Source organism: Lentzea sp. NPDC004782 (assembly GCF_040609115.1).
Lineage (GTDB): Bacteria > Actinomycetota > Actinomycetes > Mycobacteriales > Pseudonocardiaceae > Lentzea.
Genome location: NZ_JBEXJN010000065.1, coordinates 1 through 53,198, shown reverse-complemented (window position 1 = coordinate 53,198; position 53,198 = coordinate 1). Strand labels below are relative to the sequence as shown.

The 53,198-nt window shown below is 69.5% G+C and carries 46 protein-coding genes, 2 pseudogenes and 1 riboswitch; of the genes and pseudogenes, 31 read left to right on the top strand and 17 right to left on the bottom strand.

What is annotated here, in order from left to right:
* Positions 1 to 94 precede the first annotated feature (94 nt).
* The gene (locus ABZV40_RS39205; protein ID WP_355453987.1) at positions 95 to 235 is read right to left on the bottom strand and encodes a hypothetical protein; all 141 of its coding nucleotides are present in this window, start codon (positions 233 to 235) and stop codon (positions 95 to 97) included.
* Positions 229 to 429, bottom strand: a complete 201-nt coding sequence (locus tag ABZV40_RS39200) for an STAS domain-containing protein (protein WP_355453984.1) — start codon at positions 427 to 429, stop codon at positions 229 to 231. The genes ABZV40_RS39205 and ABZV40_RS39200 overlap by 7 nt, the downstream gene beginning before the upstream one ends.
* A gap of 108 nt (positions 430 to 537) precedes the next feature.
* On the opposite strand from ABZV40_RS39200, the gene ABZV40_RS39195 reads away from it, so the two are divergent.
* From ABZV40_RS39195 to ABZV40_RS39165, 7 genes are all read left to right on the top strand, one after another.
* On the top strand, positions 538 to 1,524 hold the full coding sequence (locus tag ABZV40_RS39195; RefSeq protein ID WP_355453981.1) for a hypothetical protein: 987 nt from the start codon (positions 538 to 540) through the stop codon (positions 1,522 to 1,524).
* Positions 1,511 to 2,110 (top strand): DUF4129 domain-containing protein, encoded by a 600-nt coding sequence (locus ABZV40_RS39190; RefSeq protein WP_355453978.1) that lies wholly within the window; start codon positions 1,511 to 1,513, stop codon positions 2,108 to 2,110. The genes ABZV40_RS39195 and ABZV40_RS39190 overlap by 14 nt, the downstream gene beginning before the upstream one ends.
* Positions 2,107 to 3,138, top strand: a complete 1,032-nt coding sequence (locus ABZV40_RS39185; RefSeq protein ID WP_355453975.1) for a DUF4350 domain-containing protein — start codon at positions 2,107 to 2,109, stop codon at positions 3,136 to 3,138. Before ABZV40_RS39190 ends, ABZV40_RS39185 begins: the two co-directional genes overlap by 4 nt.
* Positions 3,135 to 4,094, top strand: a complete 960-nt coding sequence (locus tag ABZV40_RS39180) for a MoxR family ATPase (RefSeq protein WP_355453972.1) — start codon at positions 3,135 to 3,137, stop codon at positions 4,092 to 4,094. The genes ABZV40_RS39185 and ABZV40_RS39180 overlap by 4 nt, the downstream gene beginning before the upstream one ends.
* Position 4,095: 1 nt before the next feature.
* Positions 4,096 to 5,385 (top strand): DUF58 domain-containing protein, encoded by a 1,290-nt coding sequence (locus tag ABZV40_RS39175; RefSeq protein ID WP_355453969.1) that lies wholly within the window; start codon positions 4,096 to 4,098, stop codon positions 5,383 to 5,385.
* A gap of 89 nt (positions 5,386 to 5,474) precedes the next feature.
* Positions 5,475 to 6,305: a DUF5753 domain-containing protein gene (locus ABZV40_RS39170; RefSeq protein WP_355453966.1), complete on the top strand. Its 831-nt coding sequence runs from the start codon at positions 5,475 to 5,477 to the stop codon at positions 6,303 to 6,305.
* A 13-nt stretch (positions 6,306 to 6,318) separates the two neighbouring features.
* Positions 6,319 to 6,474 (top strand): DUF397 domain-containing protein, encoded by a 156-nt coding sequence (locus ABZV40_RS39165; protein WP_355453963.1) that lies wholly within the window; start codon positions 6,319 to 6,321, stop codon positions 6,472 to 6,474.
* Here ABZV40_RS39165 and ABZV40_RS39160 read toward each other — a convergent pair.
* On the bottom strand, positions 6,471 to 7,478 hold the full coding sequence (locus tag ABZV40_RS39160) for a stage II sporulation protein M (RefSeq protein ID WP_355453960.1): 1,008 nt from the start codon (positions 7,476 to 7,478) through the stop codon (positions 6,471 to 6,473). The two genes, ABZV40_RS39165 and ABZV40_RS39160, sit on opposite strands and share 4 nt — an antisense overlap.
* A gap of 19 nt (positions 7,479 to 7,497) precedes the next feature.
* On the opposite strand from ABZV40_RS39160, the gene ABZV40_RS39155 reads away from it, so the two are divergent.
* Both ABZV40_RS39155 and ABZV40_RS39150 read left to right on the top strand, forming a co-directional pair.
* Positions 7,498 to 8,229: an RDD family protein gene (locus tag ABZV40_RS39155; protein ID WP_355453957.1), complete on the top strand. Its 732-nt coding sequence runs from the start codon at positions 7,498 to 7,500 to the stop codon at positions 8,227 to 8,229.
* Entirely contained in the window at positions 8,216 to 9,115 is a 900-nt protein-coding gene (locus ABZV40_RS39150; protein ID WP_355453954.1) for a hypothetical protein, read from the top strand. Before ABZV40_RS39155 ends, ABZV40_RS39150 begins: the two co-directional genes overlap by 14 nt.
* A 90-nt stretch (positions 9,116 to 9,205) precedes the next feature.
* Here the strand turns inward: ABZV40_RS39150 and ABZV40_RS39145 are convergent, their stop codons facing one another.
* Complete coding sequence (locus ABZV40_RS39145; protein ID WP_355453951.1) at positions 9,206 to 9,628, bottom strand: nuclear transport factor 2 family protein; 423 nt, start codon at positions 9,626 to 9,628, stop codon at positions 9,206 to 9,208.
* Between the two features lie 79 nt (positions 9,629 to 9,707).
* On the opposite strand from ABZV40_RS39145, the gene ABZV40_RS39140 reads away from it, so the two are divergent.
* On the top strand, positions 9,708 to 10,223 hold the full coding sequence (locus tag ABZV40_RS39140) for a helix-turn-helix domain-containing protein (protein WP_355453948.1): 516 nt from the start codon (positions 9,708 to 9,710) through the stop codon (positions 10,221 to 10,223).
* Here the strand turns inward: ABZV40_RS39140 and ABZV40_RS39135 are convergent.
* From ABZV40_RS39135 to ABZV40_RS39120, 4 genes and pseudogenes are all read right to left on the bottom strand, one after another.
* Positions 10,202 to 10,990, bottom strand: coding sequence for an ATP-binding cassette domain-containing protein (locus ABZV40_RS39135; protein WP_355453995.1), 789 nt, complete (start codon positions 10,988 to 10,990; stop codon positions 10,202 to 10,204). The genes ABZV40_RS39140 and ABZV40_RS39135 overlap by 22 nt on opposite strands.
* Positions 10,976 to 11,617: pseudogene (gene cbiQ, locus ABZV40_RS39130) on the bottom strand (cobalt ECF transporter T component CbiQ); the annotation flags it as partial. The gene ABZV40_RS39135 and the pseudogene cbiQ, both read right to left, overlap by 15 nt.
* Complete coding sequence (locus ABZV40_RS39125) at positions 11,617 to 11,913, bottom strand: PDGLE domain-containing protein (protein ID WP_355453946.1); 297 nt, start codon at positions 11,911 to 11,913, stop codon at positions 11,617 to 11,619. The gene ABZV40_RS39125 and the pseudogene cbiQ, both read right to left, overlap by 1 nt.
* The gene (locus tag ABZV40_RS39120; RefSeq protein WP_355453943.1) at positions 11,910 to 12,596 is read right to left on the bottom strand and encodes an energy-coupling factor ABC transporter permease; all 687 of its coding nucleotides are present in this window, start codon (positions 12,594 to 12,596) and stop codon (positions 11,910 to 11,912) included. The genes ABZV40_RS39125 and ABZV40_RS39120 overlap by 4 nt, the downstream gene beginning before the upstream one ends.
* 190 nt (positions 12,597 to 12,786) lie before the next feature.
* Here ABZV40_RS39120 and ABZV40_RS39115 point away from each other — a divergent pair, with 190 nt between their 5' ends.
* Both ABZV40_RS39115 and ABZV40_RS39110 read left to right on the top strand, forming a co-directional pair.
* A complete protein-coding gene (locus ABZV40_RS39115) occupies positions 12,787 to 15,045 on the top strand; it encodes a glycoside hydrolase family 95-like protein (protein WP_355453940.1) in 2,259 nt (752 codons plus the stop codon).
* A 43-nt stretch (positions 15,046 to 15,088) separates the two neighbouring features.
* Positions 15,089 to 16,438 (top strand): aminotransferase class V-fold PLP-dependent enzyme, encoded by a 1,350-nt coding sequence (locus tag ABZV40_RS39110; RefSeq protein WP_355453937.1) that lies wholly within the window; start codon positions 15,089 to 15,091, stop codon positions 16,436 to 16,438.
* 128 nt (positions 16,439 to 16,566) lie between these two features.
* Here ABZV40_RS39110 and ABZV40_RS39105 read toward each other — a convergent pair whose 3' ends face one another.
* Positions 16,567 to 17,142: a MarR family transcriptional regulator gene (locus tag ABZV40_RS39105; protein ID WP_030474059.1), complete on the bottom strand. Its 576-nt coding sequence runs from the start codon at positions 17,140 to 17,142 to the stop codon at positions 16,567 to 16,569.
* A 304-nt stretch (positions 17,143 to 17,446) separates the two neighbouring features.
* Here ABZV40_RS39105 and ABZV40_RS39100 point away from each other — a divergent pair, with 304 nt between their 5' ends.
* Positions 17,447 to 18,796 (top strand): glutamine synthetase family protein, encoded by a 1,350-nt coding sequence (locus ABZV40_RS39100; RefSeq protein ID WP_355453933.1) that lies wholly within the window; start codon positions 17,447 to 17,449, stop codon positions 18,794 to 18,796.
* A 10-nt stretch (positions 18,797 to 18,806) separates the two neighbouring features.
* Positions 18,807 to 21,293, top strand: a complete 2,487-nt coding sequence (locus ABZV40_RS39095; RefSeq protein ID WP_355453930.1) for a DUF3516 domain-containing protein — start codon at positions 18,807 to 18,809, stop codon at positions 21,291 to 21,293.
* Positions 21,294 to 21,297: 4 nt separating this feature from the next.
* Here the strand turns inward: ABZV40_RS39095 and ABZV40_RS39090 are convergent, their stop codons facing one another.
* Both ABZV40_RS39090 and ABZV40_RS39085 read right to left on the bottom strand, forming a co-directional pair.
* The gene (locus ABZV40_RS39090; RefSeq protein WP_355453927.1) at positions 21,298 to 22,050 is read right to left on the bottom strand and encodes a maleylpyruvate isomerase family mycothiol-dependent enzyme; all 753 of its coding nucleotides are present in this window, start codon (positions 22,048 to 22,050) and stop codon (positions 21,298 to 21,300) included.
* A 25-nt stretch (positions 22,051 to 22,075) separates the two neighbouring features.
* Positions 22,076 to 27,127: an NACHT domain-containing protein gene (locus tag ABZV40_RS39085; protein WP_355453924.1), complete on the bottom strand. Its 5,052-nt coding sequence runs from the start codon at positions 27,125 to 27,127 to the stop codon at positions 22,076 to 22,078.
* A 742-nt stretch (positions 27,128 to 27,869) separates the two neighbouring features.
* On the opposite strand from ABZV40_RS39085, the gene ABZV40_RS39080 reads away from it, so the two are divergent.
* The 6 genes from ABZV40_RS39080 to ABZV40_RS39055 all read left to right on the top strand — a co-directional run bounded on the left by ABZV40_RS39080 (position 27,870) and on the right by ABZV40_RS39055 (position 34,952).
* Positions 27,870 to 29,669 (top strand): hypothetical protein, encoded by a 1,800-nt coding sequence (locus ABZV40_RS39080; RefSeq protein WP_355453921.1) that lies wholly within the window; start codon positions 27,870 to 27,872, stop codon positions 29,667 to 29,669.
* Positions 29,670 to 30,087: 418 nt separating this feature from the next.
* Complete coding sequence (locus ABZV40_RS39075) at positions 30,088 to 30,375, top strand: hypothetical protein (RefSeq protein ID WP_355453918.1); 288 nt, start codon at positions 30,088 to 30,090, stop codon at positions 30,373 to 30,375.
* A gap of 336 nt (positions 30,376 to 30,711) precedes the next feature.
* On the top strand, positions 30,712 to 31,623 hold the full coding sequence (locus ABZV40_RS39070) for a LytTR family DNA-binding domain-containing protein (protein ID WP_355453915.1): 912 nt from the start codon (positions 30,712 to 30,714) through the stop codon (positions 31,621 to 31,623).
* Positions 31,624 to 31,676: 53 nt separating this feature from the next.
* The gene (locus ABZV40_RS39065) at positions 31,677 to 32,024 is read left to right on the top strand and encodes a hypothetical protein (RefSeq protein ID WP_355453912.1); all 348 of its coding nucleotides are present in this window, start codon (positions 31,677 to 31,679) and stop codon (positions 32,022 to 32,024) included.
* Positions 32,021 to 33,763 (top strand): cation acetate symporter, encoded by a 1,743-nt coding sequence (locus tag ABZV40_RS39060; protein WP_355453909.1) that lies wholly within the window; start codon positions 32,021 to 32,023, stop codon positions 33,761 to 33,763. Before ABZV40_RS39065 ends, ABZV40_RS39060 begins: the two co-directional genes overlap by 4 nt.
* 13 nt (positions 33,764 to 33,776) lie before the next feature.
* The gene (locus tag ABZV40_RS39055) at positions 33,777 to 34,952 is read left to right on the top strand and encodes a histidine kinase (RefSeq protein WP_355453906.1); all 1,176 of its coding nucleotides are present in this window, start codon (positions 33,777 to 33,779) and stop codon (positions 34,950 to 34,952) included.
* 140 nt (positions 34,953 to 35,092) lie between these two features.
* Here ABZV40_RS39055 and ABZV40_RS39050 read toward each other — a convergent pair.
* Positions 35,093 to 35,491 (bottom strand): annotated as a pseudogene (locus ABZV40_RS39050) (transposase); the annotation flags it as partial.
* 629 nt (positions 35,492 to 36,120) lie between these two features.
* Between ABZV40_RS39050 and ABZV40_RS39045 the strand changes: the two are divergent.
* From ABZV40_RS39045 to ABZV40_RS39035, 3 genes are all read left to right on the top strand, one after another.
* Positions 36,121 to 36,939, top strand: coding sequence for a metallophosphoesterase (locus ABZV40_RS39045; RefSeq protein WP_355453903.1), 819 nt, complete (start codon positions 36,121 to 36,123; stop codon positions 36,937 to 36,939).
* Positions 36,940 to 37,581 carry a 4'-phosphopantetheinyl transferase superfamily protein gene (locus ABZV40_RS39040; protein WP_355453901.1) on the top strand — a complete coding sequence of 214 codons (642 nt, stop codon included), beginning with the start codon at positions 36,940 to 36,942 and terminating at the stop codon, positions 37,579 to 37,581.
* Between the two features lie 82 nt (positions 37,582 to 37,663).
* Complete coding sequence (locus tag ABZV40_RS39035) at positions 37,664 to 39,148, top strand: glutamate--cysteine ligase (protein WP_355453899.1); 1,485 nt, start codon at positions 37,664 to 37,666, stop codon at positions 39,146 to 39,148.
* A gap of 212 nt (positions 39,149 to 39,360) precedes the next feature.
* Here the strand turns inward: ABZV40_RS39035 and ABZV40_RS39030 are convergent, their stop codons facing one another.
* Entirely contained in the window at positions 39,361 to 41,043 is a 1,683-nt protein-coding gene (locus tag ABZV40_RS39030) for a cellulase family glycosylhydrolase (RefSeq protein WP_355453896.1), read from the bottom strand.
* Between the two features lie 156 nt (positions 41,044 to 41,199).
* Here ABZV40_RS39030 and ABZV40_RS39025 point away from each other — a divergent pair, with 156 nt between their 5' ends.
* The 4 genes from ABZV40_RS39025 to ABZV40_RS39010 are packed head-to-tail and all read left to right on the top strand — an operon-like array spanning position 41,200 to position 45,230.
* Positions 41,200 to 42,261 (top strand): MoxR family ATPase, encoded by a 1,062-nt coding sequence (locus tag ABZV40_RS39025; protein ID WP_355453893.1) that lies wholly within the window; start codon positions 41,200 to 41,202, stop codon positions 42,259 to 42,261.
* Entirely contained in the window at positions 42,258 to 43,868 is a 1,611-nt protein-coding gene (locus ABZV40_RS39020; RefSeq protein WP_355453890.1) for a hypothetical protein, read from the top strand. Before ABZV40_RS39025 ends, ABZV40_RS39020 begins: the two co-directional genes overlap by 4 nt.
* Positions 43,868 to 44,539 carry a DUF3800 domain-containing protein gene (locus ABZV40_RS39015; protein ID WP_355453887.1) on the top strand — a complete coding sequence of 224 codons (672 nt, stop codon included), beginning with the start codon at positions 43,868 to 43,870 and terminating at the stop codon, positions 44,537 to 44,539. The genes ABZV40_RS39020 and ABZV40_RS39015 overlap by 1 nt, the downstream gene beginning before the upstream one ends.
* Complete coding sequence (locus tag ABZV40_RS39010) at positions 44,532 to 45,230, top strand: class I SAM-dependent methyltransferase (protein WP_355453884.1); 699 nt, start codon at positions 44,532 to 44,534, stop codon at positions 45,228 to 45,230. Before ABZV40_RS39015 ends, ABZV40_RS39010 begins: the two co-directional genes overlap by 8 nt.
* Here ABZV40_RS39010 and ABZV40_RS39005 read toward each other — a convergent pair.
* From ABZV40_RS39005 to ABZV40_RS38990, 4 genes are all read right to left on the bottom strand, one after another.
* Positions 45,223 to 45,552: a hypothetical protein gene (locus ABZV40_RS39005; RefSeq protein WP_355453881.1), complete on the bottom strand. Its 330-nt coding sequence runs from the start codon at positions 45,550 to 45,552 to the stop codon at positions 45,223 to 45,225. The genes ABZV40_RS39010 and ABZV40_RS39005 overlap by 8 nt on opposite strands.
* A 35-nt stretch (positions 45,553 to 45,587) precedes the next feature.
* A complete protein-coding gene (locus tag ABZV40_RS39000) occupies positions 45,588 to 45,995 on the bottom strand; it encodes a hypothetical protein (protein ID WP_355453878.1) in 408 nt (135 codons plus the stop codon).
* Entirely contained in the window at positions 45,920 to 46,627 is a 708-nt protein-coding gene (locus tag ABZV40_RS38995; RefSeq protein ID WP_355453876.1) for a DUF998 domain-containing protein, read from the bottom strand. The genes ABZV40_RS39000 and ABZV40_RS38995 overlap by 76 nt, the downstream gene beginning before the upstream one ends.
* Positions 46,628 to 46,691: 64 nt before the next feature.
* Positions 46,692 to 47,549 (bottom strand): LysR family transcriptional regulator ArgP, encoded by an 858-nt coding sequence (locus tag ABZV40_RS38990; RefSeq protein ID WP_355453992.1) that lies wholly within the window; start codon positions 47,547 to 47,549, stop codon positions 46,692 to 46,694.
* Between the two features lie 99 nt (positions 47,550 to 47,648).
* Here ABZV40_RS38990 and ABZV40_RS38985 point away from each other — a divergent pair, with 99 nt between their 5' ends.
* From ABZV40_RS38985 to ABZV40_RS38970, 4 genes are all read left to right on the top strand, one after another.
* Complete coding sequence (locus ABZV40_RS38985; RefSeq protein ID WP_355453989.1) at positions 47,649 to 48,197, top strand: LysE/ArgO family amino acid transporter; 549 nt, start codon at positions 47,649 to 47,651, stop codon at positions 48,195 to 48,197.
* A gap of 197 nt (positions 48,198 to 48,394) precedes the next feature.
* Positions 48,395 to 48,606, top strand: a riboswitch (cobalamin riboswitch).
* A gap of 95 nt (positions 48,607 to 48,701) precedes the next feature.
* Positions 48,702 to 51,044, top strand: coding sequence for a ribonucleoside-diphosphate reductase subunit alpha (locus ABZV40_RS38980; RefSeq protein ID WP_355453873.1), 2,343 nt, complete (start codon positions 48,702 to 48,704; stop codon positions 51,042 to 51,044).
* Positions 51,041 to 52,075 (top strand): ribonucleotide-diphosphate reductase subunit beta, encoded by a 1,035-nt coding sequence (locus ABZV40_RS38975; RefSeq protein ID WP_355453870.1) that lies wholly within the window; start codon positions 51,041 to 51,043, stop codon positions 52,073 to 52,075. The genes ABZV40_RS38980 and ABZV40_RS38975 overlap by 4 nt, the downstream gene beginning before the upstream one ends.
* Before the next feature lie 194 nt (positions 52,076 to 52,269).
* On the top strand, positions 52,270 to 53,198 hold a 929-nt coding region (locus ABZV40_RS38970), incomplete at its 3' end, for a DUF222 domain-containing protein (protein ID WP_355453867.1).

Sequence of the window (53,198 nt, the reverse complement as noted above, 5' to 3'; positions counted from 1 at the left end):
GCTCTGGGCGCGCCCCGCGCCGCTGTTTCACGTTGCCCCCCCATAAAACACCCGCGCTCTCCTCCCCCCCCCACTCCCCCCCACAACAGCTGGGCTAACCGGTCGCGGCCTCCCCGCGCAGGAACACCCCGGTGAGGCCGCTCAGCTCGAACGCCCGCAGCACGATGAACGAGCACTCTCCGAAGATCAGGTCTACGCCGCGGCGTTCGCACTCGGCCCGCACCGCGATCAGCACGGCCAGGCCTGCCGACCCAGGTAGGCGACGTCGGCCAGTTCGATCATCAGCACTGACCGCGTGCGCGCCAGCTGCGCACGCAGGAAGGTCCCGAACTCCGGTGCCGTGGCGAGGTCGATCTCCCCTGCCACGCGCACCACGAGAGCGGCGCCCGAGTGCTCGACGTTCAGCTCCAGTGGTTGCGGTTCGGTCACGCGTCCCACCTCCCTGCCCCTCCAGGGTAGGACGGTCGCGCGTTTTCCGATGGGTGAGGCCCTCGTCTGGCAGGATGCCGATCACACTCACGACCGGGAGTAGCCGCGATGTCCGAAACGCCCGGCTGGTCGTCCCCCGACCAGCAGCCCAACCAGCCGCAACAGCCGCCGCAGCCGCCTCCCGGCTACTACGCGCCGCCTCCGCCCGGCCCGCAGCCGACGATCAAGCCCGGGGTGATCCCGCTGCGCCCGCTGGGCGTCGGTGAGATCGTCGACGGCGCCGTCACGACGATGCGCAAGTACCCGGTGCTGCTCCTCGGCGCGGCCGCGGTCGTCGCCGCGATCACGCAGATCGCCGGGCTGCTCGTGCAGCTGCCGTTCCTCGACGACCTCACCTCCGTGGCGAAGCTCGACCCGAACACGATGACCCAGCAGGAGGCGATGGACCAGCTCGCCAGGGGCGTCACCGGGTTCTTCACCGGCACCGCGCTGAGCCTGCTGTTGCTGCTGGTCGGCACGGTGTTCCTGTCCGGGTTCATCACCGTGGTCGTGGGCCACGCGGTGCTCGGCAGGCCGGTCACGTTCTCCCAGGCGTGGGAGGAGTTCAAGCCGCGGCTGCTGCCGTTGCTCGGCGCGACGCTGCTGTCCGGTCTCGTGGTCACCATCGGCGTGATCCTGTGCATCCTGCCCGGCATCTACGTCGGGGTGCTGTTCTCCCTCATCGGCCCCGCGCTGGTGCTGGAGCGCTGCGGCGTCGGCACCGCGTTCACCCGTTCGCGGGTGCTGGTGAACGGCGCGTGGTGGCGGACGTTCGGCATCCTGGTGCTGGCCGCGGTGATCAGCTGGGTGATCAGCTGGATCATCAGCCTCCCGTTCGGCCTGCTGGGCGCGGCCTCGAACGGCTTCAGCGCGGAACCGACGGCGGCGCTGAGCGTGGGTTCGCTGGTGCTGTCGACGATCGGCGCGATCATCGCGTCGACGATCACGCTGCCGTTCAGCTCCGCGGTGAACGTGCTGATCTACGTCGACCGCCGGATGCGCGCCGAGGGCATGGACATCGAACTCCAGCGGGCCGCGGGACATGGTGGTCTCTGACGTACCGGTAGATCTCGGCCGCGACGACGCGAGGGAGGCGGCCGCGCGGGAGCTCGGCAACCCGGCGTACGTCTCCGACGACCCGAACCCGATCGAGCGCGCCTTCCGGTGGGTGCTCGACCGGCTGGGCGAGCTGTTCGCGGGCGCGGGCGGTCTGAGCGGCATCACCGCGATCACGGTCCTGGTCGCGCTCGCGGTGATCGTCGTGGTCGTCATCAGGCTGCGCACCGGCCGGGTCGTGCGGGCCGCGCGGTCCGGTGGCGGTGGGCTGTTCGACGCCGTCCTGACCGCGGCCGAGCACCGTGCCGCCGCCGAACGTGCCGCGGCGGCCGGTGATCTGGCCGAGGCCGTGCGCGAACGTTTCCGCGCGGTGGTGCGGGAGCTGGAGCAACGCGGGGTGCTCGACCCGCGGGCCGGGCGCACCGTCGACGAGGTCGCCGTGGAGGCGGGGCGGGCGCTTCCGGTGCTGGCCGACGAGCTGCGCGGGGCGGCCGTGCAGTTCGACGACGTCTGGTACGGCGGCCGCACGGCGACTCTGGACGGATACCGGCGGCTGGTCGAGGTGGACGACAGGGTGCGCGGATGACGGCGGTCTCCCCCGGCGCCGGGCGGATCTGGGCTGCCGCACGCGGTCCGCTGGTCATCGGTGTGATCATCCTGTTCGCCGCCGTCGTGATCACGTTGCTGCGCGGCAGCGGCGAGGGCGGTTCCCTGGACCCGCGTTCGTACCGGCCGGAGGGCAGTCACGCGGTCGCCGCTCTGCTGGAGCACAACGGGGTCCGGGTCGAGCTGACCGACAACCCGTCCTCTGTGGAGGGTGCGACGCTGTTCGTGACGCAGCCGAACCTGATCGACCCGGCCCGGCTCGCCGACCTGAGCAAGCGCGCGGCGGCCACGGTGCTGCTCGCGCCCGCGTCGACGAAGCGCCGGGTGGAGCCCGCGACCCGGCAGCCGGGGTGCCCGCTGGCGGCCAAGGCGGGGGCGGCCAAGATGGGCGGCTTCGTCTACGAGGGCGAACAGCGTTGCTACGACTCGACTTTGGTGCGCACCGGCACCGTGACGACGCTCGGGTTCGGCGCGATCTTCACCAACCGCGACCTCGACGAGGAGGGCAACGCGGCGCTGGCGTTGTCGTTGCTGGGCCAGCACGAACGGCTGGTCTGGTACCTGCCGTCGGCCGCGGACCGCTCGCAGCAGAAGTCGTTCACGCAGCTGATCCCGGACGGCTGGAAGTTCGGCGCGTGGCAGCTCGGCGTCGCGGCCGTGGTGGTCGCGCTGTGGCGGGCGCGCAGGCTCGGCCGGGTGGTGCCGGAACCGCTGCCGGTGGTGGTGCGGGCCGCCGAGACCGTGGAGGGCAGGGCGCGGCTGTACCGGGGCTCGCACGCCGCCTCGCACGCGGCGTCCGTGCTGCGGCAGGCGTGCCGCGACCGGCTGACCCCGCTGCTGGGACTGCCGCCGGGCGGGGACCCGACCGAGGAGATCGCCCGCAGGACGACGCGTTCCGCCGCTTCGGTGCGGACGCTGCTCTACGACGAAGTGCCGGTGGACGACCGGGGGCTGGTCGCGCTGGCTGACGAGCTGGACGCTCTGGAGAACGAGGTTCGCGAAGGATGACCACTGTCACCACGGAAGAAGCACGCGCGGCGCTGGTCGCGTTGCGCACGGAGATCGGCAAGGCCGTGGTGGGCAACGACTCCGCCGTGACCTCGTTGATCCTCGCGCTGCTGTGCAAGGGACACGTGCTGCTGGAGGGCGTGCCGGGCGTCGCGAAGACGCTGCTGGTGCGCGCGATGGCCCGTGCGCTGGACCTCTCGACGACGCGCGTGCAGTTCACGCCGGACCTGATGCCGGGCGACCTGACCGGTTCGCTGGTCTACGACTCGCACAACGCGGCCTTCTCGTTCCGCGAGGGCCCGGTGTTCACGAACCTGCTGCTGGCCGACGAGATCAACCGGACGCCGCCGAAGACGCAGTCGGCGTTGCTGGAGGCGATGGAGGAACGGCAGGTGTCCGCGGACGGAAGGACGCGTCCGCTGCCGTCGCCGTTCATCGTCGTCGCGACGCAGAACCCGGTCGAGTACGAGGGCACCTACCCGTTGCCCGAGGCGCAGCTGGACCGGTTCCTGCTCAAGGTCACCATGCCGATTCCGCCGCGCGAGCAGGAGATCGACGTGCTGGCGCGGCACGCCGCCGGGTTCGATCCCCGTGATCTGTCGGGTCTGTCGCCGGTGGCCGGCGCGGCGCACCTGGACGCCGGTGCGGCTGCCGTGCGCGCGTTGACCGTGGCACCCGAGGTCATCGCGTACGTGGTCGACGTCTGCCGTGCCACGCGCGAGTCACCGGCGGTGCGGCTCGGCGTTTCTCCGCGTGGTGCCACGGCTCTGCTGGCCGTGGCACGAGCATGGGCTTGGTTGTCCGGACGCGACTACGTGACGCCGGACGACGTGAAGGCGCTGGCCCGCCCGGCGTTGCGGCACCGGCTGGAGCTGCGCCCGGAGGCCGAGCTGGAGGGCGTGACGGCGGACGGCGTGCTGGACGGCGTGCTCGGCGCGGTCCCGGTGCCGCGCTGACGTGGCGCTCACGGGCCGCGCGGGTCTGCTCGCGCTCATCGGTGTCCTCGTCGTCGGGCTGCTCTTGCCTTCGTGGCAAGGGATCCTGCTCATGCTGTGCGTGTTGCTCGCGTGTGTGTGCGTCGACTTGTTGTTGGCCGGTTCCGTCCGGCGGTTGACGTTCTCGCGCGGTGGGGCGAACTCTGTGCGGACAGGTGAGCTTTGTGCCGTGCAGCTGACCGTGCAGAACCCTGGGCGTCGGGTGCGTGGCGTTCTTCGTGACGCATGGGCACCTTCTGCCGGTGTGGTGGCTGATCGGGTCGTTGTCGACGTACCTGCTGGTGGTACACGGACGTTCTCCTTCGACCTACGGCCCGTGCGACGAGGTGACCGCGTCGCCGACCGCGTGACCGTGCGGTCTATCGGGCCGTTGGGCATCGCGGCACGCCAGGGCTCGCACGCCGTGCCGTGGACCGTGCGCGCGTTGCCGCCCTTCCACAGCCGCCGCCACCTGCCGCCGTTGCTGGAACGCCTGCGCGAGCTCGACGGCCGCCGCGCCTCGCTGATCCGCGGCGCCGGCACGGAGTTCGACTCGTTGCGCACCTACGTGATCGGCGACGACGTGCGCTCGATCGACTGGCGCGCCTCGGCTCGTTCCTCGGACGTCGTGGTGCGCACGTGGCGCCCCGAACGCGACCGCCAGGTGACGATCGTGCTCGACACCGCCCGCACCTCGGCCGGCCGCGTCGAGGGCGCCCTGGGCGGCCTGCCCCGGCTGGACACCTCGATGGACGCCGCGTTGTTGTTGTCCGCCTTGGCCTTGCACGCGCGCGACCAGGTCGACTTCCTCGCGTTCAGCCACAAGGTGCGGGCGTCGGTGCCGCGCGCCACGCTGCCGGTGCTGGTGCAGGCGATGGCGCCGCTGGAAGCCGAACTGGTCGAGTTCGACGCGCGCGGCGTGGTCGCCGAGGTGTTGCGACGCGCCGGACGCCGGTCCCTTGTCGTGCTGCTGACGTCGCTCGAACCGTCGATCGAGCACGGGTTGCTGCCGCTGTTGCCGTCGTTGGCCGCCCGGCACCGGCTGCTGATCGCCTCGGTGTCGGACCCCGCCGTGCACGCGATGGCTTCGGGACGTGGGGACCTGGAGTCCGTTTATGCCGCTGCTGCTGCGGAAAGCACATTGGCCGAACGACGCCGTCTCACCGCATTGCTTGCACGGCACGGAGTTGACGTTGTCGACGCACTGCCCGATGATCTGCCACGCGCGGTTGCGGACCGCTACCTGTCGTTGAAGGCCGCAGGCAAACTCTGAACTTGTACCGACTCCAAAAAGTACTTCCTTCGGGGATGTTCGGCCGGAAACAATGGAGCGGAAGGTGTTGCTGCTTCTAGTTTCTTGCCATGCCACGACGAAGCTCCAGCGTGGTGGGCCGGGAGTTCGGCAACGGCGTCCGAGACGCCATCAAGCAGACCCAGATGACCCACCGCCAGATCGCCGAGAACCTCGACTGGGACGAGTCCAAGCTGTCCGACCTCGTCCGGGGCAAGGGCGGTGTCAGTGAGACGGAGTTGCTGCAGCTGCTCGCCTTCTGCCGCATCCCACCCGCCGAGGTCCGCCACCTGCTCGCCCTGTACCGCGAGACACGGGAGACCGGCTACCTCAAGATTCCCGAGAACGGTGTTCCAGACCTGGTGCGCAGCCTGGTCGAGCAGGAACGCCTGGCCAACGTGATCACCGTCTGGTCGATGAACCTCATTCCGAGCCGGCTTCAGACAGCCGACTACATGAGCGCGGTGGTCAACGGAATGGTCCAGTCGAAATCAGTCGACTACCGGGAGGTCATCGCGGCGAAGCTCGCCCGCCGCGAGCTGTTCCACTGGAGCCGCAAGTTCGTCTTCTACATCCATCAACAGGCCCTGATGCTTCCGGTGGGAGGACCGGAGGTGATGAAGGACCAGCTCCTGCACCTTCTCGTCATGGCACAGCGTTCGTACATCGCCTTTCGGATCGTGCCGATCGCTTTCGGCGCACACGCCGGACTTGGCGGCTCGTTCATGCGACTTGAGTACGAGAAGTTCGAACCCGTGGTCTACCTCGAAGGCGAGAACTCCAGTCTCTTCCTTGAAGACAAGGCATCACTGGCCACTTACGCCGAGGTGTTGAAGCTCCTCGACCGCCAAGCGCTCAGTGTGGAAAAATCGGTGGAGCTGATCAACAGCATCCTGATCTGAGGAGATGTTCCGCATGCCGGTCTGGCGCAAGAGCAGCTACAGCGCGAACTCGAACGACTGCGTTGAGGTTGGCCGTCGCATCGGCATCCGGGACAGCAAGGCGCCGTCCGCCCACCTGCCGGTGTCCTCGGCGGCGTGGTCGGCGTTCCTGCGCAGCGTGAAGGCTTAGACCGCGACCGGCGCGACGTCGTCCCGCTCGCTCGCGTCCACGTCCCCGGTCTCCCCCTCAGCAGCGGCCCGCCGCCCGATCACGAACACGTACAGCAGGAACAGCACCTCGGCCACCACCCCGATGCCGACCCGGACCCACGTCGGCAACCCGGACGGCGTCACGAACCCCTCCAGCACGCCGGACACCAGCAGCACCACGACGAGCCCGAGCGCCACCGCCACCACCGACCGTCCCTCGGCGGCGAGTGCGGCGGTGCGGGTGCGCGGGCCGGGGTCGATGACCTGCCAGCCCAGTCGCATGCCGATGCCGGCGGCGACGAAGACGGCGGTCAGCTCCAGGAGTCCGTGCGGGGCGAGCAGGCCGAGGAACTCCGCGCCGCGGCCCGCGCTCGTCATCAGGCCGATGCCGACGGCGAGGTTCACGGCGTTGGTGAGGAGCAGGTAGATCGGCGGCAGTGCGAACAGCACGCCGAGCAGCAGGCAGGTGGCGGCGACCCAGGCGTTGTTCGTCCACACCTTCGCGGCGAACGAACCGGCGGGGTCGCTGGAGTAGTAGGACTCGTAGCCGCCGCCGACCCTGGTCATCTCGCGCAGCTCGTCCGGTGCGGCGATGGTGGCCCGCACGTCCGGGTTCGCGGCGATCCAGGCCGCCATGATGCCGCTGATGAGGTAGAACGCCACGCCTGCCGGTACCCACCAGCGCCAGCCCAGGTAGAGGGCGGCGGGCAGGCGGTGGGTGAAGAAGCGGGTGAACACGCGCCACGCCGGGGTGTGGGTGCCGGTCAGCACCGATCGTGCCTGTGCGACCAGGGACGACAGGCGTTCGACCGTGGCGGGGTCGGGGGTCTGGCTGCGCACGACCGACAGGTGCGTCGTCACGCGCTGGTACAGCTCGATCAGTTCGTCGGCCTCGGGTCCGCTGAGCTTGCGGGACCGCTTGACCAGCTGGTCGAGCCGCTGCCACGACGCGCGGTGGCGATCGATGAACACGTCCAGATCCACGATGGGTCACACTATCCGCGTGGGGGACCTCGTCACCGGTGAAGCGGTAGTTCTGGACCTGCGCGTCGCTCAGCTCGCGAGCAGGGCGGTGGCGTTCGCGTTCGACGTGCTCGTGCAGTTCCTGTTGTTCCTGGCGGTGTTCCTGATCGCGCCGATCGGGTTCGACAGCGCGCTGCAGACCGCCATCGCGCTGACGCTGACGGTGTTCGTGCTGATCGGGTACCCGACGGCGGTCGAGTCGCTGTCGCGCGGGAGGTCGCTGGGCAAGCTGATCATGGGCCTGCGGGTGGTGCGCGACGACGGAGGGGCGATCCGGTTCCGGCACGCGCTGGTGCGCGCGCTCGGCGGGTTCTTCGTGGACTTCTGGGCGCTCGGGCTGGGTGGTGCGGTGGCGTTGTTCGTGTCGCTGTTCTCGCCGCAGGGCAAGCGGGTGGGCGACTACCTGGCGGGCACGCTGGTGATCCACACGCGGGTGCCCAGCCGGAGCGTCGAGCTGGTCGACATGCCGCCGCAGCTCGCCGAGTGGGCGCGCGGGCTGGACCTGTCGCAGCTGCCGGAGGAGCTGGTGCTGGCGGCCCGGCAGTACCTGTCGCGGTACCACGAGCTGGGTGAGCAGGCACGGCTGGAGCTGGGGACGCGGCTGGCGAACGACGTGGGTGCCGCGATCCGGTCGCCGCGCCTGGAGTACACGCACCCGCACCCGTATCTGGCGGCGGTGCTGGCGGAACGACGACGCCGTGCGGCTGGCTAGCTGGTGCGCTGAGCACCTGGGCTCGCCGCCCGTCGACGTGCTGTTCGAGCACCGCTCGATCTCGCAGGTGTTCGGCCTCCGGCTGGCCGACGGCCGGGAGGTCGTCGTGAAGCTGCGCGAGGACGACGGCCGCGCGGAGTCCTGCGTTGCGGCACAGGCCCAGCTGGCCGGGCGCGGTTTTCCGTGCCCCCGCCCGATCACGCCCGTGGCGAGGGTGGGAGAAATGGCCGTGCACGCCGAGGAGTCCCTGCCCGGCGGCGATCTGCTGCGCGGTGACACCCCGGACGTCGCCGTGCGCTACGCGGCCGTGTTCGCCCGGTTGATGGCCGAACTCGCCACCGTGACCGTGCGACCGCCGCTGCCGAACCCGAGGTGGGCGCGCTGGGACCACAGCGACCCCGGGCTGTGGCCGGCGATCGGGTTCCTGGACGAACGCGACCAGAGCGCCGTGCCCGCGTTCATCCTCGACACCGCAGAACGGGTGCGGAAGCGGTTGCTGGCGGCCGAACTGCCGTGCGTGCTCGGCCACGCCGACTTCGAGGCGCAGAACCTGCGCTGGCGCGACGGCGAGGTGTGGGCGGTGCACGACTGGGACAGCCTGGCATGGCAACCGGAGGCGGCATTGGCAGGCACGGCGGCCGCGACGTTCGCCAACGTGCCGCCGCCGCACCTTCCCCCGGTGGAGAGTTCGGAGGCGTTTCTCCAGGCCTATCAGGAACTTCGCGGGCGCGAGTTCACCGTGCGGGAGAGGGAGGCGGCGTGGGCTGCCGGTCTGTGGACCGCCGCGCACAACGCCCGCTGGGAAGCCCTGCACGGTGCCCCGCCGGTGTCCGGCGACGGCGTCCGCACACAGGCCACCGAACGTCTCCGCCGCGCGAACGCCTGAGTGCGCCCCGACGTCGATGAAGGGCGCCTTATTGCACCTCAGGTGGAGTAAGGCGCCCTTCATCGAGCACCCGGCGCGCCGCGCGAGGGTCTAGGCCGGGACGCCGAGGAGTTCCTGCATCAGCAACGGGTTCATGTAGTCGTCGTAGCGGACGATCTCGCCGTCGCGCAGGTGGATGATCGCGACGGCGGTGAAGGTGTAGTAGTCCTGCTTCAGCTTCGACCAGCCGCGGTGCGTGATCTCGGAGACGACCACGGCGGGATCGTTGGTGAGCCAGCAGTTGGCCTGGACGTCCTGGATCTCGATCTTCTCGCGGACGTTCGCGCCGCGCACCTTGCTGAAGTAGGCGCGGATCTCCTCGCGCCCCTTGATCTCGTCGGGCTGCCAGTGCGTCGCGAACCGGTAGGCCATGACGCCGTCCTCGGCGAAGAGGTCGGCGAACTGGCCGTGGGTCTCCTCTCCCGCGACCATCTTGCGGACGTGCTCGACGATCTGTTCGGGCGTGCGTGTCATCTTGTCGTGCCCCCATCTCTAGAATCGGAACGGTGACCCCGGTTATGACGATACGGAACGCACGCCCCGGTTGGCAACGATGAGGGCCGACGCCGCGCGAAACCGCGAGAAGGTGCTGGAAGCGGCACGGGAGCTGTTCGCCTCGAAGGGCTACGACGTGCCGCTGGACGAGATCGCGAGCCGCGCCGGGGTCGGGCCCGGCACGGTCTACCGCCACTTCCCGACGAAGCAGGCGCTGTTCCAGGCCGTCACGGAGGCGCGGGTGGCGGCGATGATCGCCTCGGCCGAGCAGCCCTGGACGGACCCGAAGGAGGCGCTGTTCGCGTTCCTCGGGCGGATGGCGGACGAGGCGTCGGCGAAGCGGGACATGTCCGACGCGATCACCGTCTCGCCCGAGCTGCGCAAGAACCTGCACGCGGCGCTGGGCACGCTGCTGCACCGAGCGCAGGAGGCGGGCTCGGTGCGGACCGACGTCACCGCCACCGACCTCGTGATCCTGATGAAGGGGATGCTGCAGAGCCTGCACGAGGGCGGGAACCCCGCGGTGCTGCTGGAGATCGTGCTGAACGGGCTTCAGTCGAGCCGGAAGCCGTAGGGCAGCTCCAGGCGGTGCCGGGCCAGCAGGTCGGCGTCGGCGAGGATGTCGCGGGTCGGGCCGTCCGCGACGACCACGCCGTCGTCGATCAGCACGCTGCGCGGGCAGAGCTGCAGCGCGAACGGCAGGTCGTGCGTGACCATCAGCATCGTGCGGTCCAACGTCAGCAGCAGCTCGGCGAGCTCGCGGCGGGCCACGGGTTCGAGGTTCGCGGACGGCTCGTCCAGCACGAGGATCTCCGGGTCGCACGCCAGCACCGATGCCAGTGCGACCCGGCGCCGCTGGCCGCCGGACAGGTGCAACGGCGAGCGGTCCGCGACCGGTTCCATCCCAACGGCGTTCAACGCCTTGCGGACCCGGTCGTCCACATCGGACATGCCGAAGTTGCGCGGCCCGAACGCGACGTCCTCGGCGACGGTCGGGCAGAACAGCTGGTCGTCCGGATCCTGGAAGACGAGCCCGACCCGGCGGCGGATCTCGCGCAGGTTCTTCCTCGTGACCTCCAGCCCGGCCACCGAGATCGTCCCGGAGCCGCCGGACAGCACACCGTTGAGGTGCAACGCGAACGTGGTCTTGCCGGCACCGTTCGGTCCCAGCACGGCCACCCGTTCGCCGCGCTCGACCCTCAGGTCGATGCCGAACAACGCCTGGTGCCCGTCGGGATAGGCGAAGGCGAGCTTCGAGACCTCCAGCGCGGGTGCCGCCGGAGTCTCCGCCACGATCGTCGCCGAGCCCGAAGGCCTGCCCGTCCAGCCGCGCGACACCATCGCGAGGTGCACCCTCTCTCCGCGTTCGTAGGACCGGATGAACAACGTGCCGACCGCGCGTGCGGTGGCGCCCGCCTGCCACAGGAAGCGGGGGTCGTCGCCGCGGGAGATGCGCGCGACCCGCATGCGTTTCGCTTCTCCCACAACGACTTCGCCGTAGCGGAGCATCAGCGTGGCGATCATGATCAACGGCGCGGGCACGCGCAACGCCTGCAGGCCGCGCAGCAACTCCCCCGGCGCCGTCGTGGCGGCCAGCGTGAGGCTGATCAACACGCCCAGCGTGCCCTTGGCGAGGATGTTCCAGCCCGCCAGCGCGCCTTCGACCGACACCGGGAAGCCCAGGAAATCGGCGCGCGGGCCGCTGCCGAAGATCGGCAGCAGGAACGCCAGCAGCACGAACGGCACTTCGATCACCGCGCGCTTCACGAACCACAGCACGGGCACCCGCGCGACCGTCCACACCGCGACGATCAGCAGCAGGTACAGGCCGAAGAGCGGGAACGACGTGCGCGGGGTCGCCACGACACCCAGCACGGCCGCGAACGCCGCGAGGATCTTCACGTGGGGCGCGAGCCGGTGCACCGGCGAGTCGCCGGCGTGGTGCAGGACGTCGTGGCTGCCGCTCATCAGTCCGCCGAATCAGTTGAGGGAGTCTTCTTGCGCAGCAACCAGAACAGGCCGAACGACAGGCTCAGGACGACGATCACGCCGAGCGCGCCCGCGAGTCCGGTGAACCTGCTGTCGCCGCCGAGCGAGTAGTCGGCGAACGTGCTGCCCGCCAGCGGGTGCGCCTGCGCGTGGGCGGCGATCCCGGTGTCCTCGGCCGTCTTGTCCAGGCCGTCGGGGTCGCTGGACGCGAAGTACGACAGGACGCCCGCGATCAGCAGGGACACGACGGCGAACCCGAGGAAGAACTTCTTCACGACCGCACCTCCAGCGGCTTGCAGCTGCCGCGCAGCAGGAACACGAGGTCGGGCCGGATCGAGGCGACCGACGTGACGGTGACGGCGGTGATCAGGCCCTCGCCGACGCCGATCAGCGCGTGCATGCCCCACATCAGCAGCGCGACCTTGCCGATCTCGACTCCCCCGGCGCCGCCGATCGCGTACTCGACGACGAACCCGGTCGCAGCGAGCAGGGTGTTGACGAACGCGGAGACGAACGCGACGGCCGCGAGGCCGCCCTTGCCGCGTTCGGCCAGTTTGCGCAGGGCGACGGCGACGACGAACCCGGTCGCGGTGCCGATCAGCGCCATGTTGGTGATGTTGGCGCCGAGCGCGGTGAGCCCGCCGTCGGCGAACAGCAGGCACTGCACCACCAGCACGATCGTCACGCACAGCGCGCCGACGTACGGCCCGACGAGGATCGCCGCGAGCGCGCCGCCCAGGAGGTGCCCCGACGCGCCGGGCAGGATCGGGAAGTTGATCATCTGGACGGCGAAGATGAACGTGGCCACCAGGCCCGCCATCGGCGCCGTGCGGTCATCGAGGTCCGCGCGTGCCTTGACCAGCGCGAAACCGACGCCCACCGCCGCGATGACGAGGAAGGCGACCGAGACCGGCGCGTTCAGCAGACCGTCGCTCATGTGCATGGCAACAGGTGACATGACTGATCACGCTAATTGCCGATGCTCGGCTATGGCCAGGACTTTGCAACAACTATCTTGAGGTAAGTACGCGTTGATGGTCACAACGAAGCCTTCGAACCGCAAGGCCGTCCGGTCCGTGCGCCCTAGTCATCCGATGAATTCTGCGTAAGATCCGTTCCGCCGCCGCCACGGCACGGAGGGACGAACAGTGACAGAGCTGTCGCGGAGAACCTTTCTGTACGGAACAGGCGCGGCCGTGGGTGCCTCCGCGCTGGGCACGAGCACCGCGGTCGCCGCGCCGACCATCCCCGAAACATCGGGTCACGCCGGAAGCTCGGCAGTGCACCGGGACGTCGTGCGCGACGCGCGCATGGAGTGGAAGCGCCTGCCCAAGAACTGGGGCGACAGCCCGTTCCTGGCCAACGGCTTCCTGGGCGTCCAGGTCTACGCGGGACGCACCCCGGACGAGCTGAAGCTCATGCTCAGCCACTCCGAGGTGCAGGACCAGCGGGAACACTGGGAGGCCGCGATCGGCCTGTCCCGGCTGCCGATCGGGTACCTGACGCTCCAGTTCGCCGGCGCGATCACGGCCGTCGACTGGACGCTCGACCTCTGGAACGCCGAGCTCACCGGCTCGGTGACCACCACCCAGGGCGGCGCCACCTTCACGATGCTCGTGCACAACGCGCGCAGCACGTTCCTCGCCTCCGTGAAGGGCGCCGTGACCTGGGGTTTCCAGCCGCTGGAGTCGGCGACGACCCGCCAGGTCCGCAGGCCTGCCGACTACACGGCCAACCCGGCGCCGACCCTCGGCACGGCCAACGGCGTCGCATACGCCGCCCAGCCGCTGCTCGCGGGCGGTGGCTACACAACGGCCTGGCAGGCCCGTGACAGCCGTTTCGCGGCCCACGTGGCGTACACGCACCCCGCGGACACGCACACGTCTGACGCGATCCATGAGGTGCGCCAGGCGTTGTCGATCCCGTTCGAGGTGCTGACGTCGCAGCATCGTCGCTGGTGGAACGCCTACTTCACGAAATCGCTGGTGTCCGTTCCGGACAAGCTGGTGCAGCGCTTCTACTGGGCGCAGCTCTACAAGATGGCGGCCGCGACCAGGGCCGACGCGCCGGTGATCTCCGAGTGGGGACCGTGGTTCCCCGAGCAGGGCAACAGCTGGACCGCCGTGTGGTGGAACCTCAACGTCCAGATCTCGTATCCGCTGGTCAACGGCTCGAACCACCACGAGCTCGACGCGGTGACGACCACGCTGAAGCGGTTCGAGCACAACCTCGAGCTGAACGTGAACCCGAACTACCGCGACGGCGACTCCTACGCGATCTGCCACCCCGGCGACCGCACGCTGCGGCCCGGGCCGCGCTACTGCGGTGTCCCCGGAGTGGCGCCGAACGACCACACGGGCAATCTTCTGTGGGCCTGCCACAACGTGTGGCTGGGCTACCGGCACACGATGGACCAGCGGATCCTGTCCGACGTCCTGGTGCCGATCCTGACCAAGGCGGTGAACTACTACGCGCGGTTCCTCGTCGAGGGCACCGACGGCAAGCTGCACCTGCCGGAGACGCGCTCGCCGGAGTACGCCAACGCCACGGACACGACCTACGACCTGTCACTGATCCGGTGGGGCGTGCGCACGTTGCTGTCCATCGAGGAGAACGCGCGCTGGCGCGACATCCTCAACCGCCTGGTGCCCTACGCGCAGGGCCCGAACGGCGTGATGATCGGCAAGGACGTGTCGCTGAACGACTCGCACCGCCACTTCTCGCACATGCTGTGGTTCTACCCGCTGCGCGAGCTGACGTGGGACATGCCGGAGCAACGGGACCTGATCGCCAGGACCTTCGACCACTGGACCTCGCGGCAGAGCGCGTGGGCCGGTTACAGCTACGGCGCGGCGTCCGCGATGGCGTCGGCGATGGGACGGCCGGAGGACGCGCTGTCGTTCCTGCGCTACTTCCTGGACCGCAAACAGGTCGGCACGAACGCCGTGCTGACCGAGAACACCTTCTACCGGGAGGGCGGCAACCTCGCGATCGAGGCGCCGCTGATGTCCGGTCAGGCGGTGCTGGAGATGATGGTCCAGTCGCACAACGGTGTCGTGCGGGTGTTCCCGTCGGTGTCGTCCACTTGGGCCGATGCGTCGGTGGGCTCGTTGCGCACGCAGGGCGCGTTCCTCGTGGACGCCTCCCGCTCGGGTGGACGGACCGACTGGGTGCAGGTCCACTCGGAGGCCGGCGCGCCGCTGGTGCTGGAGCACGGCATCACCGGCGACATCGACGTGCGGGACGGCTGGGGTCGCCGGCTCGACTACAAGACACGTGGTTCGGCGATCGAGATCCCGCTTCGCCGAGGTCAGACGGCCATCGTCTCTCGTCGCGGCACACGGCCTGACGTCTCAGTACGCGACGTGGCCGCGAACGGCTCGTCTTCGCGCTGGGGTCTGCCGTAACGTACAAATTCGAACATTCGGCGAATGACGGGTGGGGTGTGCGGTGGACCTTCAGCACTGGCTCAACGAGGCGCTGGCCAACCACGAGAAGTGGACGGCGGAGTACGGCGCCTTCACACCCCACTCGTCGCTGCAGGTGGACCCGGCCCTGTTCGGCTCGGCGCTGGCCGAGCTGCAGGACCGCCTGCGCGACAACTACCCGTTCTTCCACCCGCGCTACGCCGGCCAGATGCTCAAGCCCCCGCACCCCGCGGCGGTCGTGGGCTACCTGTCCGCGATGCTGATCAACCCGAACAACCACGCCCTGGACGGCGGTCCCGCGACCGCCGCGATGGAACGCGAGGTCGTCTCTTCGCTGGCGTCGATGTTCGGGTATTCGGACCAGCACCTGGGTCACCTGACCTCCAGCGGCACGATCGCCAACCTGGAGGCGTTGTTCGTCGCCCGTTCGCTGCATCCGGGTCTTGGCATCGCCTACTCCTCCGAGGCGCACTACACGCACTCACGGATGTGCGGCGTGCTTGGCGTCGAGGGCCACTCCGTGCCCGTGGACGGCCGTGGGCACATGGATCTCGACGCGTTGGAAGAGCTTCTGCGTGGCGGCAAGGTCGGCACGGTGGTGGTGACGCCGGGAACTACCGCATTGGGCGCCATCGAACCGGTGCATCTCGTACTGGACATCGCACGCCGCTACGACGCACGGGTGCATGTGGACGGTGCGTACGGCGGCTTCTTCACGTTGCTCGCGGGCACAGATCTGGATCCCGAGCCGTGGAACGCCATCGCGCGGTGCGACTCCGTGGTGGTGGACCCGCACAAGCACGGCCTGCAGCCTTACGGTTGCGGCGCCGTGCTGTTCCGCGACCCGTCCGTGGGCCGCTTCTACCTGCACGACTCCCCCTACACCTACTTCACGTCCGACGAGCTGCACCTGGGCGAGATCAGCCTGGAGTGCTCACGCGCCGGCGCGGCCGCCGCGGGGTTGTGGCTGACGCTGCGGCTGCTGCCGTTGACCCGCGACGGGCTGGGCGAGGTGCTGGCGGCCGGGCGGCGGGCGGCCGTGCGGTGGGCGTCGATGATCCGGGAGTCCGAGGAGCTGGAGCTCTACCAGGAGCCCGAGCTGGACATCGTCACGTACTTCCCGCGGACCGACCCGTTGACGCTGTCGGCGGTGGACGCCGCGTCGCACCGGGTCATGCAGACCGGCATGAACGCCGCCGTCGACCCGGTCTTCCTGAGCGTGGCACGGGCGTCGAAGGCGGCGTTCGCGGCACGGCACCCGCAGGTGGCGGCCGATGTGGACGGTGCGCGGGTGCTGCGCAGCGTGCTGATGAAGCCCGAGTCCGAGGACTACGTGGACACCCTCCACGCCCGCGTCCTCAGCCTGCTCTGAGTGCACGCGGGGAGCTTTCGTGTACCAGGAGCACACGAGAGGGCCCCGCGTGCGGCGAAAGCAGGGAGCGGTCGGGAACGCCTAAAGGGCGACTCACCCCCGGTGAGTCGCCCGTTCAGGCGCGCCTGTCAGCCGTGCTTGGCCCGCCGGCCGGACCGGCGCGGCGGCAGCGGCGTGTCCCCGCGCAGGTCGAGCCGCCGCTGCTCGCCGTTGGCCTCGAGGTGCGTCACCATGCGGCGCAGCATCTCGGCCAGCGACTGGGCCTCGGAGGACTCCAGCGGGTCGGAGACGAAGACCTCTTCCTCGTTGAACTTCGGGAAGAGGTCCGCCATCAGCTCTTCACCCTCAGGGGTGAGACGCAGGACCGCGAGGCGCCCGTCCGTGGGGTGGCCGAGCCGCTCCAGCAGGCCCCGTGACTGCAGCGTCTTGGCGACGCCGGTCAGGGTGCCCTTGGAGATGCCCGCCTCCTCCGCCACGTAGCGCGTCTCCATCTCGCCCCAGATCCACACGACCCAGAGCACGACGAAGCCGGTCCAGGTCAGATCACTGGTGCGCAGCACCGAGTTCTCGAGGTGCTGACGGATCGCGGTCGCGGCGCGGTGGATGTTCGACACCGCCGCCATCTGCTCGCGATGCAGCGGCACCGCACCGAGCTTCGCCTGGACGGCTTTCTCGGTCTCGGCAATCGTGTGGTGACCAGACAACTCAAAGTCTCCCGTGCTCGAGCTCAGGGTGTTCCCGGCACAATACTTGCGGTTCCGAACTATGTCTGTGATGTGGTGCGACTCCGTCCGCAACCACTTTGATCACGATCCCACATCGTGCATGATCTCGTGACGGTCGTCACCCGTCCAGTTACGGACTGTTGCCCCGTGGTGGACGATGAGTGTGGAGCACTCCGACTGAGACCAATGGTGGTCTTTGCTCCACGGACGGGTCGATAGCGTTTGCGCCTCAACGTTATCCCCTCCGCGCCAGCGACACACTGTGCCGGAAAGGTAGTTCGACGTGGTCGGTGAACAGGTGACACGGGAACTCGCGGCGAGACTCGGCGAGGACGGGATCGACGTGGTGCGCGTGGTCTTTCCGGACCTGCTCGGCACCGACCGGGGCCGTGACGTCCTCGTGGAGCATCTACCTGCGGTTACGCAGCGCGGACTGTCGTTCTGCCGGGCCGTCTACAGCACCACTCCCGGCGGCAAGACCACCGAGAACGGGGGCGTGCTCGACGCCGGGCTGCCGGACGTGATCGTGGTGCCCGACCTGGACACGCTGCTCCCGATCCCGTGGGAGCCGGGCGTGGCGTGGTGCATCGGCGACGCCGTGAGCCCCGCCGACGAGAGACCCGTCGACGAATCACCGCGCCAGGTGCTGCGCAGGGCCCTGGAAATATTCGAGGCCACCGGACTGACCCCGGTGATCGGTCCCGAGTTGGAATATTTTCTCTGCGAACCCGACGAAGATCGCCCGAACGGGTGGCGCCCCTACTGCGACGAGCCGGGCAACGTGTATGCGACCGGACGCCGAGGCGATTCGGACGGTCATCTGTTGAGAACTCTTCGCACGCTCAGCTCGGCGGGTCTGCAGACCACCGGCGGCAACCACGAGTACGCGGGCGGTCAGTTCGAAATCAACCTCGTCCATTCGCCCGCCATGGACGCGGCCGATCGCGCGTTCCGGTTCAAGACCTCGGTGAAGGAACTCGCCCGCCGGGAAGGCCGGCTCGCCACGTTCATGGCCAAACCGTTCAACGACGGCGGCGGCTCCGGGTTCCACCTGCACCTGTCGTGCCACGAGAAGGACGGCCGCAACGCGTTCCAGGCCGCGGGCACCTCGCACGGCCTCTCGGACGAAGCCCGCTGGGCCATCGGCGGCATCCTCAAGCACGCCCCCGCCCTCGCCGCGCTGCTCAACCCGACGGTCAACTCCTACAAGCGGTTCGGACCGGACTCGCTCGCCCCGTGGCTGATCGACTGGGGCCTCGACAACCGCAGCGCGATGCTGCGCGTCCCGGCCGAGCGCGGCGAGACCACCCGGCTGGAGCTGCGGCTCGGTGACGCGAGCGCCAACCCCTACCTCGGCATCGCCGGTCTCATCACGGCGACCTACCTGGGCATTCGCGACCGGATCGAGCCGCCGCGGCCGTCCGCGGGGTACGGCTACGACCCGTCGAAGGCCCCGACGCTGCCCGCCACGCTGCCCGACGCCCTGGCCTACCTGGAGGAGGACACGGCGATGGTCGAGGTGCTGGGCAAGGACTTCGTGCGGTCCTATGTGGACTTCAAGTGGGAGGAGGTGGCCCGCTTCCAGCGGTTCGTGACCGACTGGGAGTTCACCGAGTACGCGTACCACCTATAGTTCACCTGCGATGACTGCACTCACCGACCGGCTCACCACGATCGCCGACGAAGACGAACTGTTCGACACCTTCTCCCACTGGGCGGCCGAACGCGGCCTCGCGCTGTACCCGGCGCAGGAGGAGGCGGTCATCGAGCTCGTCTCCGGCGCGAACGTCATCCTCAGCACGCCGACCGGGTCGGGCAAGTCGCTGGTGGCCATCGGTGCCCACCTCGTCGCCATGGCGGGCAACCAGCGCAGCTTCTACACCGCGCCGATCAAGGCGCTGGTCTCGGAGAAGTTCTTCGCGCTGTGCGAGGTGTTCGGGCCGGAGAACGTCGGCATGATGACCGGCGACGCCAGCGTCAACGACCAGGCGCCCATCATCTGCTGCACCGCGGAGATCCTCGCGAACATCGCGTTGCGCGACGGCGCGCAGGCCGACGTCGGCCAGGTCGTGATGGACGAGTTCCACTTCTACAGCGAGCCCGACCGCGGCTGGGCGTGGCAGGTGCCGCTGATCGAGCTGCCGCAGGCCCAGTTCCTGCTGATGTCGGCGACGCTCGGCGACGTCACGTTCTTCGAGAAGGACCTGACCCGGCGCACCGGCCGCCCGACCGCGGTGGTCCGCTCGGCGCAGCGCCCGGTGCCGCTCAACTTCCAGTACGTCTCCACGCCGTTGCACGAGACGATCGAGGACCTGCTGCACGGCCGTGAGGCGCCGATCTACGTCGTGCACTTCACCCAGGCCGCCGCTTTGGAGCGCGCGCAGTCGCTGATGAGCATCAACGTCTGCTCGAAGCAGGAGAAGGAAGAGATCGCGTCGGCGATCGGCAACTTCCGGTTCTCCGCCGGGTTCGGCAAGACGCTGTCGCGGCTGGTGAGGCACGGCATCGGCGTGCACCACGCGGGCATGCTGCCCAAGTACCGCCGTCTGGTCGAACAGCTCGCGCAGGCCGGTCTGCTGAAGGTCATCTGCGGCACGGACACCCTCGGCGTCGGCATCAACGTGCCGATCCGCACGGTCGTGTTCACGGCGCTGTCGAAGTACGACGGCACGCGCACCCGGATCCTGAAGGCCCGCGAGTTCCACCAGATCGCCGGACGGGCGGGCCGCGCGGGCTACGACACCGTCGGCACGGTCGTCGTGCAGGCGCCCGAGCACGAGGTGGAGAACCTCAAGGCGCTGGCGAAGGCGGGTGACGACCCGAAGAAGCGCCGCAAGGTCGTCCGCAAGAAGGCCCCCGACGGGTTCGTGTCGTGGAGCGAGACGACGTTCGAACGGCTCGTCGGCGCCGAACCGGAGCCGCTGACGTCGTCGTTCCAGGTCTCGCACGCGATGCTGCTGAACGTGATCGGCCGTCCCGGCGGCGGTGCGTTCGCGGCCATGCGGCACCTGCTGGAGGACAACCACGAGGACCGCCCGAAGCAGCTCAAGCACATCAAGCGCGCGCTGGCGATGTACAGGGCGCTGGTCGCGGCGGGCGTGGTCGAGCGCGTCGGCGACGACTTCCGGCTCACCGTCGACCTGCAGTTCAACTTCGCGCTGAACCAGCCGCTGTCGCCGTTCGCGCTGGCCGCGATCGAGCTGCTCGACCGCGAGGCGCCGGGCTACGCGCTCGACGTGCTGTCCGTGATCGAGTCCACTTTGGACGACCCGCGGCAGATCCTGGGCGCGCAGGAGCACAAGGCGCGCGGCGAGGCGATCGGCGCGATGAAGGCCGACGGCATCGAGTACGACCAGCGGATGGAGCTGCTGGAGGAGGTCACGTACCCGAAGCCGCTCGCCGAGCTGCTGGACGCGGCGTTCCTGACCTACCGGCGCGGCCACCCGTGGGTCGGCGACTACTCGTTGTCCCCCAAGGCCGTCGTGCGCGACATGTACGAGCGCGCGATGACGTTCACCGAGTACGTGTCGTTCTACGGTCTCGCACGCTCCGAGGGCCTCGTTCTGCGGTACCTCGCCGACGCCTACAAGGCGCTGTCGCAGACGGTGCCGGAGGAGGCGAAGACCGAGGAGCTGCAGGACCTGATCTCGTGGCTGGGCGAGCTGGTGCGCCAGGTCGACTCGTCGCTGATCGACGAGTGGGAGAAGCTCACGAACCCGGACGCACCGGTCGAGGAGGTGCGCGCAGACCTGCCGCCCGCGGTCACGAGCAACGTCCGCGCGTTCCGCGTGCTGGTCCGCAACGCGCTGTTCCGCCGCGTCGAGCTGGCCGCGAAACGCGACTGGTACTCGCTGGGCGAGCTCGACCACGAGTCGGGCTGGACGGCCAAGGAGTGGATGGACGCCCTGGAGCCGTACTTCGAGGAGCACTCGGACATCGGCACGGGCCCCAACGCGCGCGGCCCGGCGTTCCTGATCATCAACGTCGAGCGCGAGCGCTGGGTGTGCCGCCAGATCTTCGAGGACCCGGCGGGCGACAAGGACTGGGGCTTCAACGCCGAGGTCGACCTGGCGGCGTCGGACGAGCTGGGCGAGGCGGTCGTGGTCGTCACCGACGTCGGCCGCCTCTGACGCTCTACTCCGGTTCCCACTCGATGAGCTGGTCGATCACCCGCACGTCGCCTTCGAGCTTCACCGTGTCCGGCTTGATGCGGCCGTAGAACCAGAGAAGCAGGTCGCCGGCCGGACCGGTGCCGGACACGTCGGCGGTGCCGTCGGCGGGCCCGATCCGGGCGCCGTCCGCGTCGAACCGGACGCTCCAGGAGCGGCCCTCGGTGACGTGGTAGTGCAGCGTGGCCGGCTCGTGCGGCCACGCGCTCGTCGTGGACACGCAGGTGTGGAGGAACTCGTCCACACCGTCGAGCGCCACCTCGTCCGGCAGCGGCCGCGGGTCGCCGACGGTGACCTGGGCGTCGTAGGTGTGGATCGCGAGCTCCTGCACCTGGCGCCGGGCGACGGCGGCACAGGTGGCCGGCGACTGCGAGTCGCCCCAGCCCACCCAGCTCCGGCGGTCCGGTCCCGCCTCCTTCAGCGCGTCCAGCAGCTGTCGCGCCGACTCGGCGAGCCAGGCGTCCAGCGCCTCGCGGTCCTCCGGTGCGGCGGGGCCGTCGTACACCGCCTTGGCCGTGGCCTCGGGTCCCGCGGCGATGGTGGCGGCCCAGGCACGCCGTCCCCCGCCGATGTGGTTGACCAGGTCGTGGAGCGTCCACTCCGGGCAGGTCGGCACCTGCACGTCGAGACTGGGAGCGGAGGAGACGGCGGACCGGAAGGCGGTGGAGCGTTCGTCGATCAGCCGCAGCAGATCGGAGAACCCGAGAGTGTTGTGCACGGCGGGTGTCTACCACCCCGTTCCGCTACGCACACCTCAATTTGGCGAAGGCTCGTGCCTCTTCGAGGCAGAGGTCGCTCCACCGCGCGAGATCACCGGCCGCCCGCCGCCGCACGTGCCCCGGTGCCTTGGTGTCGCGCATCACGCCCAGCGCCGTGACCGCCGCCCGTTCCCGGTAGTCCCGCCGCAACGCGACCATCGCCTCGGCGGCCCTGATCCGCACGACCGGCTGCTCGTCGTTCGTCATGGCCTGCAACGCCCGTGCGCCCTCTTCGGGCTCGAACACACCAATCGTCTGATGCAGCCTTATGCGCTGCAACGGCTTATCGACCTTCGCGGCCCGCAGAAACCGCATGACCTCCGCGCGCAGGTCCGGCCTGATCTTCCCGACCACGCTCGCGGCCTCCACCCGCGCCATCACCGGAAGACTCTCGTCTGCCATGAGGTTCCGGAGCACCCCGACCCCGCGTTCCCGTCCCTTGGCCCCGAACTCGGTCAACGTCTCACCGGCCCGCCACCTCAACGCCGGGCTCATCGCGGAATCACCACCGATCGCCTCCAGCACGTCCGCACCGGCGGCCCGATCAGCGATGTCGTACTCGCGCAACAGCTTCGCCGCCCGCCACCGCGTCGCCGGTCGCCGGTTGCTCAGCATCGCGCGCACCACACCGATCTCGCCCCGCGCCTGCGCCAGCTCCATCCGCTGCTCGTCGGACCGCGGCTCGATCCCGTCCTCGACCGTCCACACCAGACGGAACGCCCGCCACCTCTCCCGCCACGGCCTCGTGTTGTCCGCGATGGTGGCTCGTGCGCCGGCACGCACCCGGCTGCTCCAGCGCGGACCGAGCTTGGCCAGTTCCTCCTGACCACGCACACCCAGGTCACCCAGCGTCGCGGTGGCCTCGGCGACGAACCGCGACGACAGGTGGGCCAGCGTTGCTGCCGCGGCGACCCGTTCGGCGTGAGTGCTTTCCGGAGCGGCGAGCACGTCGCGGACCGCAGCCTCGGTCTCACGCCGCAGGGGTCGGTATCCCCATCGGTCCAAGTCCGGTACCCGGTGCTCCAGCGCGATCGACCTGTCGGCGAGCATCCTCCGCTGCTCCGCCAACCGGTGTTTCCTTTCCATACAACCGACCGCGACCTTCCGCTCAGCGGCTCCGCACGCCGGATCCTGAGCGAGAGCGCCCGCCAGGAAGTCGGTGGCGATGCTCACGTGGTAGGTCATGCGGTGCAGTCGGGGAATCGCCGACACCCGTTCGGACACCGTCAGATCAGGGTTGGACGTGACTTGACGCAGCTGATCCACAGCAACGGACATCGCCGCCATGTCGAGCACTTGCGCGCGGTACGCCGAACCGCACCTGGTGACGATCGCCTCTGTCGCATCGGTCCTGACGCGCCGGTGATACTCGATCACCAGCGGCAGCTGGTCGTCGCGGTGCTTCGCCAGTGTCTCCAGCGCGTCCGCGCGGAGCTCGCGTTCCAGGTACTCGTCGTCCGCGTGTCGATGGAGGAGGTCCGTCGCCTCACACCGACCCAACGTGACCAAGGCGCTGAGGGCTCGCATCCGATACGCCACAGGAACGTCCACGTCAGCGGTGATCGCGCGCAGCCGTGGCACCAGATCGACGCCAAGCATCGTCAACACGCACAGGTCTTGATCCCAGTGATACCGCCGGGCACGGTGATCGCGGAGCACCACGTCCGCCGCAGCATCCGCGAGCTCCGGCCGCATCGCCGCGACCAGAACGGCGGATCTGATGCGGTGCTCTGGTTCAGCGTCGTCATCGAACAGGATGGATCGGACAGCTGTGAGAAGCTCGGCTGTGCTCCCGCAGGGCATCCTCTGCATCGCCGCCGCGGTCTCCACCACCACGGCGGAAGTGCTGTCGCCGGACAGCGCGCGTTCAGACAGAACCCGCGCGATCTCCGCCCGCAACACCTCCGCGACATCCGCGAACGCTCCCAGCCAATCGTCCAGGTACTTCGCGGGGAGTGCTTCCGACCGGATCAGATCGATCACTCCGCGCATCACAGTGCGGTGAAAAGGTTGTCCGAACACGATGAGACTGCGCGCGACGAACCTGCGCCACTGCTCGTCCCTGGTGTCGTCCTCGAGGACCCTGAGCAACACGTCCGCCGTGGCCTGGAAGTCGTCGAAGTCGGCTTTCACGAACATCGCCCCGAACGGTGGTGTTCGGTCGTCCTCATCGGCGGTGGCGACCATCCGGATCAGGGCCGCGGCCGCCTCCGCGCGAAACCCGGTGTCGAGCCTGGCGAGGTTTCGCCACGCCGACACCTTCACCTCGGGGCTGAACCGTTGCCGGGCCAGCGCGCGGAGATGACCGGCGACCTCCTCGTGGAACTCGGGGCCGAGATCGATGAGCAGGTTGGCGGCCTGGTTTCGCCGATCCAGCTCGATCCGCTCGTCGGTGAGGCTCGCCCGCAGCCCAGCCACCGCTCGCGGGCGGAGTGACTGGTCGCTGGAGGCCACCACACCGAGTGCACCCTCATGCTCCCAGTACATCGCGTAATGGTGAGCTGTCGCCTCGCCGAGCCGCATCAGGTGGCCGAACGCTTCCGCTCGGTAGTCCGGACTGATCTCGCCCAGTTCCTTGGCCGCCCAGAAGACCGCGTTCACGTCGGCCGCGACCAGACCGATCACGCGGCGCATGAGCGCCGCCGCCCGCTCTCGGTGTTCCCACCCGCATTGCTTGAGCATCAAGCCGTACCGCCAAAGGTAGTGAGACGGCTCTCCCGGTGCTTCCACCAGGTCGAGGAGGTGCTTCGCCGCCAGAGCCCGGTGGGTCGGCCCGAGGCTTGCCAGCGCGCCCGCCGCGTCGGCTCGCTCCCATGGCTCCAACCACACATCGCGTGCACGGCTGATGAGCGCCTCCACCCCCATCGCGACATGGCGGGATCCCAGGGCGCCGAGCGCCTCGGCAGCCGGCACGAACAACGTCGAACTGGTTCGCAACACACCGACGAGGACCTCGGCACAGCGGTCCGCGTGCTCCACCGCGATCTCGATGAGGCCTCGTGCCGCCTCGACCAACCGCTGCGGCGGGGCCTCGGGATCGTCCAGTGCGGCCAGGAGCGCGGAGGTGGCGTGCGCACGGGCAGCGCCACCGAACGTCGACAGCACCAGGGCGGCGTCGTGGTGTTCGCGAGGCGTCGCGAGCGGGTCGGCGAGAATCGCGCACAGGGCCTGCTCGGCCACCGCCTGGTGGGCCTTGCCGCACTCCGACAACGCTTCGGCGGCGACGAGCCGGTGTTCGACCTGGCCGCTCACGTCACTCACGACGGAGTGCAGAAGGTCAAGGGCAGCTTGCTCGTGAGCGCCTCGCAGACGGGTGGCCAGAGCCGCAGCGGCCTCGACCCGGCTGATCCAGGGTGCGCGGGAGTCGTCCATCAGGCCGGCCAGCCAGTCGGCGAGGCCGGGGTGGTGGGTGGCGCGGCTCGCCCCGGCCAGGATGTCGTAGGCGTTGTAGTGGGTGGTCATCGCCCAGCCGCGCACGGTGGCGAGGAAGGTGTCGATGACGTCGGGGCGGGCGGGCAGGTGGCCGGCGAGCAGACGGGCGGCCAGGAGGTGTTGTTCGGAGTCGCCCGCGTTCAGGGTGCGGAGGAGCTCGTCGGCCTGGTCGGGGTGCAGGCGGCCGTAGTGCAGCAGGACGCGGCGGGCGTGACGGCCGTGTTCGCGTGGGCGGGCGGCGTGCAGGAGGTGGGCGAAGTCCAGGTGGTCCGCGGTGAAGCGGTCGGGCAGGCGGCGGGCTTTGGCGGTGGCGGCGAGGTGGTCGGCGAAGCTGTGGTGCAGGAACTGCACGTCGTCGGCGCGCAGCGTGAACGGGCCGACCGCGGTCAGGAAGCGGACGAGGTCGTCCTCCCATTCGCCCGGCACGTGTTCGGTGGCCCACTGGCGTGCGGCGTTCAGCAGGGACGTGTCGGCGTCCACGCGGACCAGGCCGAGGTGTTCGAGCAGGGCGTCGCGGTGGGCGTCGAGCGGGCTCGGGCGGTGCGGGTGACCGGTGCGCAGGTACCGCAGATAGGCCTCGTAGAGCTCGAACTGGTTGTCGGGCAACGGGTGTTCGCGGCGCTGCTCGAAGATGATCGCCGCGATGGTCGCGAGGAGGGGCACCCGCACCAGTTCGTCGAGGTAGGCCTTGCGGATCTGGCGCAGGAAGCTCGTGGCGGCGTCGCCGTCGTCGGAGAACCAGCTCGCCGCGAACGTCCGCAGCGCCGCCTCGTCGAACGGCTGCAGCTCGTAGCGCACAGCGCCGATGCGTTGCAGTGGCGCCAGCACACCGCCTTCGACCGGGCGGGTGGTGAGCACGATCCGGTAGACCTCGCCCGACGCCGCCCACCCGGCCAGCGCGTGCACGAGGTCCTCGCGGTCGGCGGGCGAGGTGACCTCGTCGAGGCCGTCGACGAGCAGGAGCCAGCGACAGCCGGACACGCGGTCCTCGAAGTGCGCCGGGTCGATCGCGCACTTCAGCCGCACGTTGTACTCGGCCCGCGCACTCGCGGCCAGCGCCTCGGCGAACGGCACGTCGAGGCGCGCGGCGAGCTCCCGAGCGGGCAGCCGCAACGGCACCACGCGTTCGGTCACCGGCGCGGCCCCTCCGCCAGACCAGCTCAGCGCGAGGTCCGCGGCCAGCCGCAACGTGAGCGTGGACTTGCCCTGCCCCGGCCCGCCGGTGATGACCAGGTGGTCGTCGGTCTCGAGCGCCTCGCGCACGGTCCGCGACGGCGGGCGCACGGACGTCCGCACCCGCGGGGTCGTGGACACGTCGACGAGCTGACCGTGCCCGTCGACCATCGGCCGCGGCCGTGCCTCGTCGGACGCGAGCTCGTCGCCGCCGCTGCCGAGGTCCTGCCGCACGTAGACGGTGGACAGCGACGGCGTTCGCGCCCCGCGCAACCGGTACGGCAGCTGTTCGGCCATCAGGATCTGCGCCCGCATCAGCGAGCCGACCTCCGTCGGGGCGGCTCTGCCCGCCCCGACGGTGACGTGCATGTCGCCGTGAATCTCGCCAACCTGCACCACGTTGGTGGCGTCGCCCACGAACTCTGAGGTCATGCCCGACCCCCTGCCGTGCTCGTTCGGCCTCGAAGGTTCCAGCTACCGTACCCGGAACCCGTGCCGGACCAGTCGACGCGCAGGTGCAGTGACTTGAGACCGCGCAGCGCGGGCTCGGGCCGGAACTCGGGCTGACCGGCCTCGGGGTCCAGGCGGATGCCGGGGACCCGTCACGGCGCCGACGGCGCGGGCGCGGTCGTAGGCGCCGGTGGTGAGCACGGCACGCGGGTCGCAATTGTCCACTATGGACCGGAAAGCGACCAGGTCCGGACCGAGGCGCACGGGGTTCGGCGGGTACACCGGCCCCGGGACGACGCCCGCGGCGAGGCAGCCGAGGAGGGCGCGCACGAAGTCCGGTCCGGGCGGGCAGACCAGCAGCGCGCGGCCGCCGGGACGGAAGCCCAGTCTCGCAGCGCACCGGCGATGGCGGACGCGGCCTCGCCGGCGCCGGCGGCGTGGTCGAGCGACGCGCTGGTTTTCATCCTGATACCCGATCTGACCGCGGGAACTTTCGGCGGCGGAAAGGTAGCAACGCTCGGCTCGGCAACGGAACCCCGCAGTACCCGAAGAGAGCAATCGTTGTCACAACAAGACAACTTCCTTGACAGAAGTGAACGTGAACATTCGACATAAACCCCATCTCACGCCACTGAGCTGCGAAAACAACCTGTCCAGATGGTCACCAAATGAGACTGCAATGCACACTGCCGTTGCGGTACCGTTCTGGACACAAAGCCGGAGAATGGGGTTGAGTACCGTGCTGCTGGAACTCGTGTCCGCAAGAACAGGATGGCCGGTCGCACTTCTCACGGCGGAACTCGACCTCACCGCGGATCTGCGCCTCGGCTCACTCGCGAGGGTCGAATTGCTCGCCGCACTGCGCGCCCGCACGCCCGGCCTGCCGGAGATCGCCGTCGCGGACGTCCTCGGCTTCCGCACGCTCGGCGAGCTGCACGCCGCGGTCGAGGGCCGCCCGCACCGGACCCGGCACGTGCGAACGGCGGTGGAACGCACCGCACCCGGACTGCGCACCGCGGACCTGGACGGCACGCTCGTGATCACCGACGACGGTCGTGGCACCGCACACGAGGTCCGTGCGATCCTTGCCGCACAAGGGTTGCCGGCGACGGTGGTCGGCGAGGTCCCGCACGGCGCGACGGGGGTGATCTTCCTCGGCGGCCTGCGCGACGACGTGACCGGCGTGCACGCCGAAGCCCTGCACGCCGCCCGCGAGGAGCGACGGCTCTTCATCACCGTGCAGGACACCGGCGGCGACTTCGGCCGGAGCGGCACGACCAGGGAACAGGCGGCCGGCCTGGCCGGACTGGCCCGCCGCCTCAGAACCGAATGGCCCGGCAGCACGATCCGCGCGCTCGACGTCCCGAGAGGCCCGCGCACGGCCGAGCACATCACCGCAGAGCTGCTGCGCGGCGGCGCCGACGAAGCCGTGGGTTACCTCGACGACGTCCGCCACGAGTTGATCACCGTGCGGGCGCAGCTGCCGGCCCCGGACGGCACCGGTCACGGCGTGATCGTCGCGACCGCGGCCTTCCCCGGGCTCGTCACGCTCGCCCGCGAGCTCAAACCGAAGATCGTGCTGCTGAGCGTTCGCGACGGGGCCGCCGTCAAACGCGCGATCCTCAACCACACCGACGATCTGCGCGTCACGCGCCCGGAACACCTCGGCGCCGTGCGCGCCGAGTGGGGCCCGATCACCGGAATCGTCCACAACGCCACCACGACTCCGTGGTCCGCCCTCGAAACCGCTCTCGCCGCGACAGGTCCCGTCGCCGAGGTGTGCGTCGTCCTGGGCCAACCGGACGACCGCGCGCTCGCGATGACCAACGAGACGCTGACGTGCCGCGCGGCCACGCGCGGCTGGTCGACGGTCATCGCGGACGACGAGGCACTCGTCAGCGCGTTCACCGCCCAGAGCGCGATCCAGCTCGTCCCGGAGCCCGAGCGGCACGACTTCCGCGCCGAGGTCCGCCCGAGCCCGCTCACCGACGAGTCGCACAGCCCGCTCTCGTGGCTGATCGAGTGGTTCGTCGCCGCGTCCGGCGCGACCGGCCTGCGCGAGGTGTCCCTGCTGCGCGATCCCGGTACCGGAACCGGTCCGATCACCGTGCGCGGTCGCGGAAAGCGGCTCGCACTCGTCTCGAATCTCACGCACGGCTGGGCTTTCGTCGCCGCGCCCCACCCACCGACGCGTCCTCAGGCGAACCCGTCCATCACCGTCCGTGGCGCCCGGGCTCTCGGCTGGCCGTTGCCCGACGGCCGCACCGACCCGGCGGCGACGGACGAATGCCTGCGGCTCGCGGCGAAATGGGCGGGCGGGGAGTTCGGCGGCACGGCGGTCGCGAAAAGCGTGCGCGAGGTCCGCGTGCACCGCACGGGACTCCTTTCCGGGACCGCGACGGCAGCGTTGTCCGCCGGACGAGTGCACGACGGGCACGCCGAGTGCGACGTTCTGCTGACCGACGCCGACGGCACGGCGCGACTGGAGCTGCTCGGCGTGCGGCTGCTGCGCCACCCGCGCTGATTCGAAAACCCTGTATGAACCCGAACGACTGAACTTCGGACACGAACACCCACACCGGCGGCACCGCACTGCAGCAAAAGAGTTAATACATCCGACGAGAAGTAGCTCGACCGGGGAACGCAATGCCGTGATTGATGCGACCCAGGACACACCGATTCGGACCAACACCCGGAGCGCCACCTGGCCTACCAGGCACGTAGAACCGACACCGCGCCGACCGCCACCGGCCAAACGCCGAAACCAGTTCATTTCAGTCTCTCGCCATAAGAGCGCACCAGTTGAGACAGCGCCTGTTGAGACGGAATGGAGGCGCGATTGACCGGGTGCTCCCGCTGGGGCAACATCATTGCGCTGGACCACTGCGGTCGAGATATGGTGTTGCTCAGTGGGGGTAATTGTCTCCCCGACGGGAGGAATCGTGGACCCGGCACTGGACGCTTTGCGCGACCGGCTGGCGGAGATCATCGCGTCACCGCCGGACAACACCGACGACCTCGTCGACACGCTGAGCGGTCTCGCCAAGCTCTCGAACCAGTGGTCCGAGGCGATCCAGGCGTTGCGCGCGCCCACCCGCAGGCTCATCGGACCGGCCGCGGCCGCGTCGGTGAGCGTCGCCGCCCGCCGCGCCGAGGAGTCGTTCATCGAACTGGAGATCACGCTCGGTGACGCCCTGGCGGCCCAGCCGCGGGCCGTGCGCCATCCCTGAGCCGGCCCCGGCCGGCCGCACCGTGCCGCAAGCCTGACCAGACGCGTGCACGCTGTGTAGTAGCGGTTTCCGTCTGCCTCCCGAGACACACCCGATCGGAGGGTTCCCGCACCTCCTCCGCCTGGCGGATGATGCGCCCGACCGGGGTTCGCTGGGGGGCGGAGGGGGTGGCGGCATGCGCGCTTCGGGCAACCGGACCCCCACGGCGGGTCACCCTCCGTGAGGGTGCATGATCGCGTATCCGACGCCCTCGGCTCACCAGGCGCGCGATGACCGAGCGTGGTCTAATCGCCGCCACGTGAGGATCGGCCGTACACAGTTTGGACTCGATCTCGAATGACCTCAGGTCTGCCCTGCCCCCTCTGCGAGGGGCCGGATCGACGTGGCAGCCTCGAGCGCTCCCTGCGGGTGCTCGCCGTCGACGACGAGGCACCCGCGCTGGAAGACCTCGTGTACCTGTTGCGCTCCGATCCCCGCATCGCCCACGTGGAAGCGGTCACCGACGCCACGAAGGCGCTTCGGGTGCTGCACCGCGCGATGGACGCCGGGCAGCCGCTGGACGCGGTGTTCCTCGACATCCGCATGCCGGGCCTCGACGGTCTCGACCTCGCCCGCGTGCTCTCCCGGTTCGCGCAGCCTCCGCCCGTCGTGTTCGTGACGGCGCACCAGCAGCCGGCGGTGGAGGCGTTCGAGCTCAAGGCCCTCGACTACCTGCTCAAGCCGGTGCGCCAGGAACGGCTCGCCGAGTCCGTGCACCGCATCGTGCACGAGGTCTGGGACTCCAAGACCCCCGCCGAACCCACCGCCCCCGCGCCCGCGCAGCCGTCGAACGCCACGCCGCCGGAGATGGGTGACGAGGTCATCCCCGTCGAGCTCGGTGGCGTCACGCGGTTCATCCGCCTCGCCGACATCCGGTACGTGGAGGCGCACGGCGACTACGCCCGTCTGCACACCGCGACCGGCAGCGGTCTCGTGCGCGCGGCGCTGAACGGTCTCGAAGAACGCTGGCGCAGCGCGGGATTCGTGCGCATCCACCGCAGCCACCTGGTGTCGCTCGGCCACATCGACGAGCTGCGGCTGGAGGACGGCCACCTCAGCGTCACGATCGGCGGCGCGGTGCTGCCGGTCAGCCGCCGGCACGCGAGGCACCTGCGGCAGCTGCTCGTGCGGCGGGCCCGGCCGACCCCGGTGTCCGGTCAGACGACGACCGCCGGTGTCGCGCAACCGAGGAACGGGCTCGGGTCGTGACGACACCGCCACCCCAGAACGGACCGGCGCCGAAGCCGACCCAGCGTGTGGTGGTGACGAGCCCCCGTACGAGGGCGCCGCGTGCCCGCCGCCCGTACTCGGGCACCAGGGAGATCAACGAGCAGAGCGAGCTCGGCGCGGTCTACATGCGCACGCTGATCCGCGCGCAACGGCGGCTGGGCCTGTCGGTGTGCCTGGCGGTGTGCGGCAGTCTCGGCGTGCTGCCGCTGCTGTTCTCGATCGAGCCCGACCTGGGCAAGGCGCGGGTGCTCGGGCTCGGGCTGCCGTGGTTCCTGCTGTGCGTGGCGACGTTCCCGATGCTCCTGCTGGCCGGCTGGTTCTACGTGCGGCAGGCCGAGCGCAGTGAACGCGAGTTCGCGGAGCTGGTCGAACGTCCATGACGAGTGGTTACGCCATCGTGGCGGTGCTGGTCGTCGCACTGGGCACCATTCTGGTCGGCACCTACGGACTGCGGGTCTCCCGCACCACGTCCGACTTCTACGTCGCCTCGCGCACGGTGTCCCCGTGGTGGAACGCTTCCGCGATCGGCGGCGAGTACCTGTCGGCGGCGTCGTTCGTCGGCATCGCCGGGCTGATCTTCGCCTACGGGCCGGACATGCTGTGGTTCCCGGTCGGCTACACGGCCGGGTACCTGGTGCTGCTGACGATGGTCGCGGCTCCCCTGCGGCGGTCGGGCGCCTACACGCTGCCGGACTTCGCCGAGGCCCGCTTCCGCTCACGGGTGGTGCGCGCGGTCGCGTCGATCCTGGCGCTCGCGATCGGCTGGCTGTACCTGTTGCCGCAGCTGGAAGGCGCGGGCCTGACGCTGAACACCGTGACGGGCGCGCCGGACTGGGTGGGCGCGCTGATCGTCACGCTCGTGGTGACGGTCAACGTGATGTCCGGCGGCATGCGGTCGATCACGTTCGTGCAGGCGTTCCAGTACTGGCTCAAGCTCACCGCGATCACCGTGCCGATCGTGTTCCTGATCGTCGTCTGGCAGGTGCACGGCGCGGAGTCGATGACCAAGCCGGAGTTCCCGGCGTTCCGGCAGGACACGAAGGTCACCTTCGGCCACCAGACCACGATCCACGCCGAGCAGTCCATCTTCGTCAAGGGCAGCGGTGAGATCGACGGCCTGCGCATCGAGGACGCGGGCCTGGTGCTGACCAACGGCTACCACCGCATCGGGCAGGGCTCGGAGTTCACGTTCCCGCAGGGCGGCGCCGTGCCGCACGTGTCCACAATGGACCACAACACCAACGCCACGTGGGCGCTGCCGGAGTCCAGCGGCCAGAAGTTCCCGTTGTACGGCGTCTACTCGCTCATCATCGCGACGTTCCTGGGCACGATGGGCCTGCCGCACGTGATCGTGCGCTTCTACACCAACCCGAACGGCACCGCCGCGCGCCGCACCACGTTGATCGTGCTCGGCCTGCTGTCGGTGTTCTACCTGATGCCACCGCTGTACGGCGCGCTGGGCCGCCTCTACACGCCCGAGCTGCTGATGACCGGGCAGACCGACGCCGTGGTGCTGGTGCTGCCGACGCGGATGATCGACGGCATCGGCGGCCAGCTGCTCGGCGCGCTGGTGGCCGGTGGCGCGTTCGCGGCGTTCCTGTCGACGTCGTCGGGCCTGGTCGTGTCGCTGGCGGGCGTGCTGTCGCAGGACGTGCTGCGGCTGGGCGGCGTGCGCGGCTTCCGGATCTCCACGGTGCTCGCGGGCGTCGTGCCGCTCGCGATGACGTTCGTGTCGACCGGCATGCCCGTCGCGGACATGGTGGGCCTGGCGTTCGCGGTGGCGGCGTCGTCGCTGTGCCCGTTGCTGATGCTGGGAATCTGGTCGACGCGGATAACGACCGTCGGCGCCATCGCGGGCATGCTCGCGGGCGGCGTCCCCGCGCTCACCGCCGGCCTCGTCACGATGTTCAGCGACGCCGACGACTCCTGGTACGAGGTGCTGCTCTCGCGTCCTGCCGCGTGGACGGTGCCGCTGGGCTTCGCGGTCATGTACGTCGTCTCCCTGCTCACCCCGCGGCACGTGCCTCCCGGCGTGCAGCGGGCGATGGTCAAGCTGCACGCGCCCGAGAACCTCGGGCTGGACGGCTCCGGCCCCTCCTCGGCCGACGAGCGAAGTTAGTGGGTGACGCGAGATGCAGGACTTCCTCACCGCCGCCGCGATCCTGATCGTGGGCGGAGCCGCCGTGCTCGTGCTGTGGCGCGGCACGCGCAACAGGCAGTCGCTCTCCACCGAGGCCCAGCGCGTCACCTACGAAACACTGCACACCGCGTGGTCCGCGGCCCCTCCCCTGCGCGCGGGCCTGGTGCCGGACGCGGCCAAGAAGTCCGCACGGCACCTGCGCACCCTGCTGGACACCCCGGCGCTGGCGTTGACCGACGAGACGGAAGTCGTTGCGTGGGAAGGGGTGTCCGAGCACCACGCGGCCGAGGCGATGACCCAGGCCGAGGACGTGTTCCTCACCGGCCGCACCCAGGCGTTCGACATCGGCTGCACCGAACCCAACTGCCCGATCAACTGCGCGGTCGTCGCACCGCTGACGGTGGAAGGACGCGTGGTCGGCACGCTCGCGGCCTACTCGCGTGAGGCGTCGGCCGGGCTGGTGCGCGCGACGAACCAGGTGGCGCGGTGGGCCGCCGGCCAGCTCGAGCTGGCCGAGCTGGACCGGTCGCGGACCCGGCTGGTGGAGGCGGAGGTGCGTGCCCTGCGCGCGCAGATCTCGCCGCACTTCATCTACAACTCGTTGTCCGCCATCGCTTCCTACGTGCGGACCAACCCCGAGCGCGCCCGGACGCTGCTGCTCGACTTCGCGGACTTCACCCGCTACTCGTTCCGCCGCCACGGCGACTTCACGACGCTGGCCGAGGAGCTGCGGTCCATCGACCAGTACCTGGCTCTGGAACGCGCGCGGTTCGGTGAGCGGCTGAAGGTGACCCTGCAGGTGGCACCGGAGGTGCTGCCGGTGACGGTGCCGTTCCTGTGCCTGCAGCCGCTGGTGGAGAACGCCGTCCGGCACGGCATGGAGGGCAAGGTCGAGCCGGGCCACATCCAGATCTACGCCAACGACGGCGGCGCCGAGGCCCAGATCACCATCGAGGACGACGGCATCGGCATGGACCCGGAGAAGCTGCGCCGCACGCTCGCCGGGCAGGTGGACGAGTCCGCAGGCATCGGGCTCGGCAACATCGACGAGCGGCTGCGGCGGGTGTACGGCGACGAGTACGGGCTCGTGGTGGAGACGGCGTGCGGGCTGGGCACGAAGATCACCGTGCGGGTGCCGAAGTACCACGCGGGCATCAACGGGATGTGAGCCGTTCCGCCGGACCGCTCGTCGTGCGATGAGCGGTCTTTCGCGCGATGAGCGGTAGATCGTCGGCGACGCGCACGAAAAACCGGGGCCACCCTTCCTCAGGGTGACCCCGGCTCACGTTCCGCGGATCAGCTGGCGGCCTTCGCGGCACGGCGGTCGGCCGCGTCGAGCACCGCGCGGATCCAGTCGATCTCCTCGGTGCCGCAGGCGCCCTCGGCCGCGGCACGGCGCAGGCGCACCCACAGGCCCAGGTCGGTCCACTCCTGGAAGCGGCGGTGCACGGTCGGCACGGTCACGCCGAACGACGCGGGCAGGTGCCGCCACGCGCAGCCCGAGGAGAGCACGAAGACGATGGCGGTGAAGACCGCGCGGTTGCAGACGCGGCCGCGGCCACCGCCCTGGCGGCGTACCTTGGCCGGTGGGATCAGCGGCTCGACCACGGCCCAGAGGTTCGGGCTGACCAGGCGGGACGAGAGCTGGTCGATGACGTCACCGCGGCCGGTCTCGCACGTGTGCTCCGGCCAGGCCGAGGCGCGCATCCAGCCGTCCTGGCGCGACGCGGAGTCGGCGGGCCGTGTGTCCTGGCGGGCGGACTCGGCGCGCTGACGGGAGCGGAGCAGGGTGGCCAGGGCGGTGTCCTCGGCCGTGGTGCGGCGCTGCGGGACGGCGTAGGCCGCGTGCTGCTGGGCGTGACGGGCGATCTCGGCGCCGACCGTGCGGCGGAACGAGGGGTTGGCCGCGAGACGCGGGTCCACGGGCTGGCCGTAGCGGGTCGGCACCTGGCCGGCCGGGGCCTGACGCGGGGGGACGGGCCGCTGGGCCACTTGACGGGGCGGGACCTGCCGCGCGAGGCGCGGGTCCGGGGTGCGTGCGAACTGTGAGTCGGTCATGGTGTGGTCCTCCGCCAGGACTTTTCCGTCAGGTGACAGCGCTCACAGTAGGAAGGCGGCCAGAAAACCGGTAAGTACGTAGGCCATAAAAGGCGATGAGCGGACGTACGGCGGCGATGCGCGGCTCCCCCTGTTGAGACGAGTGGCGCACTGTCTGCGACGAACGGATAACCGGTCGTGGCATCCGTCCCACTACCGGGTGACGCGGACCGCTCACCGTGTGCCGCCCACTGGGCGGTAATGATCCGGTCGTTGACGTTCGGGATACCGTTCGAGTTGTGAAGCTTTTGGCCACCAGCGACCTGCACGTCTCCTACCAGGACAACCGTCAGGTGGTGGAGGCGATCACGTCACCGGACTCCGACGACTGGCTGATCGTCGCGGGCGACATCGGTGAGAAGTTCGCCGACGTCGAGTGGACGCTGAGGACCCTGCGGCCCCGGTTCGGGAAGGTCATCTGGGCGCCCGGCAACCACGAGCTCTGGACCACCGGGGACGACGAGAACCAGTCCCGCGGGGAGATGCGCTACAAGCAGCTCGTCGAGCTGTGCCGGGGCCTGGACGTGATCACGCCGGAAGACCCGTACGTCGTGTTCGAGGGCTCCGGAGGTCCGGTCACTGTCTGTCCACTGTTCCTCGGGTACGACTACTCCTTTCGGCCGCACGGTGCCACGGACGTGAAGTCGGCCCTCGCCATCGCGCACGAGGCGGGCGTGGTGTGCACGGACGAGTACTTCCTGCACCCCGACCCCTACCCGTCCCGCGAGGCGTGGTGCCAGGCACGCGTGCGGGAGACCGAGGAACGGCTCGCCAAGATCACCGGGCCGACCGTGCTGATCAACCACTACCCGCTCGTCCGCGACCCCACGTTCGTGCTGCGCTACCCCGAGTTCGCGCTGTGGTGCGGCACCACCCTGACCGCCGACTGGCACCGGCGGTTCAACGCGGTCGAGATGGTCTACGGCCACCTGCACATCCCTCGCACGACGCACTACGACGGCGTGCGCTTCGACGAGGTCTCGCTCGGCTACCCGCGCGAGTGGAAACCACGCGGCACCACCCAGGTGAAGCTGCACGACGTGCTGCGGGAGTCATAGGTGCTGGAACAACTCCTCCCCCCGCCCATCGCGGCGGTGGAGCGCTACGACGACGAACTGCCGGTCGAGCTCTTCCCCGAGGAGGAGGCGCTGCTGGCAGGCGCCGTCCCGAAGCGGAAGTTCGAGTTCGGCACGGCGCGGTGGTGCGCCCGCGAGGCCATGAAGCGCCTCGGTGTCGAGCCGGTGGCGATCCTGCCGGGCCCGAAGCGGGAGCCGCAGTGGCCGCCGGAGGTCGTCGGCAGCCTCACCCACTGCTCCGGCTACCGGGCCGCGGCACTGGCGTTGAAGAGCGGCTACCAGACCATCGGCATCGACGCCGAGCCGCACGGCCCGGCGCCGAAGGGGGTGCTGGAGGCCATCGCGCTCCCGGCGGAGATCCGGCGCATGCCCGGGCTGAAGGTCGACGACCCGAAGATCTGCTGGGACCGGCTGCTGTTCAGCGCGAAGGAGTCGACCTACAAGGCCTGGTACCCGGTCACGCAGCGGTGGCTGGGCTTCGAGGACGCCGACATCACGCTGAACGCCGACGGCACCTTCCACTCGCGGATCCTGCTGCCCGGCACCCCGATCGCCGGGTTCCACGGCCGCTGGCTGGTGCAGGGTGACATCGTGATCACCGCCATCGCCGTTCCCGCTTCCTGAAACGCGGGCGACACACGGGTGTCGGATTGATCAACCATGGTGCACAGTGATGGGGTGAACCCTCGACCGCCGGGAGGCCACCATGGGCGAGGACGTCGCGAAGCACGAGTTCACGCGCGAGGACCGCACCCGGTACCGCACCAAGGTGCGCCGGTGCCTCGACGTGTTCGCCAGGATGCTGCGTGAGGCGCGGTTCGACTTCGAGAGGCCGATGACCGGTCTCGAGATCGAGATCAACCTCATCGACGAGCACGGCGACCCGGCGATGAAGAACCACGAGGCGCTGCAGGTCATCGACGACCCGGACTTCGTGACCGAGCTCGGCCAGTGGAACATCGAGATCAACGTGGCACCGCGGCGGCTCGCGGGCGGCGGCATCACCTCGTTCGAGGAGACGGTCCGCCGGTCGCTGAACTCCGCCGAGCAGAAGGCGCGCGAGATCGGCGCGCACATGGTCATCAACGGCATCCTGCCGACGTTGCGCAGCAAGCACGTGACGCCGGACCAGCTGTCGAGCAACCCGCGGTACGCGCTGCTCAACGAGCAGGTGCTGGCCGCGCGGGGCGAGGACCTGCAGATCTCCATCGACGGCGTGGAACGGCTGCACCTCACCGCGAGCTCGATCGTGCCCGAGGCCGCCTGCACCAGCACGCAGCTGCACCTGCAGGTCTCGCCGGAACAGTTCCCCGCGTACTGGAACGCCGCCCAGGCCATCGCGGGCGTGCAGGTCGCGGTGGGCGCGAACTCGCCGTTCTTCCTCGGCAAGGAGCTGTGGCGCGAGACCCGCATCGCGTTGTTCCAGCAGGCCACCGACACCCGTGGCGACGAGCTCAAGGCACAGGGCGTGCGGCCGCGGGTGTGGTTCGGCGAGCGGTGGATCAACTCGATCTTCGACCTGTTCGAGGAGAACGTCCGGTACTTCCCCGCGTTGCTGCCCATCTGCGACGAGGAGGACCCGCTCGCCGTGCTCGACCACGGCGACACGCCGGCTCTCAGCGAGCTGAAGCTGCACAACGGCACCATCTACCGCTGGAACCGCCCCGTGTACGACGTGGTGCGGGACAGGCCTCACCTGCGCGTCGAGAACCGGGTGCTGCCCGCGGGCCCCACCGTCGTCGACACGCTGGCGAACGCCGCGCTCTACTTCGGCCTGGTTCGCGCGCTGGCCGAGGACGAGCGTCCACTGTGGTCGCAGATGAGCTTCCAGGCCGCCGAGGAGAACTTCAACGCCGCCTCCCGCAACGGCATGGACGCGCAGATGTACTGGCCCGGTGTCGGCACCGTGCCGGTGGTGGAGTTGGTGCTTCGCCGCCTCCTTCCGCTGGCGCACGAGGGTCTGATCCGCTGGGGTGTGGACTCGGCGGAACGGGACCGGTTGCTGGGTGTCGTCGAGCAGCGCTGCCTGACCGGCGTGAACGGCGCGACCTGGCAGGCGCGCGAGTTCCACCGGCACTACGACCACACGCACCTGGACCGCGCGGACGCACTGCGCACGATGCTCAAGTCCTATGTGGAACTGATGCACGCCAACGAGCCCGTGCACACCTGGCCGGCCACCGGAGCGTGACCGGCGACGCCTGGTTCGGGTGGTACGCGCACTCGAACCAGGAGAGAGCCGGTCGCAAGAAGAATCAGGGGCGGTGAGCGGCCTGCCTCCCGGACGAGGCGAGAGCCCATCACCACCGGCAAGAACAGGATAGCGGCCGGCACCGACAGAAAACTGACGAAGGAGCGGTCCCGCCGCCGCGGCAGCGGGACCGCTCCTCGTGCGCCCTCGGATCAGCTGGTGGGGAAGTCGTCCGGCGTGCGCATCCGCTCCCGCACCCACACCCCGGCCGGCTTCAGCACGCCGGTGCCGCTGAAGTTGTTGCCGGAGCACGTGCCGGTCTTGAACACCGCGCCCGACCGCTCGTCGTCGGAGAAGTTCCAGTTGGCCCAGGAGATCTTCTTGCGGGCCATCAGGTCGATGTACTTCTGCGACGTCGTGAAGTCGTTCGCGCCGTCACCGGAGGCGGTCTGCGTGCCGAACTCGGTCACGAACACCGGAACCGCCGACGACACGCGGTCCAGGACGTCGATGTAGTCCTGCTTGTGCGAGTTGGCGTAGAAGTGGAACGAGTACATGAAGTTGGTCGCGTTGACCTTGTTGTTCAGCACGACCGACGGGTCCTCGCCGTCGGAGTGGCCGAAGGTCGACCAGCCGTGCGTGCCCGAGACGATCAGGCTGTCGGGGTCGATGTCGCGGATGACCGGGACCATCTGCTCCGCATAGGACTTGACCTTCGCCCACGAGACCTCGTTCGGCTCGTTCGCGATGTCGTAGATGATGTTGGTCTTGTCCTTGTGCCGCGTGGCGATCTCGGTGAAGAAGGTCTTCGCGCGCGACAGGTTGTAGTTCGGGTCGCCCGGCGAGAGCTGGTGCCAGTCGACCAGGACGTAGATGCCGCGGCGGGTCGCTTCCTCGATGAGGCCGTGGACCAGGTCGGTGAACTTGCGCGGGTTGGTCTCGTACCCGCCTTCCTGGACGTAGAGCGCGGTGCGGATGAAGTCGCCGCCCCAGTCGTCCACCAGCGCGTCCCACGAGGCCGGTTTGATGCACTGCGCGTACCACTGCAGGCCGTGCGTGCTCATGCCGCGCAACTGGATCGGCTTCCCGTATTGGTTGCACAGCTGCACACCGCACACGCGGAGCAGGCCGTTGATGTCGTGTGGCCGCGTGCCGCCGGGGGTGCCCGGCCGGGTCCGGACCGTCACGGAGTTGGACGTGCCGGACAGGTTGCCTGCCGCGTCACGCGCCTGCACGGTGAACGTGTACGAGGTGTCCGGGGTCAGGCCCGTGACGGTGTGCGCGGTGCCCGTCGCGGTGGCGCCGTTGGACAGCACGTACCCGGTCACGCCCACGTTGTCCGTGGACGCGTCCCACGCCAAGGAGACCGACGACGACGTGGAGCCGGTGGAGCGCAGGTTGCCCGGCACGGTGGGTGCGACCGTGTCCGGTGCCCCAGAAGGGGGTTCCACGTCGAGGCGGTCGAGGTTCGGGCCGCCGTTGGCCGTCGTCGCGACCGCTTTGATCTTGTTGGTGCCCGCACTCAATGTCACGGTGGTGGTGCGGGTCTGCCACGTGGTCCACGCGCCCGTGCCGGGGAACGAGAGCTCGTCCGCCGCCGGCGAGCCGTTCACCGAGATGTCCATGGGGCGGTTGGCCGTGGTGCCGTTGGCGAACCGGAACGCGAGTGTCGCCTGGCCCGCGCTGGGCGAGGTCACGGTGAACTCGACCGAGCTGCCGACCTCGTTGTCGTAGTTGACGAAGCCCGTGCCGGTGAAGCCGGTGTGGTTGGACTCGACGACGCCGTTCGAGATGGTCGCGTTCTCCGCCTGGTACTGGGTGGGGGCGGCGATCGCGACGGCTGGGACCGTGAGCGCCAACGCGGCTGGTAGGACCAGGAACAGGGATCTGGCCACAGGGTGCCTCCTGTGTGTGGGGACAGCAGGGTGCGGCGGCACTTTAGTTAAGAAGGTTTCCTATCTGTTGTGGGTTGCATCACAGCACCAGACCACTGCGGCTGTCAACAAATTCGGGCGACCGGAACAAGTCGGGTGAGGCATCCTGCACGCCTGATGCGATCCACAGTCACCGTGACACCAGCACAGCTTCCGGAGGTGCTGCTGCACGTCGCCGTCGTCCGACCGGTCTTCCTCTGGGGAGCACCGGGGATCGGCAAGTCCTCCCTCGTCCGCGAGTTCGCCGCCGAGCTGGGCCTCGAGTGCGTGACGCTGCTCGGCACGCAGCTCGCGCCGGAGGACCTGATCGGGGTGCCGGAACTGGTCGGTGGCCGGTCCCGGTTCGCGCCGCCCGAGACCATCGCCCGCCACGACCCGTACTGCCTGTTCCTCGACGAGCTCAACGCCAGCAGCCCCGAGGTGCAGAAGGCGTTCTACTCGCTGATCCTCGACCGCCGCATCGGCTCCTACGAGCTGCCGAAGGGCTCGATCGTGATCGGCGCCGGCAACCGGGCCGTCGACAACGCGCTGGCGCGCCCGATGGCGTCCGCGCTCGTGAACCGCATGGTCCACGTGCACCTCACCGCGTCGGCGAAGGACTGGCTGCAGTGGGCGCGGGAGAACGACATCCACCCGTGGGTGCTCGAGTACCTCACCCAGCGCCCCGACCACCTGTGGAGCGCGGCGCCGAAGGTCGAGGAGACGTTCTCCACGCCGCGCGGCTGGCACATGCTCTCCGACGCGCTGCACTCGTTCGGCGACGACATCTCCGACGAGATCCTCGGCGTGCTGGCGTTCGGCACGGTCACCGCGAACCACGCCTCGATGTTCAAGGCGTTCGTGAAGACCGTGCGGCACGCGTACGGGCTGGAGGCCGTGCTGCGCGGCGACGCCCGCTGGCCGTCCGCGCCGCAGGACCGCGACCTGCTCTACTTCCTGGCCGAGGCGTTCCGCGCCCGGCTGGTGAAGGAGCTGCCGCACGACAAGACGCACGCGTCGGCGGCGGGCAAGCAGCTCGCGCACCGCGGCAAGGCGCTGCTGCTGGAGCTGGCCGAACTGTCGCTGGAGATCGCGCAGATGGTGATCGCGGCTGACGACGACGGCAACGCCGTGCTGCCCACGTGGTTCCTCGTCGAGGTCACTCGCGATCTGCCGCGCCTGGTCGCGGCGCGCGCATGAGCTCCCGTTCGCGCAACAAGGCCGATCCCGCGTGGGAGGCCTACCTCTCGGCACACCGCTCGGTCGTGAACCACCCGCTGTTCGCGCCGTTGAGCGTCTACTTCTCGCGGCACTCCGAGCACCCTTGGGCGGACATCTCTCTCGACGGCACCATGCTGGTGCACCCGAAGCGACGGGCCGACGAGGCCGAGTGGGTGTGGGTGTTCGCGCACTGCCTCCTGCACCTCGGGTTCGGCACGCACGACTGCGAGCAGGTGCTCGACTTCCAGCCCGCCGTCCGGCTGGGCACCCGGCCGCACTCGTGGGAGCCGGGCAGGTGCGTGCGCGGCGGTGCGTCGAAGGAGCCGGAGAAGTGGGCGCAACGGTTCGCCGCCGGGCTCTCGAACGCCGCCTCGGCCGCGGTCGACGTGGCGGGCGGCGCACGGTCTTCGTTGTCCGACGCACGGCCGCAGAAGACCGAGTGGGACCTCGCGCTGGGCTGGTTCGTGTCGAACTACCCGCTGCTGGGCGCGCTGGCGTCGGCGATGACCGTGGTGGCGGACGCGGAGCTGGCGCGGGGCTGGGACATCTCGATCGCGGCGGTGTCCACGGCCTCGGCCGAGATCTACGTGAACCCGCTGGCCGGGCTGTCCCGCCAGGAGTGGCGTTTCGTGCTGGCGCACGAGATGTTGCACGCCGCGTTGCGCCACTGCGACCGGGTCGGCGGCCGCGACCCGCACCTGTGGAACGTCGCCGCGGACTTCGTGGTCAACGGCTGGCTGGTCGAGATGGGCGTCGGGTCGGCGCCCGAAGGTGTGCTGCACGACCAGGAGCTGCGCGGGTTGTCGGTCGAGTCCGTCTACGACCGGATCACGACCGACCTGCGGCGCCACCGGAAGCTGCTCACGTTGCGGGGCAAGCAGGGCGACCTGCTCGGCGAGCCGTTGCGCGGGCCGTCGGACGTCACGGACCTGGACGAGTTCTACCGGCGTGCGTTGCTGACAGGCCTGAGCTACCACACGGTGTCGCGTGGGCTGCTGCCCGCCGGGCTGGTCGAGGAGATCCGCGCGCTGGAGCACCCGCCGCTGTCGTGGGACGCCCAGCTGGCCCGGTGGTTCGAGGAGTTCGTTCCGTCCGTGGAGAAACGGCGGACCTACGCCCGCGCGTCCCGGCGGCAGGCGTCCACTCCGGACATCCCCCGGCCCGGCTGGGTGCGGCCCGAGACGCTGGAGTCGCGGCCGACGTTCGGGGTCGTGCTCGACACGTCCGGCTCGATGGATCCCAAGCTGCTCGGCAAGGCCCTGGGAGCGATCGCGTCCTATGCCGCGGCACGTGACGTGCCCGCCGCACGCGTGGTTTTCTGTGATGCGATGGCATATGACGCCGGATATGTGCCCGTCGAGGACATCGCGGGCCGGGTGACGGTGCGCGGGCGCGGCGGCACGGTGCTGCAGCCCGGCATCGACCTGCTCGACCGCGCGACCGACTTCCCCTCGTCCGGCCCGGTCCTGGTCATCACCGACGGGTGGTGCGACGTGCTGCGGATCAAGCGCGAGCACGCGTTCCTGATCCCCGCGGGCGCGCATCTGCCGTTCCGGGCGCGTGGACCCGTGTTCCGGATGTCCTGATGGAGATCGCGTGCGACGAGTCCGGTTCCGAGGGCGAGAAGCTCGTCGGCGGCGTCACGGCGGTCTTCGCGCACGCCGGGGTGCGGCTGTCGCACGAGGAGGCTTCGTCGTGCGTCGAGTCGTTGCGGGAGATGATCAAGTCGCCGGCGGTGGAGTACAAGGCCAACCACCTGCTGCGCGCGAAGAACCGGTGGGTGCTGCTGTGGTTCCTCGGGCCCACCGGTCCGCTGGCCGGCCGCGCCCGCGTGCAGCTCGTGGACAAGCGGCGATTCCTGGCCTCACGGGTGCGCGAGGAGTTCGGGGCGGTTTCCGGGCCACTGGAGCACTACAACGACCTGCTGCGCGCCCTCGGGCCGCGCGGTGCGCTCGATCCGCTGTTCCCGGCGATCCTCAGGACCGTCGCCCAGTGGGGTGGTGGACCGGTGTCGATCGTGCACGACCAGCAGCTGTCGCTGACCGACGGCCGGATCCGGCAGCTCAAGAAGCTCGCGCCACGGCTGGAGAGCCTGACGCTGGTGGACTCGCAGCACGACGCACGGGTGCAGGTGGCCGACTTCCTGGCCGGCATCGCCCGGCGCGTCGCGGAGGAAGAGCTGAACGGGCGAGGTGATCGCGAGGTGATCGAGTTGCTGATGCCCTTTGTCGTCGGACCTGGGATGTGGCGTGCCTGACCTGATCTTCAGCGACCCGCGGCTCGCGCGGCTCTACGACGTGTTCGACGGGCCGCGTGACGACCTGGAGCTGTACCTGGGCATCGCGGACGAGGTCGGGGCGCGGTCGGTGCTCGACGTCGGCTGCGGCACGGGTTGCCTGGCGGTGCTGCTCGCCGGCACCGGCCGCACGGTCGTCGGCGTGGACCCGGCCCTGGCCTCGCTGGAGATCGCGCGGGCCAAGGACGACCGGGTCAGGTGGATCCACGGCGACGCGACCGCGTTGCCGCCGCTGCAGGTCGATCTCGCGACCATGACCGGCAACGTGGCGCAGGTGTTCCTCGGCGGCGACTGGGAACGGACGTTGCGCGGGATCCGCGAGGCGCTGCGGCCCGGCGGCCACCTGGTGTTCGAGACGCGGCGACCGGAGGCGCGGGCGTGGGAGGGCTGGGCGCAACCCACGCGCCGGGTGCTCGACGGTGTGGAGGAGCGGCGGGAGCTGCTCGAGGTGAGCCTGCCGCTCGTGTCGTTCCGCCACACGTACACGTTGCCGGACGGCACGGTGCTCGCCTCGGACTCGACGCTGCGGTTCCGGTCGCGGGCCGAGGTCGGGGAAAGCCTGGTGTCGTGCGGATTCGAGGTGGTGGACGTGCGGGACGCACCGGACCGGCCGGGACGCGAGCTGGTGTTCGTCGGGCGGCGCGTCAGCTGACGAGCGCGGGCTGCCGCCAGGCCTGCACCAGCCACGGCAGGACGCGCGGCATCCGGTCGGCCACGACGTCGTGCAGCACCAGCACCATCCGGCCGGAACGATCGGGTCCGGCGTCGAGCCACACGGCCTGCACCAGCACGCCCGCCTGGAGGTCGAGCCCCGCCTCCGCCTGCGCCAGTGCGGCGTCCGTGGCGGCGACGGGGTCGGTGACCCGGTGGTGCGCGAAGCGGGAACGACACAGTTCGGGATGCAGTTCCACGAGGGAATCCACGGCTGCGGCCAGGCGTTCCACGCCCAGGCCGGCCCGAACCTGCACCGTCATGGCTCTCACGTTAGGAGAGCCTAACCCAGTCGGGGTCAGTAGCCGTCCCCTCCCCAGAACTGCTCCTCCAGCATGTCGGCCGTGCCCGCGAGCAGCTGGAGCGGGTCGGTGAACTCGTGGATGTCGAGGTCCGCGAGCGGCAGCGAGTGCCGGACCACGACGTGCTCCCCCATGATCGCGAGGCCGCACGCGACCGTGGACCTGCCGACCTCCTCCAGCACCTCGCGCAGGTTCACGTCCTTCGCGAGGCCGCACGGGGAGGCGATCTGCACCCATTCGTGCATCTTGTCGAGCACTTCCCGGACGATGATCACGACCTGGGTACGGCCGTCGTCATCGTCATCGTCGTCGAAGGTGAAGAGGACTCTCAGCTCCTCACCGTCGTCGTGGATGACGTCGTACTCGGCGCGGACGTATGCCGCGAGATCTCCCCAACTCGCCATGGCGCAACCCTACTGGCCGCGATCGCCCAGAGCCCGACGACGAGCACCGCGCCGACCTCCGCGGCGAGCAAGATCCTCTCGATGTAGCCCAGCGGGAACACCACCCACCACCGAACGCCGGACGTCGCCCCCATCGCAATGGCGTAGACGATCGGAAGGAACGCGACAACGCTCACCACACCGGACGCCAGGGTGAACTTCGCGTGCCTTCCCCACACGCGGTCCGTCAGCCACGGCCGCGCCAGCAGGATCACCGCGATCGGCAGGCTGACGAACGCGACCGTGCTGCCGAACCGGTGGATGCTGCCGCTGACCGCGTTGGTGCCCATCGCCCAGTTCGTCTTGGGGAACGCCACCACGAGCAGCAGGCCCGCCGACCACAGGACCAACGCGACCGAGCCACCGGACCGCCACCTCGCCAGCCCCTTGTGGACGAGTGCGGAGAGGATCGCCACCGACCCGAACGCCAGCAGCAGCACGGCGACGTCGAAGACCGGGCGGTACTCGCCCAGCGCGTACTCGCTGATCGTGCGGCGCAGCGGGCCGACGGTCAGGTCGAGCAGGCCGACCATGGCCACCGTGACGACGACGGCGAGCGAACCGCCGGTGGCGGCCAGTCGAGGAATCAGCACACAACGGTCAACGCCGACGTGCGGCCGCGCGGTTCCCGGCTTCAGGAAGCCGACAGGTCGTCCCCTACCGCAGTGCGACAGCGGCTTCCCGCGCCACCGCGCCGGCCACCGCCGTGAGGGCCGGGGAGTCGAGCTTCCACTGCTGCCAGTACAGCGGGACGTCGACGGTCCGGCCGGGCGCGAGGTCGACGAGTCCTTCCTGGAGCTGTTGCGGCGGCACCATGCCCCAGCCGAGGCCCGCCACGATCGCGCGCACGTACACCTCGGACGAGGGTATGCAGTGGCGGTGCCCGGACGCACCGCGCCCGCGGGTCAGCGTGCGCACGAACCGGTCCTGCAGGTCGTCGTTGCGGTCGAACACCACGACCGGCGCGCCGGGCAGCCACGACCTCAGCGGACCGTCCGCGTGCTGGTCCACAAAGGACGGTGTTGCCATTGCCGCGTAACGGATGCTGCCCAGCTTCCGCACCGAGCAGCCCGCGACCGGCTCGCGCGAGGACGTCACCGCGGCCATCACCAGGCCCTGGCGCAGCAACGCCGTCGTGTGGTCCTGGTCCTCGCGGTGCAGGTCGAACGAGATCCTCAGGTCCGGCGAAACCCGTTGCAGGGCGGGCAGGAACCACGTGGCGAGCGAGTCGGCGTTGACCGCGATCGGCATCCGCACGACGGCGTCCTGCCCGAGCGCCGCCTCCAGGTCCTGGTCGAGCGCGAGCAGTTGCCGGCCGTAGCGGACCAGCACCTCCCCCGACGGCGTCAGCCGCACCGGGCGCACCCGCACCAGCAGCACCCGGCCCGTCCGCTGCTCCAGCGCCTTGATCCGTTGCGAGACAGCGGAAGGCGTGACGTGCAACACGGTGGCGGCGGCGTCGAACGTGCCCGCGTCGACGACCGCGAGCAAGGTGCGCACCAGGTCGAGGTCCATCACAGCTGCTAATGATACGTAAGAATCTTTAGCTTTCCTCATCAAGGCCGCGTGCTTACCGTCGGACGCGTGACTGACCTGCTGCTCGGCTTCGGCACCATGATGACCCTGATCGTCGCGATCGGCGCGCAGAACGCTTTCGTGCTGCGCCAAGGACTTCGGCGTCAGGCCGTGCTGCCGGTCGTCGCCGTGTGCGCGCTCTCCGACGCCGTTCTGGTCGCGGTCGGTGTCGCCGGGTTCGGGGTGATCGTCGCCCGGTGGCCGCAGGTGATCACCGCGGCGGCCGTCGTCGGCGGGCTTTTCCTGACCGGGTACGGGGTTCTGGCCGCGCGCCGGGCGTTCCGGCCGTCCGCGATGAACCTCGGCTCAGCCCAGCAGGGCCGGCCCGTGCTGACCGCCATCGCACTGACGTGGCTCAACCCGCACGTCTACCTCGACACGGTGCTGCTGCTCGGCTCGATCGCGGCCGGACGGTGGCTCTTCGGGGTCGGCGCGGTGGCCGCGAGCGTCACCTGGTTCGTCGCACTCGGGTTCGGGGCCCGGTTGCTGAGCCCGTGGTTCGCGAAGCCTCGTTCGTGGCGGGTGCTGGACGGCGTGATCGCCGCCGTGATGATCACTCTCGGGGTGACCCTGATCGCCGGGTGGTGATCATCACCAGCACCGCCGTCACGGCCAGCACACCGCTCGTCACGGGTGCCGCGGCACCGGCTCCGAGGGACGCCGAAGCGAGCACCGCACTGACGAGAGCACCCGCGAGAACTTTCGGGCGATGATCATCCACGTTTCCGACCATAACCCACGACACGCGCATGTTGGGTGGTGATCCAGACCCCACCCCCACATGTAGTATCTGCCGCGCTGGTGGTTCACCGGCCCGGAGCAACGGGCCGGTGAGGCAAGAGGGAACCCGGTGGGAATCCGGGACTGCCCCGCAGCGGTGAGTGGGAACGAAAGCCGTCAACGAAGCACTGGGTCGCGAGGCCTGGGAAGCGACGGCCGGTAGGCGCGAGGAACACGCCCACGAGTCCGAAGACCTGCCACCGGTGTGCGCGCAAGCCTGCGCGCACGACACGGTGCCCCGAGGGAGGGCGGCTGTGTGCCCTCGGTGGCGCGCGCCTGCACTTCCTCCGGCTCAGCTCGCGAGGAGAGAGCGTGCCCGACCGCCTTTCAGTGGTCATTCACGAAGCGTGTGCCGACCTGCCCAACGCGTCGGCCGAGGCCGTGCTGGCCGAGACGAAGCGAAATCTCTACGACGGCATCACCGACGCCGAGCTCGCCCTGGCGCCGATCATGGCCGCCCGCACGATGGTCGAGCAGGACCCGGACTACTCGTACGTCAGCGCCCGGTTGCTGCTCGACAAGCTGCGTGCCGAGGCCTGTGGCGAGCCGCTGTCGCACGCCGAGATGACCGAGCACTACCCGTCGTACTTCACGTCGTTCGTCCGTCACGGCGTCAAGCTCGGCCAGCTCGACCCGCGCCTGGAGGACTTCGACCTGGCCCGCCTGGGTGCGGCGCTGCGCCCGGAGCGCGACCTGAACTTCCAGTTCCTGGGCCTGCAGACGCTGTACGACCGCTACTTCCTGCACCACGACGGCCGCCGCTACGAGCTGCCACAGGCGTTCTTCCTGCGAGTCGCCATGGGCCTGGCGCTCGACGAGGACGACCGCGACGCCCGCGCGATCGAGTTCTACGAGCTGCTGTCGTCGTTCGACTTCATGTGCTCGACACCGACGTTGTTCAACTCGGGCACCACACGGCCACAGCTGTCGTCGTGCTTCCTGACCACTGTGGACGACGATCTCGCCGCGATCTTCCACGGCATCAGCAACAACGCGCTGCTCAGCAAGTTCGCCGGCGGGCTCGGCAACGACTGGACGCCGGTGCGCGGGATCGGCGCGCACATCAAGGGCACCAACGGCAAGTCGCAGGGGGTGGTGCCGTTCCTCAAGGTCGCCAACGACACCGCGGTCGCGGTCAACCAAGGCGGGCGTCGCAAGGGCGCGGTGTGCGCGTACCTGGAGACCTGGCACATCGACGTCGAGGAGTTCCTCGACCTGCGCAAGAACACCGGCGACGAACGCCGTCGCACCCACGACATGAACACCGCGAACTGGGTGCCGGACGAGTTCATCCGGCGAGTCCGCGCGAACGGTCAGTGGACGCTGTTCTCGCCGGACGAGGTGCCGGACCTGCACGACGCGTTCGGTGACGACTTCGCGGTCAAGTACCGCGCGTACGAGCAGAAGGCCGACAACGGCGAGATCAAGGTCTTCCGCCGGGTGCAGGCCGTCGACCTGTGGCGGCGCATGCTGACCATGCTGTTCGAGACCGGTCACCCGTGGATCACGTTCAAGGACCCGTGCAACCTGCGGTCGCCACAGCAGCACAGCGGTGTCGTGCACTCGTCCAACCTGTGCACCGAGATCACCCTGAACACCTCGGCCGACGAGGTCGCGGTCTGCAACCTGGGCAGCGTCAACCTCGCACAGCACGTCACCGCCGGCGGCATCGACCACGCACGCCTCGAAAAAACCGTGCGCACGGCCGTTCGCATGCTCGACAACGTGATCGACGTGAACTACTACACGATCCCCGAGGCGCGGAACTCCAACCTGAAGCACCGCCCGGTCGGCCTGGGGCTGATGGGCTTCCAGGACGCGCTGTTCACGCTCGGCACGCCGATGGCGTCGCAGGAAGCCGTCGAGTTCGCTGACCGCAGCATGGAGGAGCTCAGCTACTACGCGATCACCGCGTCCGCCGAGCTGGCCGAGGAGCGCGGCGCCTACCGGTCGTTCGAGGGGTCGCTGTGGTCGCAGGGCATCCTGCCGATCGACTCGGTCGGGGTCCTCGCGCGGCACCGCGGTGAGGGTGAGCTGAGCGTCGACCGCGAGTCCACGATGGACTGGGACGTCGTGCGCGAGAAGGCCCGCAGGGGCATGCGGAACTCGAACGTCATGGCCATCGCGCCGACCGCGACCATCGCGAACATCACCGGCGTGAACCAGTCGATCGAGCCGCTGTACCGCAACCTGTACGTGAAGTCGAACATGTCCGGCGACTTCACCGTGATCAACCCCGACCTGGTGCGCGCCCTGAAGCAGCGCAAGCTCTGGGACGAGCAGATGATCTCGGACCTGAAGCTGCACGACGGCAGCCTCGGCGCGATCGACCGGGTGCCACCGCACCTGAAGGCGTTGTACGCCACGGCGTTCGAGGTCGACAGCTCGTGGCTGATCGAGGCGGGTGCGCGCCGGCAGAAGTGGATCGACCAGGCGCAGTCGCTGAACCTCTACCTGGCCCGGCCCAGCGGCCGCAAGCTCGACGAGCTGTACCAGCTGGCGTGGGTGCGCGGCCTCAAGACCACGTACTACCTGCGCACGCAGAGCGCCACGCACGTGGAGAAGTCCACGCTGCAGGGCACCGACGGCAAGCTCAACGCCGTCTCCCCCACCGCCTGCTCCGTGACCGACCCCGAATGTGAGGCTTGCCAGTGAACGTCGAAGCAGGCGCCGCCCGCGTCACCGTGGACGACAAAGCGATGATCAACTGCCGTGCGGACGTCAACCAGCTGCTGCCGCTCAAGTACCACTGGGCGTGGGAGAAGTACCTCAACGGCTGCAACAACCACTGGATGCCGACCGAGGTCTCGATGCAGGCCGACATCTCACTCTGGAAGTCGCCGGACGGGTTGACCGAGGAGGAGCGCCGCATGATCAAGCGGAACCTCGGCTTCTTCGCCACCTCCGAGTCGTTGGTGGCCAACAACATCGTGCTCGCGGTGTACCGGCACCTCACCAACCCCGAGTGCCGCCAGTACCTGCTGCGCCAGGCCTTCGAGGAGGCCGTGCACACGCACACGTTCCAGTACATCTGCACCTCGCTCGGCCTGGACGAGGGCGAACTGTTCAACATGTACCGGGAGATCCCGTCGATCACCGACAAGGCCGCGTGGGCGCTGCAGTACACGCAGCACCTGGAGGACCCCGAGTTCAGGACGGGCACGCCCGACTCCGACCAGGCGTTCCTCAAGGACCTCGTGGCGTTCTACGTGGTCTTCGAGGGCATGTGGTTCTACACCGGGTTCGCGCAGATCCTGTCGCTGGGCAGGCGCAACAAGATGGTCGGCATCGCCGAGCAGTACCAGTACATCCTGCGCGACGAGTCGATCCACCTGAACTTCGGCATCGACGCCATCAACCAGATCAAGATCGAGAACCCGCACCTGTGGAACGACGTGTTCCAGAAGGAGGTGCGCACCATGCTCGCCGAGGGCTGCGAGCTGGAGATCGCCTACGGCCGCGACACCATGCCCGGCGGCATCCTCGGCCTCAACGCCGACCTGTGCGAGCAGTACATGCGGTTCATCACCAACCGCCGGTGCGCGCAGCTCGGCCTGGAGCCGGTCTGGGACCAGGTGGAGAACCCGTTCCCGTGGATGTCGGAGATGATGGATCTCAAGAAGGAGAAGAACTTCTTCGAGACGCGGGTGATCGAGTACCAGAACGGCGGCTCGCTGGAGTGGTGAGCTGATTTCGCGGGCGGACGACGTGCGTTGGTCGCGTCATCGCCGCTTCGCGACGATTGCGATTGGGGCTTGGCTTTGGATGCCTTACGAGGCGGCCAAAGCCAAACCCCAATCGCGCGCCCTGAACACGGTTCACTCTTTGGTGTACGGATTTAGCCGTTATTGTCTCGTGATCTTGCGGTAGAGTCGAACACGTGATCGAACCTAACCTTCCACTCCTTTCCACCGGCGAGGTGCTGAGCCACCTCGCCGATGAGGTGGCGGATCTTCAGGCTCGTCAGTATGCGGTGATGCGCAAGGTCGCCGAATTGAATCGACGTGGCGCCGCCAGCGAACTCGGCTATAAGGATTTGCCGCAGCTGTTGCAGCACGCGCTCCGCTGGAGCCGGAATACCGCCAAGCAGTGGGTGGCCAATGCCGGGCTGCTGGGGCCGGGGATCACGCCGACCGGCAGTGAGATCGCCCCGGAACTACCCGTGACCGCGTCGGCGGCGGCCGAGGGCGCGCTGTCGATGGAGCATGTGGCGGTGGTGGCCGAGGTGATGAAGGATCTGCCTGCCGAGTACGAGCAGACCGTGGTCGATCTCGCGCGCGAGCATGATCCGGTGGCGTTGCGGGCGATGGGCCGCAAGCTGACATATGCGCTGTTGCAGAACGATCCGGAACCACGCGATGCCGAACCCGCGCGGCAGGTCAACCAGCACGTGATGCGCTGGAAGGACGATTGCCTGGAGATCCGGGCGAGGCTGGACAAGGTCACTGGCGCCAAGTACGAGGCGCTGCTGGACCCGCTGGCCAAGCCGCGCCCCACCACGGCCGAGGAAGGCCCCGATCCGCGCTCGCGCGCCGAACGTGAAGGCGATGCGCTGGCCGAGCTGGTGGACCTCATGCTGCGCGCGGACCAGTTGCCCGAGCACGGCGGTGAGCCGGTCACGCTGACGGTGACGATGCGCTACGAGGACCTGGCCGGGCAGCTCGGCGAGGGCATGCTGGACAACGGCGAGCGTGTTCCGGTCGAGGAGGTGCGCCGCCTGGCCTGCGATGCGGGGATCATTCCGCTGGTGCTGGGGGAGCGGTCGCAGCCGATGGACATCGGCCGCAAGACCCGCAGCTTCCCCGCCGG

Bases quoted from the DNA above. Each gene is read 5' to 3' on its own strand.
- ABZV40_RS39195 (WP_355453981.1), top strand. From the start codon at position 538: ATGTCCGAAACGCCCGGCTGGTCGTCCCCCGACCAGCAGCCCAACCAG.
- ABZV40_RS39190 (WP_355453978.1), top strand. From the start codon at position 1,511: ATGGTGGTCTCTGACGTACCGGTAGATCTCGGCCGCGACGACGCGAGG.
- ABZV40_RS39185 (WP_355453975.1), top strand. From the start codon at position 2,107: ATGACGGCGGTCTCCCCCGGCGCCGGGCGGATCTGGGCTGCCGCACGC.
- ABZV40_RS39180 (WP_355453972.1), top strand. From the start codon at position 3,135: ATGACCACTGTCACCACGGAAGAAGCACGCGCGGCGCTGGTCGCGTTG.
- ABZV40_RS39170 (WP_355453966.1), top strand. From the start codon at position 5,475: ATGCCACGACGAAGCTCCAGCGTGGTGGGCCGGGAGTTCGGCAACGGC.
- ABZV40_RS39165 (WP_355453963.1), top strand. From the start codon at position 6,319: ATGCCGGTCTGGCGCAAGAGCAGCTACAGCGCGAACTCGAACGACTGC.
- ABZV40_RS39145 (WP_355453951.1), bottom strand. From the start codon at position 9,628: ATGACACGCACGCCCGAACAGATCGTCGAGCACGTCCGCAAGATGGTC.
- ABZV40_RS39140 (WP_355453948.1), top strand. From the start codon at position 9,708: ATGAGGGCCGACGCCGCGCGAAACCGCGAGAAGGTGCTGGAAGCGGCA.
- ABZV40_RS39135 (WP_355453995.1), bottom strand. From the start codon at position 10,990: ATGGTGTCGCGCGGCTGGACGGGCAGGCCTTCGGGCTCGGCGACGATC.
- ABZV40_RS39120 (WP_355453943.1), bottom strand. From the start codon at position 12,596: ATGTCACCTGTTGCCATGCACATGAGCGACGGTCTGCTGAACGCGCCG.
- ABZV40_RS39095 (WP_355453930.1), top strand. From the start codon at position 18,807: ATGACTGCACTCACCGACCGGCTCACCACGATCGCCGACGAAGACGAA.
- ABZV40_RS39085 (WP_355453924.1), bottom strand. From the start codon at position 27,127: ATGACCTCAGAGTTCGTGGGCGACGCCACCAACGTGGTGCAGGTTGGC.
- ABZV40_RS39080 (WP_355453921.1), top strand. From the start codon at position 27,870: ATGGGGTTGAGTACCGTGCTGCTGGAACTCGTGTCCGCAAGAACAGGA.
- ABZV40_RS39070 (WP_355453915.1), top strand. From the start codon at position 30,712: ATGACCTCAGGTCTGCCCTGCCCCCTCTGCGAGGGGCCGGATCGACGT.
- ABZV40_RS39060 (WP_355453909.1), top strand. From the start codon at position 32,021: ATGACGAGTGGTTACGCCATCGTGGCGGTGCTGGTCGTCGCACTGGGC.
- ABZV40_RS39055 (WP_355453906.1), top strand. From the start codon at position 33,777: ATGCAGGACTTCCTCACCGCCGCCGCGATCCTGATCGTGGGCGGAGCC.
- ABZV40_RS39035 (WP_355453899.1), top strand. From the start codon at position 37,664: ATGGGCGAGGACGTCGCGAAGCACGAGTTCACGCGCGAGGACCGCACC.
- ABZV40_RS39025 (WP_355453893.1), top strand. From the start codon at position 41,200: ATGCGATCCACAGTCACCGTGACACCAGCACAGCTTCCGGAGGTGCTG.
- ABZV40_RS39020 (WP_355453890.1), top strand. From the start codon at position 42,258: ATGAGCTCCCGTTCGCGCAACAAGGCCGATCCCGCGTGGGAGGCCTAC.
- ABZV40_RS39015 (WP_355453887.1), top strand. From the start codon at position 43,868: ATGGAGATCGCGTGCGACGAGTCCGGTTCCGAGGGCGAGAAGCTCGTC.
- ABZV40_RS39005 (WP_355453881.1), bottom strand. From the start codon at position 45,552: ATGACGGTGCAGGTTCGGGCCGGCCTGGGCGTGGAACGCCTGGCCGCA.
- ABZV40_RS39000 (WP_355453878.1), bottom strand. From the start codon at position 45,995: ATGGCGAGTTGGGGAGATCTCGCGGCATACGTCCGCGCCGAGTACGAC.
- ABZV40_RS38990 (WP_355453992.1), bottom strand. From the start codon at position 47,549: ATGGACCTCGACCTGGTGCGCACCTTGCTCGCGGTCGTCGACGCGGGC.
- ABZV40_RS38985 (WP_355453989.1), top strand. From the start codon at position 47,649: ATGATGACCCTGATCGTCGCGATCGGCGCGCAGAACGCTTTCGTGCTG.